Annotated in this window: 50 protein-coding genes and 1 pseudogene (2 of these 51 only partly in view); 17 read left to right on the forward strand and 34 right to left on the reverse strand. The window is 71.4% G+C overall.

Annotated elements, in window-relative coordinates; genetic code table 11:
- On the forward strand, positions 1 to 210 hold the 3' end of the coding sequence (locus NF681_15455; GenBank protein ID UST53684.1) for a Na/Pi cotransporter family protein. It extends 1452 nt beyond the left edge of the window; only the last 210 of its 1662 coding nucleotides appear in the window; the start codon falls outside the window, past its left edge; it ends in the stop codon at positions 208 to 210.
- 1 nt (position 211) lies between these two features.
- Here NF681_15455 and NF681_15460 read toward each other — a convergent pair whose 3' ends face one another.
- On the reverse strand, positions 212 to 1279 hold the full coding sequence (locus tag NF681_15460) for a bile acid:sodium symporter (GenBank protein ID UST53685.1): 1068 nt from the start codon (positions 1277 to 1279) through the stop codon (positions 212 to 214).
- 70 nt (positions 1280 to 1349) lie between these two features.
- Between NF681_15460 and NF681_15465 the strand changes: the two genes are divergently transcribed.
- Positions 1350 to 2258, forward strand: coding sequence for a LysR family transcriptional regulator (locus tag NF681_15465; protein UST53686.1), 909 nt, complete (start codon positions 1350 to 1352; stop codon positions 2256 to 2258).
- Here the strand turns inward: NF681_15465 and NF681_15470 are convergent.
- Entirely contained in the window at positions 2248 to 3240 is a 993-nt protein-coding gene (locus tag NF681_15470; GenBank protein UST53687.1) for a quinone oxidoreductase, read from the reverse strand. The two genes, NF681_15465 and NF681_15470, sit on opposite strands and share 11 nt — an antisense overlap.
- 82 nt (positions 3241 to 3322) lie before the next feature.
- Here NF681_15470 and NF681_15475 point away from each other — a divergent pair, with 82 nt between their 5' ends.
- The gene (locus NF681_15475) at positions 3323 to 4231 is read left to right on the forward strand and encodes a DMT family transporter (protein ID UST53688.1); all 909 of its coding nucleotides are present in this window, start codon (positions 3323 to 3325) and stop codon (positions 4229 to 4231) included.
- A 10-nt stretch (positions 4232 to 4241) separates the two neighbouring features.
- Here the strand turns inward: NF681_15475 and NF681_15480 are convergent, their stop codons facing one another.
- The 4 genes from NF681_15480 to NF681_15495 all read right to left on the reverse strand — a co-directional run bounded on the left by NF681_15480 (position 4242) and on the right by NF681_15495 (position 8732).
- Positions 4242 to 5042, reverse strand: a complete 801-nt coding sequence (locus tag NF681_15480; protein UST53689.1) for an SDR family oxidoreductase — start codon at positions 5040 to 5042, stop codon at positions 4242 to 4244.
- A 19-nt stretch (positions 5043 to 5061) separates the two neighbouring features.
- A complete protein-coding gene (locus tag NF681_15485; protein ID UST53690.1) occupies positions 5062 to 5964 on the reverse strand; it encodes a DMT family transporter in 903 nt (300 codons plus the stop codon).
- A gap of 71 nt (positions 5965 to 6035) precedes the next feature.
- Positions 6036 to 7649 (reverse strand): gamma-glutamyltransferase family protein, encoded by a 1614-nt coding sequence (locus NF681_15490; GenBank protein UST53691.1) that lies wholly within the window; start codon positions 7647 to 7649, stop codon positions 6036 to 6038.
- 111 nt (positions 7650 to 7760) lie between these two features.
- A complete protein-coding gene (locus NF681_15495) occupies positions 7761 to 8732 on the reverse strand; it encodes a tripartite tricarboxylate transporter substrate binding protein (GenBank protein ID UST53692.1) in 972 nt (323 codons plus the stop codon).
- A 112-nt stretch (positions 8733 to 8844) separates the two neighbouring features.
- Between NF681_15495 and NF681_15500 the strand changes: the two genes are divergently transcribed.
- Positions 8845 to 9771 carry a LysR family transcriptional regulator gene (locus NF681_15500; GenBank protein ID UST53693.1) on the forward strand — a complete coding sequence of 309 codons (927 nt, stop codon included), beginning with the start codon at positions 8845 to 8847 and terminating at the stop codon, positions 9769 to 9771.
- 39 nt (positions 9772 to 9810) lie between these two features.
- Here the strand turns inward: NF681_15500 and NF681_15505 are convergent, their stop codons facing one another.
- The 6 genes from NF681_15505 to NF681_15530 form a co-directional block, all read right to left on the reverse strand.
- Complete coding sequence (locus NF681_15505; protein ID UST53694.1) at positions 9811 to 11322, reverse strand: tripartite tricarboxylate transporter permease; 1512 nt, start codon at positions 11320 to 11322, stop codon at positions 9811 to 9813.
- Positions 11323 to 11333: 11 nt separating this feature from the next.
- Positions 11334 to 11822 carry a tripartite tricarboxylate transporter TctB family protein gene (locus NF681_15510; protein UST53695.1) on the reverse strand — a complete coding sequence of 163 codons (489 nt, stop codon included), beginning with the start codon at positions 11820 to 11822 and terminating at the stop codon, positions 11334 to 11336.
- Positions 11823 to 11928: 106 nt separating this feature from the next.
- Positions 11929 to 13716: a Flp pilus assembly complex ATPase component TadA gene (gene tadA, locus NF681_15515; GenBank protein ID UST53696.1), complete on the reverse strand. Its 1788-nt coding sequence runs from the start codon at positions 13714 to 13716 to the stop codon at positions 11929 to 11931.
- Positions 13717 to 13753: 37 nt separating this feature from the next.
- Positions 13754 to 14512 carry a spermidine synthase gene (locus NF681_15520; GenBank protein UST53697.1) on the reverse strand — a complete coding sequence of 253 codons (759 nt, stop codon included), beginning with the start codon at positions 14510 to 14512 and terminating at the stop codon, positions 13754 to 13756.
- A gap of 322 nt (positions 14513 to 14834) precedes the next feature.
- The gene (locus NF681_15525) at positions 14835 to 15257 is read right to left on the reverse strand and encodes a hypothetical protein (GenBank protein UST53698.1); all 423 of its coding nucleotides are present in this window, start codon (positions 15255 to 15257) and stop codon (positions 14835 to 14837) included.
- Between the two features lie 116 nt (positions 15258 to 15373).
- Positions 15374 to 16225: a TatD family hydrolase gene (locus NF681_15530; protein ID UST53699.1), complete on the reverse strand. Its 852-nt coding sequence runs from the start codon at positions 16223 to 16225 to the stop codon at positions 15374 to 15376.
- Positions 16226 to 16379: 154 nt separating this feature from the next.
- Here NF681_15530 and NF681_15535 point away from each other — a divergent pair, with 154 nt between their 5' ends.
- Genes NF681_15535 through NF681_15555 form a run of 5 tightly spaced genes read left to right on the forward strand, consistent with a single transcriptional unit; the run spans position 16380 to position 21210 of the window.
- On the forward strand, positions 16380 to 17261 hold the full coding sequence (locus tag NF681_15535) for a trypsin-like peptidase domain-containing protein (GenBank protein ID UST53700.1): 882 nt from the start codon (positions 16380 to 16382) through the stop codon (positions 17259 to 17261).
- 22 nt (positions 17262 to 17283) lie between these two features.
- Positions 17284 to 18306, forward strand: a complete 1023-nt coding sequence (locus tag NF681_15540) for a MoxR family ATPase (GenBank protein ID UST53701.1) — start codon at positions 17284 to 17286, stop codon at positions 18304 to 18306.
- A gap of 1 nt (position 18307) precedes the next feature.
- The gene (locus tag NF681_15545) at positions 18308 to 19333 is read left to right on the forward strand and encodes a DUF58 domain-containing protein (protein UST53702.1); all 1026 of its coding nucleotides are present in this window, start codon (positions 18308 to 18310) and stop codon (positions 19331 to 19333) included.
- Positions 19334 to 19349: 16 nt separating this feature from the next.
- A complete protein-coding gene (locus NF681_15550) occupies positions 19350 to 20390 on the forward strand; it encodes a VWA domain-containing protein (GenBank protein ID UST53703.1) in 1041 nt (346 codons plus the stop codon).
- Positions 20391 to 20400: 10 nt separating this feature from the next.
- On the forward strand, positions 20401 to 21210 hold the full coding sequence (locus tag NF681_15555) for an SDR family oxidoreductase (protein UST53704.1): 810 nt from the start codon (positions 20401 to 20403) through the stop codon (positions 21208 to 21210).
- Positions 21211 to 21216: 6 nt separating this feature from the next.
- Here the strand turns inward: NF681_15555 and NF681_15560 are convergent, their stop codons facing one another.
- Positions 21217 to 21870 carry a DUF4124 domain-containing protein gene (locus NF681_15560; protein ID UST53705.1) on the reverse strand — a complete coding sequence of 218 codons (654 nt, stop codon included), beginning with the start codon at positions 21868 to 21870 and terminating at the stop codon, positions 21217 to 21219.
- A gap of 13 nt (positions 21871 to 21883) precedes the next feature.
- Entirely contained in the window at positions 21884 to 22939 is a 1056-nt protein-coding gene (locus tag NF681_15565) for an adenosine deaminase (protein ID UST53706.1), read from the reverse strand.
- Positions 22940 to 23005: 66 nt separating this feature from the next.
- Between NF681_15565 and NF681_15570 the strand changes: the two genes are divergently transcribed.
- Positions 23006 to 24523, forward strand: a complete 1518-nt coding sequence (locus NF681_15570) for a SulP family inorganic anion transporter (GenBank protein UST53707.1) — start codon at positions 23006 to 23008, stop codon at positions 24521 to 24523.
- Between the two features lie 29 nt (positions 24524 to 24552).
- Here the strand turns inward: NF681_15570 and NF681_15575 are convergent, their stop codons facing one another.
- From NF681_15575 to NF681_15615, 9 genes and pseudogenes are all read right to left on the reverse strand, one after another.
- On the reverse strand, positions 24553 to 25722 hold the full coding sequence (locus tag NF681_15575; protein UST53708.1) for a BMP family ABC transporter substrate-binding protein: 1170 nt from the start codon (positions 25720 to 25722) through the stop codon (positions 24553 to 24555).
- Positions 25723 to 25789: 67 nt separating this feature from the next.
- Positions 25790 to 26710 carry an ABC transporter permease gene (locus NF681_15580; protein UST53709.1) on the reverse strand — a complete coding sequence of 307 codons (921 nt, stop codon included), beginning with the start codon at positions 26708 to 26710 and terminating at the stop codon, positions 25790 to 25792.
- On the reverse strand, positions 26710 to 27888 hold the full coding sequence (locus NF681_15585; protein UST53710.1) for an ABC transporter permease: 1179 nt from the start codon (positions 27886 to 27888) through the stop codon (positions 26710 to 26712). Before NF681_15585 ends, NF681_15580 begins: the two co-directional genes overlap by 1 nt.
- Complete coding sequence (locus NF681_15590; protein ID UST53711.1) at positions 27881 to 29464, reverse strand: ABC transporter ATP-binding protein; 1584 nt, start codon at positions 29462 to 29464, stop codon at positions 27881 to 27883. Before NF681_15590 ends, NF681_15585 begins: the two co-directional genes overlap by 8 nt.
- Complete coding sequence (locus NF681_15595) at positions 29461 to 30468, reverse strand: LysR family transcriptional regulator (protein UST53712.1); 1008 nt, start codon at positions 30466 to 30468, stop codon at positions 29461 to 29463. Before NF681_15595 ends, NF681_15590 begins: the two co-directional genes overlap by 4 nt.
- Before the next feature lie 42 nt (positions 30469 to 30510).
- Positions 30511 to 32955, reverse strand: coding sequence for a xanthine dehydrogenase molybdopterin binding subunit (gene xdhB, locus NF681_15600; GenBank protein UST53713.1), 2445 nt, complete (start codon positions 32953 to 32955; stop codon positions 30511 to 30513).
- Positions 32952 to 34667, reverse strand: coding sequence for a xanthine dehydrogenase small subunit (gene xdhA, locus NF681_15605; GenBank protein UST53714.1), 1716 nt, complete (start codon positions 34665 to 34667; stop codon positions 32952 to 32954). The genes xdhB and xdhA overlap by 4 nt, the downstream gene beginning before the upstream one ends.
- Before the next feature lie 204 nt (positions 34668 to 34871).
- A pseudogene (locus tag NF681_15610) lies at positions 34872 to 36106 on the reverse strand (divalent metal cation transporter).
- Between the two features lie 74 nt (positions 36107 to 36180).
- Positions 36181 to 37548: a glycerate kinase gene (locus NF681_15615; protein ID UST53715.1), complete on the reverse strand. Its 1368-nt coding sequence runs from the start codon at positions 37546 to 37548 to the stop codon at positions 36181 to 36183.
- 34 nt (positions 37549 to 37582) lie between these two features.
- Here NF681_15615 and NF681_15620 point away from each other — a divergent pair, with 34 nt between their 5' ends.
- The 3 genes from NF681_15620 (at position 37583) to NF681_15630 (ending at position 42687) form a co-directional block, all read left to right on the forward strand.
- Positions 37583 to 38986 (forward strand): 8-oxoguanine deaminase, encoded by a 1404-nt coding sequence (locus NF681_15620; GenBank protein UST53716.1) that lies wholly within the window; start codon positions 37583 to 37585, stop codon positions 38984 to 38986.
- A 405-nt stretch (positions 38987 to 39391) separates the two neighbouring features.
- On the forward strand, positions 39392 to 40447 hold the full coding sequence (locus tag NF681_15625; protein UST53717.1) for a ThuA domain-containing protein: 1056 nt from the start codon (positions 39392 to 39394) through the stop codon (positions 40445 to 40447).
- A 41-nt stretch (positions 40448 to 40488) separates the two neighbouring features.
- Positions 40489 to 42687 carry a PQQ-binding-like beta-propeller repeat protein gene (locus NF681_15630; GenBank protein UST53718.1) on the forward strand — a complete coding sequence of 733 codons (2199 nt, stop codon included), beginning with the start codon at positions 40489 to 40491 and terminating at the stop codon, positions 42685 to 42687.
- 13 nt (positions 42688 to 42700) lie between these two features.
- Here NF681_15630 and NF681_15635 read toward each other — a convergent pair whose 3' ends face one another.
- Positions 42701 to 43486 carry an IclR family transcriptional regulator gene (locus tag NF681_15635; GenBank protein UST53719.1) on the reverse strand — a complete coding sequence of 262 codons (786 nt, stop codon included), beginning with the start codon at positions 43484 to 43486 and terminating at the stop codon, positions 42701 to 42703.
- Between the two features lie 198 nt (positions 43487 to 43684).
- Between NF681_15635 and NF681_15640 the strand changes: the two genes are divergently transcribed.
- From NF681_15640 to NF681_15655, 4 genes are read left to right on the forward strand one after another with little or no spacing between them, the layout of a single operon-like run.
- Positions 43685 to 44692, forward strand: coding sequence for a TRAP transporter substrate-binding protein (locus NF681_15640; protein ID UST53720.1), 1008 nt, complete (start codon positions 43685 to 43687; stop codon positions 44690 to 44692).
- A gap of 20 nt (positions 44693 to 44712) precedes the next feature.
- Positions 44713 to 45156, forward strand: a complete 444-nt coding sequence (locus NF681_15645; GenBank protein ID UST53721.1) for a 3-dehydroquinate dehydratase — start codon at positions 44713 to 44715, stop codon at positions 45154 to 45156.
- Positions 45157 to 45179: 23 nt separating this feature from the next.
- On the forward strand, positions 45180 to 45794 hold the full coding sequence (locus NF681_15650) for a TRAP transporter small permease (protein UST53722.1): 615 nt from the start codon (positions 45180 to 45182) through the stop codon (positions 45792 to 45794).
- The gene (locus tag NF681_15655; protein ID UST53723.1) at positions 45791 to 47071 is read left to right on the forward strand and encodes a TRAP transporter large permease subunit; all 1281 of its coding nucleotides are present in this window, start codon (positions 45791 to 45793) and stop codon (positions 47069 to 47071) included. Before NF681_15650 ends, NF681_15655 begins: the two co-directional genes overlap by 4 nt.
- 27 nt (positions 47072 to 47098) lie before the next feature.
- On the opposite strand, the gene NF681_15660 is transcribed toward NF681_15655, so the two are convergent.
- The 10 genes from NF681_15660 to NF681_15705 form a co-directional block, all read right to left on the reverse strand.
- A complete protein-coding gene (locus NF681_15660; GenBank protein ID UST53724.1) occupies positions 47099 to 48097 on the reverse strand; it encodes an acetamidase/formamidase family protein in 999 nt (332 codons plus the stop codon).
- A gap of 37 nt (positions 48098 to 48134) precedes the next feature.
- Complete coding sequence (locus tag NF681_15665) at positions 48135 to 48932, reverse strand: ABC transporter ATP-binding protein (GenBank protein ID UST53725.1); 798 nt, start codon at positions 48930 to 48932, stop codon at positions 48135 to 48137.
- Positions 48929 to 49654 (reverse strand): ABC transporter ATP-binding protein, encoded by a 726-nt coding sequence (locus NF681_15670; GenBank protein UST53726.1) that lies wholly within the window; start codon positions 49652 to 49654, stop codon positions 48929 to 48931. Before NF681_15670 ends, NF681_15665 begins: the two co-directional genes overlap by 4 nt.
- Positions 49651 to 50727 (reverse strand): ABC transporter permease, encoded by a 1077-nt coding sequence (locus NF681_15675; GenBank protein ID UST53727.1) that lies wholly within the window; start codon positions 50725 to 50727, stop codon positions 49651 to 49653. The genes NF681_15670 and NF681_15675 overlap by 4 nt, the downstream gene beginning before the upstream one ends.
- A gap of 43 nt (positions 50728 to 50770) precedes the next feature.
- Positions 50771 to 51637 (reverse strand): branched-chain amino acid ABC transporter permease, encoded by an 867-nt coding sequence (locus tag NF681_15680; protein UST53728.1) that lies wholly within the window; start codon positions 51635 to 51637, stop codon positions 50771 to 50773.
- A gap of 18 nt (positions 51638 to 51655) precedes the next feature.
- Entirely contained in the window at positions 51656 to 52882 is a 1227-nt protein-coding gene (locus NF681_15685) for an urea ABC transporter substrate-binding protein (protein UST53729.1), read from the reverse strand.
- A gap of 79 nt (positions 52883 to 52961) precedes the next feature.
- The gene (locus NF681_15690; GenBank protein UST53730.1) at positions 52962 to 54362 is read right to left on the reverse strand and encodes an amidase; all 1401 of its coding nucleotides are present in this window, start codon (positions 54360 to 54362) and stop codon (positions 52962 to 52964) included.
- Positions 54363 to 54444: 82 nt separating this feature from the next.
- Entirely contained in the window at positions 54445 to 55920 is a 1476-nt protein-coding gene (locus NF681_15695; protein UST53731.1) for an aspartyl/glutamyl-tRNA amidotransferase subunit A, read from the reverse strand.
- Entirely contained in the window at positions 55917 to 56216 is a 300-nt protein-coding gene (locus tag NF681_15700) for a hypothetical protein (GenBank protein ID UST53732.1), read from the reverse strand. The genes NF681_15695 and NF681_15700 overlap by 4 nt, the downstream gene beginning before the upstream one ends.
- Positions 56217 to 56330: 114 nt before the next feature.
- Positions 56331 to 56779: the 3' end of a helix-turn-helix domain-containing protein gene (locus NF681_15705; protein UST53733.1), read on the reverse strand. It continues 487 nt past the right edge of the window; the window shows 449 of its 936 coding nt (coding positions 488–936); its start codon lies beyond the right edge, outside the window; it ends in the stop codon at positions 56331 to 56333.

Consider the following 56779-nt stretch of genomic DNA (forward strand, 5'->3'; position numbering starts at 1 on the left):
GAGCGCGCCTACGCCACCACCCACCTGAGCCGGCTCATGGACCGGACGATGCCCAGCATGGAGACGAGTTCGCTGCACATCGACCTGATCAGCGACCTCAAGCGCATCAACTCCCACATCTGCTCGATCGCCTACCCGATCCTCGATTCGGCCGGCGCGCTGGCGCCCAGCCGCCTGCGCGCCTCGCGGCTCATGCCGCTGGACCCCTGAATCAGGACCGGTCGCGCGCCGGCGCGACGGACGTCGCCGGCGTCGACGCGACGGCGGCCGCCGTCACCGGCGCCGCGAGCACCTCGACCGCTTCCCCGGCCTCCGGCGGCCGCCGCGCGTAGCGCTGCGCCAGCACCGCGCAGACCATCAGCTGCATCTGGTGGAACAGCATCAGCGGCAGCACGATGGCGCCCACCGTCGAGGCGGCGAACAGCACGTGCGCCATCGGGATGCCGCTGGCCAGACTCTTCTTGGAACCGCAGAACACGATGGTGATCTCGTCGGCCTTGTTGAAGCCGAGCCGGCGCGCCGTCCAGGTCGTCACGGTCAGCGCCAGGGCGAGCAACACGGCGCACACCACCAGCAGGCCGGCCAGAGCGCCCGGGGACACCTGCTTCCAGAGGCCCTCGATGACGGCGGCGCTGAAGGCGGTGTAGACCACCAGCAGGATCGAACTGCGGTCGACCAGCGTCAGCGCCTTGGCGTGCTTCTTGACCCAGGCGCCGATCAGCGGGCGCGACAGGTGGCCGGCCACGAACGGCACCATCAGCTGCAGCAGGATGCTGCCGATCGAGTCGAGCGAGGCGGCGGCGCCGGCGCGGTCGGTCGAGATCAGCAGCCCCACCAGCAGCGGCGTGACGAACACGCCCAGCAGGGTCGAGGCCGACGCGCTGCACACCGCCGCCGGGATGTTGCCCCGCGCCATCGACGTGAAGGCGATGGCCGACTGCACGGTCGCCGGCAGCACGCACAGGTACATCACACCGACGTAGAGCGCCGGCGTCACCAGTGGCGAGAGCACCGGCCGCAGCGCCAGCCCGAGCAGCGGGAACAACATGAAGGTGCACGCGAAGATCAGCAGGTGCAGACGCCAATGCCCGGCGCCGGCGAGGATGGCTTCGCGCGAGAGCTTGGCGCCGTGCAGGAAGAACAGCAGCCCGATGGCGAATGCGGTGAGGATCTGGAAACCCTTCGCCACGTCGCCGGAGGCCGGAAGGAGGCTCGCGGCCACCACGGTGGCGACCAGGGCGAGGGTGAAGTTGTCGGGGAGGAAGCGTGAACGTGCCATGGCCGCGATTGGACCCGTGCCGGCACGGAAAGGGAAATGGATTTATCTGATGGTTCTATGATCCGGGCGCATGAATGTGACGCTGCGTCAGCTCCGAGTGTTCCGCGCCGCCGCCCAGGAACTCAACTTCAGCCGGGCCGGCGACGCCGTCGGTCTCACCCAGCCGGCGGTCAGCCGCTCGATCCTCGAACTCGAAGTGCAGCTGGGCCTCAAGCTGCTCGACCGCACCACGCGCGAGGTGGTGCTCACCGAGGCGGGTGCCTCGCTCGCGGCGCGCCTGGATCGCGTGCTCGACGAGCTCGATCAGACCCTGCAGGACGTCAGCGGCATGGCCAGCGGACGGCGCGGCAAGGTGCGCGTGGCCAGCAGCCCGACGCTGTCGGCGCACCTGATGCCCGCCTGCATCGCGGCCTGCACCCGGCGCGAACCCGACATCGAGCTGGTCCTGCTCGACCGCGTGCAGCAGGACGTGCTGGACAGCGTGCGCGGCGGCGAGGTGGACTTCGGCGTCGTGATCGAGCCGTCCTCGGCCGACGACCTGCAGGCCGAGACGATCCTGGTCGATCCCTTCGTGCTGGTGGTGCCGGCGGACCACGCGCTCGCCGGACGGCAGGAGGTGCGCTGGGCCGAACTCGCCGAGCGGCCGCTGGTGCTGCTGGACCATTCTTCCGGAAGCCGGCGGCTCATCGACGACGCCCTGCGCGCCCATGGCGTGGTGCCCCGGGTGGCGCAGCAGCTCGGCCACCCGACCACCGTGTTCCGGATGATCGAGGCCGGCATCGGCATCGGCGTGATGCCGGCGCTGGCGGCGGCGCCACAGGCCCTGGCGCCGCTGCGGGTGCTGCCGCTCGCGCCCCGGGTGCGGCGCCGCGTGATGCTGGTGCATCGCCGCAACCGCGCGCCCTCGCCGCTCGCGCAGCGGGTCTGGCAACTGATCGCCGGCGTGGCGCGGGCCGGCGCCGGGACGGCTACAGCGTGAGGATCGTGCAACCGGTGGTCTTGCGCGCTTCCAGGTCGCGGTGGGCCTGCTGCACGTCGTCGAGCGCGTAGCGCTGGCCGATGGCAATCTCCACGGCGCCGCTCTGGACGACGTCGAACAGGTCGTCGGCCATGGCCTGCGTGGACTCGCGCGTGGCGATGTGGGTGAACAGCGTGGGCCGCGTGACGTAGAGCGAGCCCTTGGCGGCCAGCTTGCCCAGGTCGATCGGCGGCACCGGGCCCGAGCCGTTGCCGAAGATCGCCAGCAGACCGAACGGCCGCAGGCTGTCGATGGAGCCTTCCCAGGTGTCCTTGCCCACCGAGTCGTAGACCACTTTCACGCCCTGGCCGCCGGTGATCTCGCGCACGCGCGCGGCGAAATCGCGGGTGGCGGTGTAGTCGATGGCGTGGGCCGCGCCGTGCGCGAGCGCGAGCCTGCATTTCTCGTCGGAGCCCGCGGTGCCGATGAGCCGCAGGCCGAGCGCCTTCGCCCACTGGCAGGCGATCAGGCCGACGCCGCCGGCCGCGGCGTGGAACAGCACGAAGTCGCCCGGCTGCAGGCCCTCCGCCGGCAACGTCTTCTTCAGCAGGTACTGCGCGGTGAGGCCCTTGAGCATCATGGCCGCGCCGGTCTCGAAGGAGATCGCGTCGGGCAGCCGGCACACGCACTTGGCGGGCATCACGCGCACCTCGCAATAGGCGCCGGGCGGCTGGCTGGCGTAGGCGGCGCGGTCGCCGGCCTTCAGGTGGACGACGCCCTCGCCCACCGCCTCGACGATGCCGGCGGCCTCCATGCCCAGGCGCAGCGGCATCGGGAACGGATAGAGGCCGCTGCGCTGGTAGGTGTCGATGAAGTTGAGGCCCACGGCCTTGTGGCGGATGCGGATCTCGCCGGGGCCGGGATCGCCGACCTCGACCTCGACGATCTTGAGTTCCTCGGGACCGCCGGCGCGGTCGATGATGACGGCTCTGCTGGTGCTCATCGGTTCATTCCTCGGGAGTGATGGAAAACGGGAAAACGCCGCGCATCCTGCCACGCGGTGGCCGCTCGCTACAGTCGCCCCCATGACCTCGAACGCGACCCGACTGACGCCCGCCACCGCCTTGCTGCTGACGGTGCCGCCGCTGCTGTGGGCCGGCAACGCGGTGGTCGGCCGCCTGTTGCGCGATGCGATCTCGCCCCTGACGCTCAATTTCGCCCGCTGGGGCCTCGCCCTGGTCATCCTGCTGCCGCTGGCCATCGCCGTGCTGCGCGCATCGAGCCCGCTGTGGCCGCACTGGCGCCGTTACGCCGCGCTCGGCCTGCTGGGCATCGGACTCTACAACGCCCTGCAGTACCTGGCGCTGCAGACCTCCTCGGCGCTCAACGTGACGCTGGTCGGCGCGAGCCTGCCGTTCTGGATGCTGGCGGTGGGCACGCTGTGCTTCGGCCAGCGCGTGCGGCCGGCGCAGGTGGCCGGCGCCGTGATGTCGATGGTCGGCGTGCTGCTGGTGCTCGGCCAGGGCGACTGGCGCCAACTCGTCGCGCTGCGGCTGGTGCCGGGCGACCTGTACATGATGCTGGCGACGGCCTGCTGGGCCTTCTACAGCTGGCTGCTGGCGGGCACGCGCGAACCCGCCGACGTGCGCCGCGACTGGTCCGCGTTCCTGCTGGCGCAGGTGGTGTTCGGCGCGGCATGGTCGGGCCTGTTCGCGCTGGGCGAATGGGGCACCGGCGCCGGTCGCATTGCGTGGAGCTGGCCGCTCGCCGCCGCCCTGGCCTTCATCGCCGTCGGCCCGGCGGTCGTCGCCTTCCGTTGCTGGAGCGGCGGCGTGCAGCGCGCCGGCCCGACGGCGGCGGCCTTCTTCATCAACCTCACGCCGCTCTTCGCCGCGCTGCTGTCGGCGGCGTTCCTGCACGAGCTGCCGCACTGGTACCACGGCGCCGCCTTCGCGCTGATCGTCGGCGGCATCGTGCTGTCGTCGCGCCGCTGAACGCGCGCCTTCAGTAGGTTCCGGGGTAGGCGCCGCCGTCGGCGAGCACGTTCTGGCCGTTGATGTACCCGGCCTGCAGGCTGCACAGGAAGGCGCAGATGGCACCGAACTCCTCCGGGTTGCCGAAGCGCCCGGCGGGAATCGTCTTCTGGCGGGCGGCGCGGACGACCTCGACGTCCTGGCCCGACTTCTTCGCCGCGCCGGCCATGGTGCCCTTGAGGCGGTCGGTGTCGAAGGCGCCCGGCAGCAGGTTGTTGATCGTCACGCCCTTGGCGGCGATGGCCGTGCGCGCCACGCCGGCGACGAAACCCGTCAGCCCGCTGCGCGCGCCGTTGGACAGGCCCAGGATGTCGATCGGGGCCTTCACCGAACTCGAGGTGATGTTCACGATGCGGCCGTAGCCGCGCGCGGCCATGCCGTCGACCGTCGCCTTGATCAGCTCGATGGGCGTGAGCATGTTGGCGTCGACCGCCTTGATCCACGCCTCGCGGTCCCAGTCGCGGAAGTCGCCCGGCGGCGGACCGCCCGCGTTGGTGACGACGATGTCGTAGTCGGCGTGCGCGGCGAAGGCGGCGGCGCGGCCCTCCGGGGTCGTGATGTCGGCGGCGACGTGGCGGACGAAGGGCCGGTCGCCGGTGGCACTGGCGGCCACGGCGTCGAGGCGCGCGACCGCGGCGGCCAGCGCCTCGGCGCCGCGCGCGACGATCACCACGTTCGCGCCCTCGCGCACCAGCGCCTCGGCGCACCCCAGGCCGAGTCCCTTGCTCGCGCCGCAGACCAGGGCCGTGCGGCCCGCGATTCCGAAGTCCATGTGTGTTTCCTGTGGGCGGCTAGCGCCCGGTTCTTGTGAAGACGAAGATGCCCGCGATCACCAGCAGCGTGCCGGTGGCCGTCCAGGCGGTGAAGGGTTCGCCGAGTATGACGACGCCCATGAGGATGGTCGACACCGGGCCCACCATGCCCGTCTGCGCCGCCATCGCCGGGCCGATGCGCTCGATCGCCATCATCACGGCGAGCACCGGCAGCGCGGTGCACACCGTGGCGTTGAGCAGCGACAGCCAGATCACCGGCGGCGCCAGCGCCAGCACGCTCCCGACCGGGCGCAGCAGCAGGAACTGCACGATGCACAGCACGCAGGCCACGCTGGTCGCGAGCCCCACCAGCCGCAGCGACCCCAGACGCTTGACGAACTCGCCGCTGGCGATCAGGTAGAGCGCATAGCTCACCGCGCTCAGGAACACCAGCAGCGTGCCCCAGGCCGCCGCGCGGGTCTGGCCGAGCGTCACCTCGTGCCCGAACACCAGCAGCGCCCCCGCGTAGCTGATCGCCATGCCGGCGGCCTGCCAGGCGGTGATGCGGCGCCGGTAGATCACCCAGCCCAGCAGCAGCACCAGCGTGGGGTTGAGGTACAGGATCAGCCGTTCCAAGCTGGCCGTGATGTAGGCCAGTCCGGCGAAATCCAGGAAGCTCGACAGGTAGTAGCCGGAGAACCCCAGCCCCGCCACCCCCACCCAGTCGCGCCGCGTCAATGCCGCGCGTCCCCGCCCGGCCCACCACGCCATGCCCAGGAACAGCGGCAGCGCGAACAGCATCCGCAGCATGATCAGCGTCACCGCGTCCACCCCGTGGCGGTACGCCAGCTTGACGATGATCGCCTTGCCGCTGAACGCGATCGCCCCCAGCGCCGCCAGCGCCAGCCCCGCGCCCCGCCCCTTGTCGGCGACGATCGTCAACGTCCGATCCCCGGGTCGGTGTTTCGGCGGGACGGGGGCGACATGGACGCGTGCGGGCCTCGGCGGCGAGCTCAGTATCCGGCGGCGACGCCGTCGCGGCGCGGGTCGCTGGCCGCGACGTAGCCTTCCACCGACGGGTCGCCCGCCAGCCAGATGAACTGCCCGGCGCCGAAGTCCTGGTAGGAATCATCGATGACGTCCATCTCGTGCCCCAGCGCCGCCAGGCCCTGCACCGTCTGCGGGTTCATCGCCGCCTCGACGTTCAGGTTCAGGCCGCTGTTGAAGCGCCAGCGTGGCGCGTCGCAGGCCGCCTGCGGGCTCTGGCCGTGGTCGAGGATGCGCACCAGCGTCTGCATGTGGCCCTGCGGCTGCATGTTGCCGCCCATCACGCCGAAGCTCATGACCGGACGGCCGTCCTTGGTGAGGAAGGCCGGAATGATGGTGTGGAACGGGCGCTTGCCCGGCGCCACGACGTTCGGGCTGTCGGCCTTCAGGCTGAAGCCGTGGCCGCGGTTCTGCAGGCTGATGCCGAAGCCGGGCTCCACGCAGCCCGAGCCGAAGCCCATGTAGTTGCTCTGGATGAAGCTCACCATCATCCCCTGCTCGTCCGCCGCGGTGAGGTAGATGGTGCCGCCCTTGACGGGGTTGCCGGCCTGGAAGTCCTGCGCCTTGTTCACGTCGATGAGTCTGGCACGCGAGGCCAGGTACGCGTCGTCGAGCATTTGCGCGGGGGTCAGCGTCATCGACGATGGCTCCGACACGTAACGGTAGACGTCGGCGAAGGCCAGCTTCATGGCCTCGATCTGCAGGTGCTGGGACTCGACCGAGTCGACCCGCAGCGACGCCATGTCGAACTTCTCCAGGATGCCGAGCGCGATCAGCGCGGCGATGCCCTGGCCGTTGGGCGGGATCTCGTGCAGCGTGTGGCCGCGGTAGTCGCGCGAGATCGGCGTGACCCATTCCGGCTGGTAGGCCGCGAGGTCCTCGACCGTGAGCGCGCCACCCTGCTCGGTGGAGAATTTCGCCAGCGCATGGGCGATCTCGCCGTTATAGAAGGCCTCGCCCTTGGTCTGCGCGATGGCCCGCAGCGCGCGCGCGGCGGCGGCGAAGCGGAACAGTTCGCCCACCTCGGGGGCCCGGCCCCACGGCAGGAAGGCCTGTGCGAAACCCGGCTGCGCCTGCAGGATCGGCGTGCCGGCGGCCCACTTCTGCTGCACCACCGGGGGCACCAGGTAGCCGCGTTCGGCGATGTCGATGGCCGGTGCGAACAGGTCGGCGAAGGGCAGCTTGCCGAAGCGCTCGCTCATCGCCACCCAGCCGCGCACCGCGCCGGGCACGGTGACCGAATCGATGCCGCGCATCGGCGGCGCCAGGGTGGCGTCGCCGTATTTGTTCAGGAAATACTCGCGCGTCCAGGCCCGGGGCGCCGGGCCGGAGGCGTTGAGGCCGTGCAGCTGCTCGCCGTCCCACAGGATCGCGAAGGCGTCGCTGCCCAGGCCGTTGCTCACCGGCTCGACCAGCGTCATGACCGCGGCCGTCGCGATCGCCGCGTCGACCGCGTTGCCGCCCTGCTGCAGGATGCGCAGCCCGGCCTGCGCGGCCAGCGGGTGCGAGGTCGACACCACGTTGCGCGCGAACACCGGGATGCGGGCGGAGAGGTAGGGATTGGCGTGGTCGAATTTCATGGCGTCGTGTCTCGTGTGCGTGGGTGGATGGGGTGGGAAGGGAGGCCGGAAGGAATGATGCGCCGAGGCGCGGTCACGGCGGGGGAACCGCGGCGGTGTGCGGGACGGCGCTCAGTCGCTCTTGATGCCGCGCTCGGCCACCGTCCGCTTCCACTTGGCGGCATCGGCCGCCACCATCGTGGCGAGCTGCTGCGGCGTGCTCGCGACCGGCTCGATGCCCAGGCGCGCGAGCTTGTCCTTCACCTCCGGGTCGGCCAGGGCCTGGTTGGCGGCGGCGTTGACGCGCGCGACGATCTCCGGCGGCAACGCCTTCGGTCCGTACAGGCCGAACCAGGTGCTCGACTCGAAGCCCGGCAGGGTGTCGGCGATGGGCGGGAGTTCGGGGGCGAGCGGGCTGCGCTTGAGCGAGGTCACGCCCAGCGCGCGCAGGCGGCCGTCGCGCACGTGCGGCATGCCGGTGGGCAGCGAGTCGAACAGCACGTCGACGTTGCCCGCGATCAGGTCGGGAATGGCCAGCGCCGTGCCCTTGTACGGGATGTGCGTGACGAACACGCCGGCCTGCGCCTTGAACAGCTCGGCCGTGAGTTGCACGATGGTGCCGTTGCCGCTGGAGGCGTAGTTGAGCCGGCCGGGGTTCTTCTTCGCGTGGTCGATCCATTCGCGCACCGTCCGCGCGGGCGAGTCGTTGGGCACCAGCATGATGCTCGGCGCGTTGCCCACGTGGGCGATGGGCGTGAAATCGCGCACCGTGTCGTAGGGCAGCTTCTGGCCCATGGCCGGACCGATCGAGTGCGTGCTGGTGGTGGCCAGCAGCAGCGTGTAGCCGTCGGCCGGCGCCTTGGCGGCCAGGTCCGAGCCGATGGCCCCGCCGGCGCCGGGCTTGTTGTCGATCACCAGCGACGCGCCCAGGCGCTCGCCCATCTTCTGCGCCAGGGTGCGCGCGAACAGGTCGGTCGCGCCGGCGGCGGGAAACGGCACGATCAGGCGGATCGGCTTGGCCGGCCAGGCCTGGGCATGGCTGGCCGACGTGGCGGCGGCGCACAGCGCGAGCGCGAGGCCCTGGAGAAAGCGGAGGCGCTTCATGCGGCTGGATTCCGTGAGTGAATGGGAAGGGATCGGGGACGGGACGTCCATCCTAGGCAGCGTGCAAACATCAAAACAGATAATTCGCCTTATTCGACTATGAAGAGGGTTTATGGCAAAGCATGCCGACGACGCGGTTTCGATGCAGCAACTGCGCGCGCTCGCGGCCATCGCCGAGACCGGCAGCTTCACGCTGGCGGCGGAAACCCTGCAGCTGACGCAGCCGGCGATCAGCCACCTCGTCAAGCGCATGGAGGAGGAAGTCGGCCAGCCGCTGGTGGTGCGCGGCAGGCGCATCCGTCTGACGGCCGCCGGGCGCCTGATGGCCGACACCGCCGCGCGGGCGTTGCGCATGGTCGACGACGCGGTGGGAGCGTGCCGCTCCCAATCGCAGCTGCGTGAAGGCCAGGTGGTGCTGGCCGTCGGCCACCTGACCGCCGGCGCGCTGATGCCCGCGCTGCTCGGGCGCTTCTCCGGAGCCCACCCCCAGCTCGCCACCACCCTGCTCGACAGCACGGCCGAACAGATGATGTCGCGCGTGCTCTCGCGCGAGGCCGACCTGGGCTTCGGCTCGGACATCGGCCAGAAGCATTCCGGGCTCGCGACCGAGGCCCTGTTCTCCGAGGCGATGGCGCTGTTCGTGCGGGAAGACCATCCACTCGCGCGGCAGGCCGTGGTGGACGCGGCGCGGCTGGCGACGCTGGACTTCGTCCACGTCAACCGCGAGGCCACCGTCTGGCGCGCCATCAGCACGCAGCTCGCCGGCGTGGCGCAGGTGCATCCGCGGGTGGTGCAGCACGTCTCGATGCTGTCGACCGCCTTCGGCATGGTGCAGTCGGGGATGGGCGTGGCGTTGTTGCCGCGCTACGTGGAAGTCCTGATGCCCGGCAACCTGAGGGCCGTGGCGGTGGCGAACCCGACGCTGGAATTTCCGGTCGTGGCCGTTCGCCTGGCCAAGCATCCGCTCAGCCCGGCCGCCATGGCGTTTCTCGCCATGGCGCGGCAGCACATGAAGCCGCCGCGCAAGGACCGGGACTGAGGGAGGCGTTCCCCGTTGCCGGGGAACGGAAGGTCGGGATCACTCCTCGACGAAGGCTTCCTCGCGCTTGGACTTGACCGCCGGCAGCAGCACGATCACCAGCAGCAGCGCCGCGGCGGCGAGCAGGCCCAGCGAGATCGGACGCGAGACGAAGACGCTCCAGTCGCCGCGCGAGAGCAGCAGTGCGCGGCGCAGGTTCTCCTCCATCATCGGGCCCAGGATGAAGCCCAGCAGCAGCGGCGCGGGTTCGCAGCCGAGCTTGAAGAAGGCGTAGCCGACCAGACCGAAGATGCCCACCATCCAGATGTCGAAGGTGTTGTTGTTCGTCGAGTACACGCCGATGGCGCAGAACAGCACGATGGCCGGGAACAGGTACTTGTAGGGCACCGACAGCAGCTTGATCCACATGCCGATCAGCGGCAGGTTCAGGATGATCAGCATCGCGTTGCCGAGCCACATCGAGGCGATCAGGCCCCAGAACAGTTCCGGGTTGCTGGTCATGACCTGCGGACCGGGCTGGATGTTGTGGATCGTCATGGCGCCCACCATCAGCGCCATCACGGCGTTGGGCGGGATGCCCAGCGTCAGCAGCGGGATGAAGGAGGTCTGCGCGCCGGCGTTGTTGGCGGCCTCGGGAGCGGCCACGCCGCGGATGTTGCCCTTGCCGAAGGGCACTTCGCCCGGCTGTAGCTTGGTCTTCTTCTCGATCGTGTAGGCCGCGAACGCCGCCAGCAGCGCGCCGCCGCCGGGCAGGATGCCCAGGGACGCGCCGAGCGCCGTGCCGCGCAGCACGGCGGGGATCATGCGCTTGAAGTCCTCGCCGGTGGGCATCAGGCCCGACACCTTGGCGGTGAAGACCTCGCGGTCCTCTTCCGGACGCGACAGGTTGGCGATGATCTCGCCGTAGCCGAACACGCCCATGGCGATGGCCACGAAGCCGATGCCGTCCGTCAGTTCGGGGATGTCGAAGCTGAAGCGGGCGACGCCCGAGTTCACGTCGGTGCCCACCAGGCCCATCAGCAGGCCCAGCACGATCATCGCGATCGCCTTGAGCAGCGAGCCCGAGGCCAGCACCACGGCGCCGATCAGGCCCAGGATCATCAGCGAGAAGTACTCGGCCGGGCCGAACTTGAAGGCGATCTCGGTCAGCGGCGGCGCGAAGGCGGCCAGGATCAGCGTGCCGACGCAGCCGGCGAAGAACGAGCCCAGGCCGGCCGCCGCGAGCGCGGGACCCGCCCGCCCCCGTCGCGCCATCTGGTAGCCGTCGATCACGGTCACCACCGACGACGATTCGCCCGGCAGGTTGACCAGGATGGCGGTGGTGGAGCCGCCGTACTGCGCGCCGTAGTAGATGCCGGCCAGCATGATGAGGGCCGAGACGGGCGGCAGCGCGTAGGTCGCGGGCAGCAGCATCGCGATGGTCGCGACCGGGCCGATGCCCGGCAGCACGCCGATGAGCGTGCCCAGGATGCAGCCGACCAGGCAATACAGCAGGTTCGTGAAGGTGAACGCGACGCCGAAGCCGAGCGAGAGGTTGTTGATCAGGTCCATTTTTGTGTTCCTCAGCCGGTGATGAAGGTCGGCCAGACCTGGATCTGGAGCTTGAGTGCCCAGATGAAGGCGATGTAGCTGCCGATGGCCAGGACGGTGGCGAGGACCAGGACCTTCTTGAGATCGAATTCGTTGCCCGCCAGGCTGGCGATGAGCACCAGCGCGTAGATGGCGATGATCATGCCCATGGCCGGGACGCCGAGGCTCGGCAGGCCGCCCAGCAGGATGCCGAAGGCCAGGTTGGCGCCGAGGATGAAGACGACCTGCTTCCAGGCCCACTTGCCGATCTTCTCGCCGTCGTTGGTCTCCACCGTGAGGGCGGTGAACATGATGCCCGCGCCGATCAGGGCCATCAGGATGCCCAGCATCAGCGGGAAGTAGCCCGGCCCCATGCGCGCGCCGTTGCCCACGTTGTAGGTCGACGCTCCCCATGCGAAGGCGATGCCCACGATGGCGAACATCAGCCCCGAGAAAAAGTCTCTCTGACTCTTGATTTTCACGAACAGTCTCCTCGAATCAATCGAACGGAGGATTCTCAGTGGGGCCCGTGCGCCGGGCGATGTGGATTCCACCTAGCGGACGCCTAGGGATAACCCGCCTCGCCCGCTAGGTCAGCGGCGGCGTCGCGCTCAGCACTTCCTCGATGGTCGTCAGGCCCTCGGCCACGCGCAGGGCGCCGGCCAGGCGCAGCGGGCGCATGCCGTCGGCCACCGCCTGGCGGCGCAGCGCGGCGAGGTCGGGCGTCTTGTCGACCCGGGTCTTGAAGGCCTCGCCGATGCTCAGCAGTTCGTAGAGTCCCATGCGGCCGCGGTAGCCGGTCATGCGGCAGTCGACGCAGCCCACCGGCCGGTAGGCGCGCACGGCGCCGTTGAGCTGCCAGGGCTTCACGAACTCGGCCAGCCGCTCCTGCGTCATCGCCTCGTCGGGCTGCTTGCAGTGCGGGCACAGCGTGCGCACCAGGCGCTGGGCCAGCACGCCGAGCATCACCGCGTTGATGAGGTAGGACGGCACGCCCAGCTCCATCATCCGCGTCACCGCGCTGGGCGCGTCGTTGGTGTGCAGGGTGCTGAAGACGAGGTGGCCGGTGAGCGCGGCCTGCACCGCCATCTCCGCCGTGGCCAGGTCGCGGATCTCGCCCACCATGATGATGTCCGGGTCCTGCCGCATCAGCGCGCGCAGGCCCTCGGTGAATCCGAAATCCAGCTGCGGCTGCACCTGGGTCTGGTTGAACGAGGCCTCGATCATCTCGATCGGGTCCTCGATGGTGCTGACGTTGACCTGCTCGGTGGCCACGCGCTTGAGCGTGGAGTACAGCGTCGTCGTCTTGCCCGAGCCGGTCGGACCGGTCACCAGCACGATGCCGTGCGGCCGCGTCACCAGCTGTTCCCAGCGCTCGGCGTCGTGCTGCGAGAAACCCAGCGCGTCGAGGTCCTTGACCGCCGTGTCGGGGTCGAAGATGCGCATCACCATCTTCTCGCCGAAGGCCGTGGGCAGCGTCGACAGCCGCATCTCGACCTCGTCGCCGCGCATGTTGCGCGTCTTGATGCGGCCGTCGAGCGGACGGCGCTTCTCCACCACGTCCATCCGCCCGAGCAGCTTGATGCGCGCGACCATCGCGTTCATCACGCCCATGGGCATCTGGTAGGCCGGATGCAGCACGCCGTCGATCCGGAAGCGGATCACGCCCTGCTCGCGCCGCGGCTCCAGGTGGATGTCGCTGGCGCGCTGGTCGAAGGCGTACTGCCACAGCCAGTCGACCACCTGCACCACGCTCTGGTCGTTGGCGTCGAGCGGGCGGTTGCTCTTGCCCAGCTCCACGAGCTGCTCGAAGCTCGCGCCGCCCGCGTTGCCACCGGACTTCTGCGCCGCGCGCACCGATTTGGCGAGCGCGAAGAACTCGGCCGTGTAGCGCTGGATGTCGCCCGGATTGGCCACCACGCGGCGCACCGTGCGCCGCGACTGGCGCTCGACCTCGGCGATCCAGTCGGTGAGGAACGGCTCGGCGGTGGCGACGACCACCTCGGTCGGCGAGACCTGCACCGGCAGCACCTTGTGACGCTCGGCGTAGGCCGCGCTCATGGTGTCGGCGACCTTGCCGACATCGACCTTGAGCGGATCAATGCGCAGGTAGGCCAGCCCCGCGCGAGCGGCCAGCCATTGCGTGAGCAGCTCCAGGTCGAGCGGCTTGCCGTCGGACGCGCGCGCCATGGCGACGTTGGCCAGGCGCACCAGCGGCGGCTGGCGGCTGGCGGCCTGCGCGCAGCGCGCGATGGTGCGCTGGGCCTCGGCCGGCGAGATCACGCGGTCCTCGGCCAGCCACTCGATGAGTCGGCGCAGTTCGAGCGGGCCTTCATGGCGCGGTGCCGGCGGCGCGGGGGGATCGCTCGGGGTCATCGGTCGCTCCGTCGGGCGGGTTCGGGGGTGGATCGATTCAGGGCTGCAGGGGCTTGAAGACCCGCAGCCACTTCGGCGCCGGCAGGCCCCAGCGCGTCTGCACGGCCTCGGCCCGCCCGACGAGCAGGTCGCGCTTCGGACGCGTGGGCGTGCGCTGGGCCAGCACCACCGTGTTGCCCTCGCGCGTGGGCTTGAAGGCCCACACCGCCTCGGCGCCGAAGGCGGCGGCGATCTTCTCCAGGCTGCGCTCGTAGCTCGACGAGCGGCCGAACAGGTTGACGGTCATGGCGCCGTCCTCGGTCAGCAGCGCGCGACAGTCGGCGTAGAAGCCCTCGCTGTCGAGCACCGGCGCCGCCGCCTCGTGGTCGTAGAGGTCGACCTGCAGCGCGTCGACCGTGCCGTGCCAGCGCGGGTCGCGGATCTCCTCGCCGGCGTCGGCCAGCACCACGGCGAGGCGGGCGTCGTCGGCCGGGAGCTTGAACCAGCCCCGGCACGCCGCGATCACTTGCGGATTGAGCTCGACGGCGGTGGTGCGCATGCGCAGCTGCTTGCGGCTGAACTTGGTCAGCGTGGCGGCGCCCAGGCCGAGCTGCATCGCGTGGCGCCTGGCCACGCCCGCGGGGTCGACGAACAGCAGCCAGACCATCATGCGCTGCACGTACTCGAGTTCGATCTCGTAGGGCGCGTCCATCTTCATGGAGCCCTGGATCCACTCCGTGCCCAGGTGCAGGTAGCGGATGTCGCCCCAGTCGGAGAAATTGACTTCCGGCAGCGCCGGCCGGGCCCGCGACGCCATCAGCGCGCGCCCCGCGCGATGGACGGCGCGTCCATGGCGCGCGCGGGAGAAGGAAGACGGAGGAACCGGAGAGCGTTCAAGGGACGAGGACCCGTGGGGGTGGGCAGGCAGGTGGTGGGCGGGCAGTGGACGGGTGGGGGTGGCGCTGGCGACGGCCCGGGCGGCCCGCAAGGCGCACGGGCATGGTACCGCCCGCGGGGCGCGGAAAGGCCGCGCGCGCGGCGGACGATAAAAAACCCGCCGCGGCGGGTTTGGTGGGGTCGGCGTCCGGACCGGCGCATGCCGGGCCTCGCGACCACGGCGGCGTCCGGCCCGCGGCGACTCACTTGCCGGTGGCGGCGGCGTGCTCGGCGGTGCCGGGGATCTTCTCGCCGATCTTGTGGCCCGCGGCGCGGACACCGCCGGCGGCCTTCGAGGCGGTGTTGGAGATGACGTTGCCGGTCTTCTTGGCCGCGCGCTTGGTGGCGTTGCCGGCCTTCTTGGCGGTGCGCTTGGTGGCGGCACCGGCACGCTTGGCGCCGTCGACGGCCTTTTCGCCCACGGTCGGCTGGGCGGGCGTCGTGGCGGGCGTCGTGGCGGGCGCCATGGCCGGCGCCATGGGGCGTGCCGGTGCCGCCTGGGGAGCGGTCATCGGTGCCGCGGGAGCGGGACCGGGGGTCGCGGTCTGGGCCACGGCCGAGAAACCGATGGAAGCAATGCCGAGCGCGAGGATCGCGGGGACGGTACGGATGAAAGACGATGTCATAGCAAAGCTCCAGGGAGTTGTTGTGAGTCACGGCGCGCGAACTGCGTCGCGCCGAGGGAACAACGGGCCGCCGAGGGAGCCGGATGACAGTCGCGCGCCGTTCGCCGCATTTTTTTTCAGGCGGCTCGCGCGCTTTCGTCCAGCAGGGCGGCCAGGCGCGGCAGCGCGGCCACGGCGTTGCGGGTGGTGGTCTCGGCGAGCGCCGCCGGGCTGGTGTCCCGCAACCCGGCCAGCACGGCGGCGATGCGCGGCAGCTCGGCGGGTTCGTTGCGTCCCTGCGGCCGTCCGGCGTCGCGCTCCTCGCGTGTGCGGTAGAGCCAGTGGGGCTGGATGTCGGGGGAATCGGTCTCCATGACGATGGCCTCGCCGGGCAGCGCCGCCGCGAGCCGGCGCACCTGCAGCGCGCGTTCGAAGGTCAGCGTGCCGCCGAAACCCAGCTTCAGGCCCAGGTCGAGGCAGGCGCGCGCCTGCTGTTCGCTGCCGTTGAAGGCGTGCGCGATGCCGCGCCACGGGCGCCCGCCGCCGGCCTGGCGCAGGTGGCCGAGCACGCGGTCGACCGACCGGCGCACGTGGAGGATGACCGGCAGGTCGTGCGCGCGCGCGAGACGCAGCTGGGCGCGGAAGAAGTGCTGCTGCTTCGCGTCGTCGAGCCCGGGCACGAAATGATCCAGCCCGATCTCGCCGACGGCGACCAGCCGGGGGTCGTCGCGGTGCGCGTGCAGTTCGGCGTCGAGCGCCGCCAGGTCGCCCTCGCCGGCCTCGCCGGTGCACAGGGGATGGATGCCCAGCGCGTAGGCGTCGCCCTGGGCGTGGGCAAGCTCGCGCACGGTGCGGAAGTTGGCGACCCCCACGGCCGGGATCACGCACAGCGACACGCCGGCGGCGGCGGCGCGGGCGCGCACCGCGGGTCGTTCGGCGCCGTATTCGGAGGCGTCCAGGTGACAGTGCGTGTCGATGAAACCAGCCATCGGCACATGATGCCCGAAGGCATGCAAGGGGGCACAAAGCATGCTACTGTGATTTACCGCATGCGCTGGCTAAGGCGTTCTTCTTACCGAAGACGCACTCTGTGGGTGCGGTCCACCCGACTTTCGTCCCACGTCACTTTTGCTGGAGGTGTCGATGCGCAGGCAAGCTTTCCTCGGCTGGCAACCCGGCCGGCGGGCTTTCGCCGTCCTGGCGGTGCTGTTCCTGTCGCTGGCCGTCGGCACGGCGGCGCTGTGGCCGCGTCAGGCGCCCTATGCGCTGACCCAGAAGGACATCGACGCGGCGGTGCTGCGCACGCTGCAGACGACGTCCCTGCCCTCGCCGGCGGCACGCGCCGCCGCCACCGTGCGGCCGGCGGTCGTGCGGGTGGTGGCCTACGGCCCCGAGCGCGCCACGCCGGAGGCGAAGACGCAGAAGCGCGGCCGCAATCTGGCGCGCGGCAAGCCGCCGGAGGCCGAAGCGCCGCCCGGCGAGCCCGAGGAGCGGGGCGTGGGCACCGGCGTGGTGATCGTCGACAAGGGCGTGATCCTCACCAACCTGCACGTCGTCGCCGGGGCCGAGACGATCAAGGTGACCTTCTTCGACGGCCTCGAGTCGATCGCCACCGTCACCGGCACGCAGCCGGAGAACGACCTGGCGGTGCTGCAGGCGCAGAAGATCCCCGACGACCTCATCGCCGCGACGATGCGCTCCACGGCCGACCTGCAGCCGGGCGACCAGGTCGCCGCGGTCGGTTTTCCCTTCGGCATCGGGCCGTCGGTGTCGGCGGGGGTGGTGTCGGGGCTGAAACGCTCGTTCCGCTCGCCGGAAGGCCGGCAGGAACTGGGCAACCTGATCCAGTTCGACGCCGCGGCCAACCCCGGCAATTCGGGCGGCCCGCTGGTCAACATGGACGGCGAGGTGCTGGGCATCGTCACGGCCATCCTCAACCCGACCCAGCAGCGCACCTTCATCGGCATCGGCTTCGCGGTGCCCATCGAGAACGCGGCCTCCGCCGCCGGCTCGCCACCGTTCTGAACCTTCTCCTGGAAAGCCCCGCATGAGCAGCACCCCCGAGCCGTCGCCCTTCGCCACCGCGCCCGCCACCGCCGAGCTGATGGAGCAGATCCTCTACGAGGTCAAGCGCGTGGTGGTCGGGCAGGACCGTTTCCTCGAGCGCGTGATGGTGGCCATGCTCGCGGGCGGGCACCTGCTCGTCGAGGGCGTCCCGGGCCTGGCCAAGACCCTCACCATCAAGACGCTGGCCGACACCCTGCGCGGCCAGTTCAAGCGCATCCAGTTCACGCCCGACCTGGTGCCCTCGGACCTGGTGGGCACGCGCATCTACAACCAGAAGACCGGGGACTTCACGACCTCGCTCGGTCCGGTGTTCGCCAACCTGCTGCTGGCCGACGAGATCAACCGCGCGCCGGCCAAGGTGCAGAGCGCGCTGCTGGAGGTGATGCAGGAGCGCCAGGTCACCATCGCCGGCGAGACGCACCGGGTGCCGCGCCCGTTCCTGGTGATGGCGACGCAGAACCCGATCGAGACCGAGGGCACCTACCCGCTGCCCGAGGCGCAGGTCGACCGCTTCATGATGAAGGTGATGGTCGACTACCCGAGCGACGAGGAGGAGTTCGTGATCGTGCAGCGCGTGATCGGCCCGCCCGTGCAGGCGACCCCGGTGGCGACCACCGAACAGCTCGCCGCCCTGCAGGCCGAGGCGCGGCGCGTCTACGTGGACCCGTCGCTGATCCAGTACGCGGTGAAGCTGGTGTCGGCCACGCGCAATCCGGAGAAGCACGGCCTGCGCGACATGAAGCGCTTCATCACCTTCGGCGCCAGCCCGCGCGCCACCATCAACCTGACCGAGGGCGCGCGCGCATTGGCGCTGCTGCGCGGTCGCAGCTACGCGCTGCCCGAGGACATGACCGCGCTGGTGCCCGACGTGCTGCGCCACCGCGTGACGCTGTCGTACGAGGGGCTGTCGGAGGGCCTGACCTCGGACGGCCTGATCGAGAAGATCATGCGCGCCGTGCCGGCACCGCCCAAGCCGCTGGAACACGAGAAGCTGGCGGCGTGACATGAAATCGTGGTGGCGCTCCAGGTCGCGCGCGCCGGAGACGGCGCCGGAACCGGTCGCGGCGGCCAACGACGCTGGCGTGGGTGGCGTCGGTGGCGCGGAGCGGCTGCTGGCGCGGCTGGAATGGACCGTCGTGCGCCGGCTCGACGGCCTGCTGCAGGGCAACTACCGCACGCTGATGCGCGGCAGCGGACTGGACCTGGCGGACCTGCGCGAGTACCAGTCGCACGACGACGTGCGCCACATCGACTGGAACGTCACGGCGCGGCTGCAGACGCCGCACGTGCGCGTGTTCACCGAGGACCGGGAGATGACCGCCTGGTTCGTGCTCGACCTGAGCCGCTCGGTCGACTTCGGTTCGGGCACCCAGGCCAAGCGGGCGGTGTCGATCGGCTTCGTCGGCGCGCTGGCCCGGCTGCTCACGCGCCACGGCAACCGGGTCGGTGCGCTGGTCTACGGCAACGACCTCGAAGCGGTGATCCCGCCGCGCACCGGGCGGCGCCACGTGCTGCACCTGCTGCAGTCGATGCAGCGCCGCGCGGTCGAGGCGCCGCCCACGCAGAAGGGCATGACGCGGCTGTCGGACCTGCTGGCCTCGGCCGCCGGCCTGATGCCGCGGCGTTCGACCGTCTTCGTGGTCTCGGACTTCCTGAGCGAGCCCGGCTGGGAGCAGCCGCTCGGCCGGCTGGCGCTGCGCCACGAGGTGATCGCGGTGCGCCTGTTCGATCCGCTGGAACTCGACCTCCCCGACCTGGGCCTGGTGCCGCTGCACGACGCCGAGACGGGCGAGCAGCTGTGGGTCGACACCCACGACCCGGGTTTCCGCAAGCGCTTCGCGCGGCTGGCCGCCGAGCGCGAGGCCACCCTGCGCGCGGCGCTGTCCAAGGCGCGCGTGGACACGCTCGAACTCTCGACGGCCGACGACCTCGCCGCCGCCATCCTGCGCTTCGCCAGCGCACGCAAGCAGCGCATGCGCGCGAGCGGTGGCGGCCATCCGACCTTCACGAAGACGGCCCCGGCCGCATGACGCACGCGGAGACGCCATGAATTTCCTCTGGCCCCAGTTCCTCTGGTTGCTGGCCCTGCTGCCGGTCCTGTCGCTGCTCTACCTGTGGCTGCTGCGCCGCAAGAAGAAGCTGGCCCTGCGCTATGCCAGCCTGTCGCTGGTGCGCGAGGCGATGGGCACCGGCCAGAGCGTGCGCCGCCACGTCCCGCCGCTGCTGTTCCTGCTGGCGATCGCGGCCATGCTGATTGCCGCGGCGCGCCCGATGGCGGTGGTGGTCCTGCCCTCCAACCAGCAGACGATCATCCTGGCGATGGACGTCTCGGGCAGCATGCGCGCGACCGACGTGCTGCCCAACCGGCTGGTGGCCGCGCAGGAGGCGGCCAAGGCCTTCATCAAGGACCTGCCGCGCACCGTCAAGGTCGGCATCGTCGCCTTCGCCGGCAGCGCCCAGGTGGCGCAGCTGCCCACCGTCAACCGCGACGACCTGGTCACCGCCATCGACGGCTTCCAGCTCCAGCGCGCCACGGCCACGGGCAATGCCATCGTGGTCTCGCTCGCCACGCTGTTCCCCGACGCCGGCATCGACGTCGCCAACTTCGGCCCGCCCAGCCGCTCGCGCGGCGTGCCCATCGAACAGGCCGGCCGCGCCCCGCCCAAGGCGTTCGTGCCGGTGGCCCCGGGCTCCTACGCGTCGGCCGCGATCATCATGCTCACCGACGGCCAGCGGACCACCGGCGTCGACCCGCTCGACGCGGCCAAGGCGGCGGCCGAGCGCGGCGTGCGCGTCTACACCGTCGGCGTGGGCACGGTCGATGGCGAGACCATCGGCTTCGAGGGCTGGTCGATGCGCGTGCGGCTCGACGAGGACACGCTCAAGGCCGTGGCCAACCAGACCCAGGCCGACTACTTCTACGCCGGCACGGCGGCCGACCTGAAGAAGGTCTACGACACGCTGAGTTCCCGCCTGACGGTGGAGAAGAAGGAGACCGAGGTCTCCGCCCTGTTCGCCCTCGGCGCGGCGCTGCTGGCCCTGCTGTCGGCCGGGCTGTCGCTGTTCTGGTTCAACCGCATCCTGTGAAGTCCCCCCGATGAACGACGCTTCCTTGCCCACCGGCGCCGGTCCCGCTTCGTCGCGTCATCCGTTCGACCTGAGCGGACGCGTCGCCCTGGTGACCGGCGGCAACGGCGGCATCGGCCTGGGCATGGCCCTGGGGCTGGCACGCGCCGGCGCCCGCGTCGTCGTGGCGGCGCGCAACGCGGACAAGTCGGCCGCGGCGGTGGCCGCACTCGCCGAGGCCGGCGGCGACGCCTTCGCGCTGGCGGCCGACGTGACCGACGAGGCGTCGGTGAAGGCGCTCTTCGACGCCGTGGCCGAACGCGCCGGGCGGCTCGACATCCTGGTCAACAACGCCGGCACCACGGTGCGCAAGCCGGTCGACCGGCTTGCGCTGGACGAATGGCGCCAGGTGATGGACACCAACCTCACCAGCGCCTTCCTGTGCAGCCGGGCGGCGCACCCGCTGATGAAGGCGGCCGGGGGCGGCAAGATCATCAACATCGGCTCGATGATGTCGATCTTCGGCGCGCCCTACGCGCCGGCCTACGGCGCCAGCAAGGGCGGCATCGTGCAGCTGACGAAGTCGCTGGCCGCCGCCTGGGCGGGCGACGGCATCCAGGCCAACGCGGTGCTGCCGGGCTGGATCCGGACCGATCTCACCGACGGCGCCCGTGCGCAGGTGGCCGGCCTGGAAGCGCGCGTGGTCGCCCGCACCGCCGCCGGCCGCTGGGGCGAGCCGGGCGACCTGGCCGGCGTCGCGGTGTTCCTGGCGAGCGCGGCCTCGGACTTCGTGACCGGCACCGCCATTCCGGTGGACGGGGGCTATTCGATCGCGGCCTGAGGCGCGCTAGTTGCAGACCACCGTCGTGCCCACCGGCCGGCAGGCGCGGCCGTCCGGACGCACGTAGCGGTCGAGCCGCCCGGTGCGGTCGTAGTGGTTGCCCAGGGTGTCGCGGCAGCCCGCGGGGCCGCAGTCGCGCAGTTGCGGGCGCAGGTCGGGCAGCGGCGCCGGCACGCGGTAGGGCACGCCGCCCTGGGTGGCACCGTAGGGAACCCCGTACGCGGCGTCATACGGAGCGCCGTAGCTGCCGCCGTAGGGCGTCAGGCGCGCGGCTTCGACCTGCTCGCGCTGGCGGCGCTGCTCGGCGTCGCGCTGGCGCTGCCGTTGCTCGGCCTGCGCATCGCCACGGCGGTCGAGGATCGCCACGCCGCCCGAGGTCTCGGACTGCCGCGTGACGGCATCGACCGCCTCGCGCTGAGAGCGCCGCGCGCGCTCCACGCCGTCGAGCTGCTGCTGCAGCCGGCCCTCGGCGGGCGCGTCGCCGCGCTCCGCGTAGGTTCCCGGCTCGAGGCCGAGGTCGACGCGCTGGTCGCCCGCCCGGCAGCCGGTGTCGGTGTAGCTGACCTTGCCGGCGGCGTCGCGGCAGCGCACCACCTGGGCGCCGGCGGCGGTGCCCAGGCCCAGCAGCAGCGCCAGGACGAGCGGGCCGCGCGCGCGCATGGCCGGACGCCTCTCAGGCCGCGACGGCGAAGCCGGCGAAGCAGTCGTCCAGGCGCCGCAGGTAGCCCGCGCGCTGCGCCTCGTCGATGAAGCTGCCCTCGAAGCTGTTGGCCGCGAGCTGCCAGGCGTGGCGTGCCGTCAGGCCGGTGGCGGCGAAGGTCTGCAGGAAGTTGTCGTTCATGTAGCCGCCGAAGTAGGCCGGGTCGTCGGAATTCACCGTGGCGACGAGGCCGGCGTCGAGCAGCTCGCGCAGGTTGTGCGCGGCCAGGTCGGGGAACACGCACAGCTTCAGGTTCGACAACGGGCACACGGTCAGCGGGATGCGGTCGCGCGCCAGGCGGCGCATCAGCTCGGGGTCCTTCGGGCTCTGCACGCCGTGGTCGATGCGTTCGACCTTCAGCACGTCGAGCGCGCTCCAGACATAGGCCGGCGGGCCCTCCTCGCCCGCATGGGCCACCAGGCGCAGGCCCAGCGCGCGGCAGCGCGCGAAGACGCGGGCGAACTTCTCCGGCGGGTGGCCGACCTCGCTCGAATCGAGCCCGACACCGATGAAGCGGTCGCGAAACGGCAGCGCGGCCTCCAGGGTGGCGAAGGCGTCCTCCTCGCTCAGATGGCGCAGGAAGCACAGGATCAGCGTGGCGCTCACGCCCAGGGTCTCGCGCGCCTCGACGCAGGCACGGTGCAGGCCGTCGATCACCGCCTCCATCGGCACGCCGCGCGCGGTGTGGGTCTGCGGGTCGAAGAACATCTCGGTGTGCACGATGTGGTCGGCGGCGGCGCGCTCCAGGTAGGCCCAGGCCATGTCGTGGAAATCCTGCTCGGTCAGCAGCACGCTGGCGCCGGCGTAGTAGATGTCCAGGAAGCTCTGCAGGTCGGTGAAGGCGTAGGCGCGGCGCAGGGCCTCGACGTCGGCGTAGGGCAGCGCGACGCCGTTGCGCCGGGCGAGCGCGAAGATCAGCTCGGGCTCGAGCGAACCCTCGATGTGCATGTGCAGCTCGGCCTTGGGCATGGCGCGCAGGAGGTCGGGCAGGCAGTCGTGGGGGATGGTGTCGAAGGCGGGGCGGGTCATGCGCGCACTCTAAATCCTTCGACCCTCCCACGGGGCCGCCAGGGTGGGCTCGCCTACCATCGGCGCATGCATTTTTCCCGCCTGCGCGCCGAATGGTGTCCGACCACCATCCCGCGCGAACTGATGGCCGGCGCCGTCGCCACCTTCGCCCTCATTCCCGAAGTCATCGCCTTCTCCTTCGTCGCCGGCGTCGACCCGTCCGTCGGCCTGTTCGCCTCCTTCGTCATCGGCATCGTGATCGCGTTCACCGGCGGTCGCCCGGCCATGATCTCGGCGGCGGCCGGCTCGGTGGCCCTGGTGGCCGCGCCGCTGGTGCAGGCGCACGGGCTGCGCTATCTGCTGGCCGCGGGCGTGCTGGCCGGGCTGGTGCAGATCGCCTTCGGGCTGCTGCGCATGGGGGCGCTGATGCGCTTCGTCTCCAGCTCGGTGCGCACCGGTTTCGTCAACGCCCTGGCGATCCTGATCTTCTCGGCGCAGCTGCCGCACCTCGCGGGCGCGAACGGCGCGACCTGGGCGGTGCTGGCCGCCGGCCTGGCGATCATCTACCTGCTGCCGCGCCTGACGACGGCCGTGCCCTCGCCGCTGGTGTGCATCGTGGTGCTGACGGCCGTCGCCTCCTGGCTGGACCTGCCGGTGAAGACGGTGGCCGACCTCGGCCGGCTGCCCGACGCGATGCCGGTGTTCGCTTGGCTCGACGTGCCCCTCACGCTGGAGACGCTGCGCCTGGTCGCCCTGCCCGCGCTGGCCATCGCGATGGTGGGCCTGCTCGAATCGATGATGACCGCCAGCGTGGTCGACGAACTCACCGACACGCCCAGTTCCAAGAACCGCGAATGCACCGGACTGGGCCTGGCCAACGTGGCGGCCGGCCTCTTCGGCGGCATCGCGGGCTGCGGAATGATCGGCCAGACCGTCAGCAACGTGCGCTACGGCGGGCGCGGGCGGCTCTCCACGCTGTTCGCGGGCGTGTTCCTGCTGATCCTGATGGTGGTGCTCAGGCCCTGGGTGTCGCAGGTGCCCGTGGCGGCGCTGGTGGCGATCATGGTGATGGTGTCGGCCGCCACCTTCGACTGGGGCTCGCTGCGCGGCGTGGTGCGCCATCCGCGCACCTCCAGCGTCGTGATGGCGACGACGGTGGCCGTCACGGTCGCCACCGCCAACCTCGCCGCCGGCGTGGCCGTGGGCGTGATGCTCAGCGGCGTGTTCTTCACCTTCAAGGTCGCGCAGCTGCTCGACGTGGCGGTGCACGACGACGTCACGGTCGACATCACCGCCGCCGTCGACCGCGACACCACCGGGGCCGCCGCGCTGCCCGGCGCGATCCTGGGCCTGCGCACCTACCGCGTGCGCGGCCAGGTCTTCTTCGCCTCGGCCGACGTGTTCGTCGACGCCTTCGACACCCGCGACACCGGCGGCCGCCCGGTGCGCATCGACCTGTCCCAGGCCCACTTCTGGGACGTCACCGCCGTCGCCGCGCTCGACAAGGTCGTCGAGCGCCTGAGAAAGCACGGCAGCACCGTGGAGGTGATCGGGCTCAACCTGGCCAGCGAGGTGCTGATCGACCGGCTCGGGCCGAAGGGCTGAAGCGGCGGGCCACCCGCAGAGGACGGGCCTTACTTGCCTGGGACCTTGCCTTCCACGCCCTTGACGTAGAAGCCCACGCCCGAGAGGAACTGGTCGTCCGCGACCGTGTCCTTGGCCACCAGTTCCTTGCCGTCCTGGCCGACGATCGGGCCCTTCCAGATCGAGAAGCTGCCGTCCTTCAGGCCGGCCTTGACGGTCTCGACCTTGGTCTTGATCTCGGCGGGCACGTCCTCGGCGATGGAGACGATGTCGATCGCGCCCTCCTTCACGCCCCACCAGCTGCGCCCGGTCGCCCACTTGCCGTCCAGCGCGTCCTGCGTCGTCTTGATGTAGTACGGAGCCCAGTTGATGATGGCCGAGCCCAGGTGCGCCTTGGGGCCGTAGGCGGTCATGTCCGAGTCCCAGCCGAAGGCGCGCTTGCCCTTCTCCTGCGCCGTCTTGAGCACGGCGGGCGAGTCGGTGTTCTGGAACAGCACGTCGGCGCCGCCGTTGATGAGGGCCGTGGCGGCCTCGGTCTCCTTGGGCGGGCTGAACCACTCGTTGACCCACACCACCTTGGTCGTGACCTTCGGATTTACCGACTGCGCGCCCATGGTGAAGCTGTTGATGTTGCGCAGCACCTCGGGGATCGGCACCGAGCCGACCACGCCCAGCGTGTTGGACTTGGTCATGCCCCCGGCGATGATGCCCGCGAGGTAGGCGCCCTCGTAGGTGCGGCTGTCGTAGGTGCGCAGGTTCTCGGCCGTCTTGTAGCCCGTGGCGTGCTCGAACTTCACGTCCTTGCTGTCGTTGGCCACCTTCAGGATCGGTTCCATGTAGCCGAAGGTGGTGCCGAAGATCAGCTTGTTGCCCTGGCCCACGAGGTCGCGGAACACGCGCTCGGCGTCGGCCGACTCGGGCACGCTCTCCACGAAGCTGGTCTTGATGCGGTCGCCGAATTCCTTCTCCAGCGCCTTGCGCGCGTTGTCGTGCGCGTACGACCAGCCCCCATCGCCCACCGGACCGACATAGGCGAAGGCGATGTTGAGCGGCGCGGCCGGCGTGGCCGCCGGCGCGGCGGCGGTGGTGGCGGCCGGGGCCGCGGGCGTGGTGGCGGCGGCCGGCGCGTCGTCCTTCTTGCCGCAGCCCACCAGGGCGGCGGAGGCGACGGCCGAGAAGGCGGCGAGCTTGAGGAGGGAGCGCTTGTTCAGTTCGGTCATGGACGGAGGATCCTCGGGAGACGGGGGTTGGCGAAGGAAGGAAACAGGCAGGTCGTGAACACGTGGCTCAGGCCCCCGGATGGAACGGCTTGCCGATCGATGCGGGCATGTTGATGCGGATGAACGCCGGGTTGCGCGAGATCAGGGCCAGCACCACGATCGGGGCAATGTACTGCAGCATGCTCAGGAACTGGCTGGGCACGTCCACGCCGGTGCTCTGCAGGTGGAAGCCGAGCATCGACACCCCGCCGAAGAGGTAGGCGCCCAGCAGCACCCGCACCGGCCGCCAGGTGGCGAAGGTGGTCAGCGCCAGGGCGATCCAGCCGCGCCCGGCGGTCATGCCCTCGACCCACAGCGGGGTGTAGACCGTCGACAGGTACGCCCCCGACAGCCCGCACAGCGCCCCGCCCGCCACCACCGCCATGAAGCGGATGCGGCGCACCGGATAGCCCAGCGCGTGCGAGGATTCGGGCGACTCGCCCACCGAACGCAGCACCAGCCCGGCGCGCGTGCGGTAGAGGAACCAGACCAGCGCGGCGGTGAGCGCCACCGCGGCGTAGACCATCGGGTGATGGCGGAACAGCGCCGGCCCGACCAGCGGGAGGTCGCCCAGCACCGGCAGCGCGTACGACACGCTCGCGGGCAGCTTGGCCTGCACGAAGTTGATGCCCACGAAGGCCGAGAAGCCGACGCCGAACAGGCTCAGCGCCAGCCCGGTCGCGTACTGGTTGGTGTTCAGCCAGATCACCAGCACGCCGAAGACCGCCGCCAGCACCGCGCCGGCGGCCATGCCGGCCACGAAGCCCAGCCACGGATTGTGCGTGACCGACACCGTGGCGAAGCCGGCGATGGCCGCGCACAGCATCATCCCCTCGGCGCCGAGGTTGACGATGCCGGCCTTCTCGTTGATCAGGAGGCCCAGCGCCGCGAGCGCGAGCACGGTGCCGGCGGCCAGGGACGAGCCCAGGAGGAGTGCGTAGCTGTCCATCAGACGGTTCCTTGGGTGGCGGTGGCGATCGCCGTGCCCGCGGCGCCGGGTGCCGTCAGCGGGGTGGCGGCCTGCAGGGAGGCGCCGCCCGCGCCCGGATGGACGGCGGCGGGCGCCGCGGCCGGCGCCTTGCGCCGCACGCGGTAGGCGATCAGCGTGTCGCAGGCCAGCAGCGAGAACAGCAGCAGCCCCTGGAACACGCCGGTCAGCGACTTGGGCAGCCCCAGGCGCGACTGCGCGAGTTCGCCGCCGATGTAGAACATGCTCATCAGCACGGCCGAGAAGACCATGCCCACCGGGTGCAGCCGCCCGACGAAGGCCACGATGATGGCCGCGAAGCCGTAGCCCGCCGGCACGTAGGGCGTGAGCTGGCCGATCGGCCCGGCGACCTCGAGGCCGCCGGCCAGGCCGGCCGCGCCGCCCGAGGTCAGCAGCGCGACCCACACCGCGCGCCGCGCCGAGAAGCCCGCGTAGCGCGCCGCCGCCGGCGCGAGCCCGCCCACCTGCTGGGCGAAGCCCGCGCGCGTGCGGAACAGGAACACCCACAGCGCCGCCGCGCCGGCCAGCGCGATCAGCAGGCCGATGCTGGCGCGCGAGCCCTTGAACAGGCGCGGGATCTGCGTGACCGCGTCGAAGTTGCGGGTCTGCGGGAAGTTGTAGCCCAGCGGGTCCTTCCAGGGCCCGTAGACCAGCCAGCCCAGCAGCAGCGTCGCCACGTAGACCAGCATCAGGCTCACCAGGATCTCGCTGGCGTTGAAGCGGTCGCGCAGGAAGGCGACGATGCCGGCCCAGACCATGCCCCCGGCGATGCCCGCGAGCAGGATGGCCACGACGATCCACGGCCCGGTGGTCTTGTCGGCCAGCAGCGCCACGCCGCCGGCGGCGATCGCGCCGCAGACGAACTGCCCCTCGGCGCCGATGTTCCAGATGTTGGAGCGGAAGCACACCGCCAGGCCCAGCGCGATGATCAGCAGCGGGGTCGCCTTGACCATCAGCTCGCCCAGCGCGTAGCCGCTCTTGATCGGCTCCCAGAAGAACACCAGCAGGCCCTTGACCGGGTCCTTGCCCAGCAGCGCGAACAGCGCCGTGCCGATGGCCACCGTGACGAGCAGCGCCAGCACCGGCGAGGCATAGCTCCAGAAGCGCGAGAGCTGCGGGCGGGGTTCGAGCTTAAGCATGGGTCGCCTCCCGGGCCGGCGTGGCGGCGGTGGCGGTGGCGCTCGCGGGGGTGTCCCACAGTCCGCTCATCCATTCGCCGATGCGCGCCACGGTCGCGTCGGCCCGGTCCACCGAAGGCGACAGACGGCCCTTGGCGATGACGTGCAGCCGGTCGCTGAGGTCGAACAGCTCGTCGAGCTCCTCGCTGACCACCAGCACCGCGCAGCCGGCGTCGCGCAGCGCCAGGATCTCGTTGCGGATCAGCGCCGCCGCGCCGACGTCCACGCCCCAGGTCGGCTGCGAGACGATGAAGAGCTTGGGACGCGCGTCGATCTCGCGCCCGACGATGAACTTCTGCAGGTTGCCCCCCGACAGCGAGCGCGCCGCCGAGTCCGGCCCGCCGGCCTTCACGTTGAAGCGCCGGATGATCTCCACCGCCTGCGCGGCGAGCGCGCCGGTGCGGATCCAGCCGCCCGCGCCGACCGCGTCGCCGCGCGTGAGCAGCAGGTTGTGCGCGAGCCCGAGCGAGGGCACCGCGCCCCGGCCCAGGCGTTCCTCCGGCACGAAATGCACGCCCAGCGCGCGCCGCTCGCGGGGCCGCAGGCGCGCCGCCGGCTGCCCGAAGACCTCGATCATGGCCGGCTCGGCGCGCGTGTCCTCGCCCGAGAGCGCGTGGAGCAGCTCCTTCTGGCCGTTGCCCGACACCCCGGCGATGCCCACCACCTCGCCCGCGCGCACCGTCATCGACACGCCCTCGAGGTCGACGCCGAACTGGTCCTCGCGGGCGAGCGCCAGCGCGTTCACGCGCAGCGCCACCGCGCCGGCCCGCGACGGGCGGTGCACCAGCGGCGGCGGCTCGGCGCCGATCATCAGGCGCGAGAGCGACGCGTTGCTCTCCTCGCGCGGATCGCACACGCCCGTGACCTTGCCCCCGCGCAGCACCGTGCAGGCCGTGCACAGCTCCCGGATCTCGTGGAGCTTGTGGCTGATGTAGAGGATGCTGCAGCCCTGGGCGGCCAGCTGCTTGAGCACCACGAACAGCCGTGCGACGGCCTGCGGCGTCAGCACCGAGGTCGGCTCGTCGAGGATCAGCAGCTGCGGGTCGGTCAGCAGCGCGCGGATGATCTCCACGCGCTGCATCTCGCCCACCGACAGCGTGTGCACCGGGCGCGAGGGCTCGATGTCCAGGCCGTACTCGCCGGCCTTGGCCTCGATGCGGCGCGCCACCTCGGCCAGCGCGAGCGACTTGTCCAGCCCGAGCCAGACGTTCTCGGCCACGGTCAGGGTGTCGAACAGGCTGAAGTGCTGGAACACCATGCTGATGCCCAGCGCCCTCGCCTCCTGCGGATTGCGCACGGCCACGGCGCGCCCGTTGAACGCGACGCTGCCCTCGTCGGGCTTGACCGCGCCGTAGATGATCTTCATCAGCGTGGACTTGCCCGCGCCGTTCTCGCCCAGCACGGCGTGCGTCTCGCCGGGTCGCACGACCAGGGAGACGTCGCTGTTGGCCACCACCGAGGGGTAGCGCTTGGTGATGTGGGCGAGCTGCAGCCGGGTCGCGGCCGGGGGCGGGGTGGAGGTGGGGTGGGTGCTCATGCCTGTGCCGCGGCCGGGGTGACCGGCGCCGTTGTCGTCGTTGTTGGAATGGGGGTCTGCGGGGTGTCCGGGGCGCCCGCGCGCAGCGAGGCGGCCACCACCTTGATGCGTTCGCGCAGCCAGCGCGCGGCGGCCGAGGCGTGCGTGCGCTCGTGCCACAGCTGGTAGTAGACGAGGCGCGGGAACTCGACCGGGCAGGCGACGATGCGCACCGGCAGCCGCTGCGCGAAGCGCTCGCAGTACTGGCGCCCGGTGGTCAGCACCAGCAGGCTCGCGGCGACCATGTCCGGGATCAGCCCGAAGTGCGCGCAGCGCGCGGCGATGCGGCGCTCCAGCCCCTGGGCGTCGAGCATCTGGTCGATGATGCCGCGCGCGCCGGGGTGCGTGGGCGTGGGTGCGACGTGCTCCGAATCGAGCCACTGCGCGACGCTCCAGCCGCGCCGCGCCGCCGGATGGCCGTGGGCCACCAGCGACACCACCTCGTCCTCGAACAGGCGCGCCATGTGCAGGTCGTCCGGCGGCTTCTGCCAGTTGCCGATCACCACGTCGACGTCGCCGATCGCCAGGTTGGCGTGGTAGTTCGCCTCCGAGGACAGCGCCTGGATCTCGATGGCGCAGCGCGGTGCCTGCGCCTTCACCTGCGCCACCAGCAGCGGCAGGAACAGCGGATCGAGGTAGTCGCTCGCGGCGATGCGGAAGGCGTGCGCGGCGGTCTGCGGATCGAAGCCGCGCGCGTCGGAGAACAGCGCCTCGGCCGAGCGCAGGATGCTGGCGGCCGGCTCGATCATGCGCAGGGCCGCGTCGGTGGGGGCCATGCCGGCGCCCGAGCGCACCAGCAGCGGATCGCCCGCGAGCTCGCGCAGGCGCTTGAGCGCGGCGGAGACCGCCGGCTGGTGCATGCCCAGGCGCAGCGCCGCGCGCGAGACGCTGCGCTCGGTCAGCACCGTGTGCAGCACCCGGATGAGGTGCAGGTCGATCTTGTCGAAGGCAATCTGGTCTCGCATGGCCATGCCCGCATTGTCACGAGGCGCGCGCGGCCGTGGGGCTCATTGCACGGCCGAGATGGCGTCGAGGATCGCCTCGGCCGTGGCCGGCGCGCGCAGCGGCGGGTCGGCCCGGTGGCCGCCGGCGGCCGAGACGGCGTCGCGGATGGCGAAGAAGACGGAGAACGGCAGCAGCAGCGGCGGCTCGCCCACGGCCTTGCTGCGGTGGATGGAATCCTCGGCGTTGGGCCGGTCGAACAATCGCACGTTGAACACCGGCGGGCAGTCGTTGGCCGTCGGGATCTTGTAGGTGCTCGGGGCGTGCGTGGCGAGCCGGCCGGTCGTCGGGTGCCAGACCAGCTCCTCGGTGGTGAGCCAGCCCATGCCCTGGATGAAGGCGCCCTCGACCTGGCCGATGTCGATGGCCGGGTTGAGCGAGCGGCCGGCGTCCTGCAGGATGTCCGCGCGCAGCAGCTTCCACTCGCCCGTGAGCGTGTCCACCACCACCTCGCTGACCGCCGCGCCGTAGGCGAAGTAGAAGAACGGCCGGCCCTTGAGCGTCTCGCGGTTCCAGCTCAGCCCGGGCGTGGCGTAGAAGCCGTCGGACCACAGCTGCACGCGGTCGAGGTAGGCCTCGCCCACCACCGTCGCGAAGCCCAGCGTGCGGCCGTTGACCTCGACCTGGTCGTTGGCGAAGCGCACCTCCCCGGCGTTCCCGCCGTGGCGCGCGGCGGCGCACGCGGCCAGGCGCTCGCGCACCTGGCGCGCGGCGTCCTGCGCGGCCTTGCCGTTCAGGTCGGCGCCGGTGGAGGCCGCCGTGGCCGAGGTGTTGGCGACCTTGGCGGTGTCGGTGGCCGTCACGCGCACGCGCTCGAAGCTCACGCCCAGTTCGTGCGCCACCACCTGCGCCACCTTGGTGTTCAGGCCCTGGCCCATCTCGGTGCCGCCGTGGTTGACGAGGATCGAGCCGTCGTTGTAGACGTGCACCAGCGCGCCGGCCTGGTTGAAGTGCGGCACGTTGAAGGAGATGCCGAACTTCAGCGGCGACAGCGCGATGCCGCGCTTGAGCACCGGGCTCGTCGCGTTGAACCCGGCGATGGCGGCGCGGCGCGCGCGGTAGTCGCTGGTCGATTCCAGCTCGGCCACCAGTTCGTGGATGACGTTGTCGGTCACGGTCTGGGCATAGGGCGTGACGTTGCGTTCGTCCGTGCCGTAGAAGTTCGCGCGCCGCACGTCGAGCGGATCGCGCCCGAGCGCGCGGGCGACCGTGTCGAGGATGTTCTCCACCGCGATCGCGCCCTGCGGACCGCCGAAGCCGCGGAACGCCGTGTTGCTCTGCGTGTTCGTGCGCCCGGAGTAGCCGTGGATCGCCACTTCGGGCAGCCAGTAGGCGTTGTCGAAGTGGCACAGCGCCCGCGTCATCACCGGGCCGGAGAGATCGGCCGAGTGGCCGGCGCGCGAGACCATCGACACCTCGGCGCCCAGGATGCGGCCCTCGTCGTCGTGGCCGACCTCGTACTCGTACCAGAAGCAGTGGCGCCGGCCGGTGACCATGAAGTCGTCGTCGCGGTCGAGCCGCAGCTTGACCGGACGGCGCAGCAGGTTCGCCGCCACCGCCGCCACGCAGGCGAACAGGCCCGACTGCGATTCCTTGCCCCCGAAGCCGCCGCCCATGCGCCGGCATTCAACGTGCACCTCGTTGGCCTGCAGGTGCAGCGCGTGCGCGACCATGTGCTGCATTTCGGTGGGATGCTGGGTCGAGCAGTGCACGTGCATGCCGCCGCCCTCCTTGGGGATGGCGTAGCTGATCTGCCCTTCCAGGTAGAACTGCTCCTGGCCGCCGACGTCGAAGCTGCCCTTCAGGCGGTGCGGCGCCGCGGCGATGGCGGCGCGCACGGCGGCCTCGGCCTGCGCGTTGTCGACCTCGTCGCCCAGGCCCGCGCTGCGCACCAGGTGCATCGGCGGCACCACGTAGGCGCCCTGCGCGTGGGCGGCGCGCGGCGTGAGCACCGCAGCGGCGGCCTCGACGCCGATCACGTCCTTCGCCCGGGCGGCGGCGCGGCGGGCGTCGTCGCGCGTGCGGGCGACGACGGCGAACACCGGCTGGCCCAGGTAGCGGATCTCGCCGTCGCACAGGATCGGGTCGTCGTGGACGATCGAGCCGCAGTCGTTGCTGCCCGGGATGTCCCCGGCCGAGAGCACCGCCACCACCCCCGGCAGGGCACGCACGACGTCGAGGTCCAGCGCCGTCAGCCGCCCGGCCGCCACCGGCGACAGGCCCAGCGCGCAGTGCAGCGTGCCGGCGAGTTCGGGCAGGTCGTCCACGTAGGCGGCCTCGCCCGCGACGTGCAGCGCGGCCGACTCGTGCGGCCGGCTGATGCCCACGCGCGCGCCGGCCTCGCGCGAGCGCGCCTCGGCGCCCTCGTCGATGCGCGCGGCGGTGTTGGCGCGGTAGTCGGCGAAGGCGGTGGCCGGCTGGAGGAAGGCGGTGTCGACGGGCTTGTTCATGGCTGGCTCCGGGTAAGGGCGACGGGCGCCGGCAGCGCGTGCGGCATCGCGTCCCAGACGCTGACGGCGGCGCCGGGCAGCGGCTCGGTGGCGCGGGTCTCCAGCCACAGGCGCTGCAGCAGATTCTGCGCGACCTTCAGGCGGTAGGCGGCCGAGGCGCGCAGGTCCGACAGGGGCTTGAAATCCTCGGCCAGCGCGGCCTGGGCGGCGGCCACCGTGGCCGGCGTCCAGGGCCGGCCGACCACCGCGGCCTCGGCCCGCGCGGCGCGGCTCACCGTCGCGGCCATGCCGCCGAAGGCGAATCGCACGGCCTGGACCACCGGATCGCCCGTGGTGTCGCCGGCGCCGCCGGCGGGCTCGAACGCGATGGCGAAGCCCGCGCACAGCGCGGAGATGTCGCAGTCGAAGCGCTTGCTGATCTTGTAGGCCCGCACGGTGCGGCGCAGCGCCGCGAGCGGCACGGCGATGCCCTGGACGAACTCGCCCGGCTCCAGCCGGTTCACCATGTAGCCGAGGTAGAACGCGTCGAGCCGCAGGCGGCGCACGCGCGACCCCCGCCGCAGTTCGACCTCGGCGTCCAGCGCCATCAGCACCGGCGGGGTGTCGCCGATGGGGGAGCCGTTGGCGACGTTGCCCCCCAGCGTGCCGGCGTGCCGGATCGGCGGCGAGGCGAAGCGCAGCCAGACGTCGGCCAGCGCCGGCGCGCGCCGCACCAGGGCGCGCAAGGCGTCCTCCAGCGAGGCGCCGGCGCCGATGTAGAGCTCGGCGTCCTCGCCCGCGCCGCGCTCGCCGATGCGCTTCATCTCCTCGACGCCGCCGACGTAGACGATGTCGCCCAGGTCGCGGAACTGCTTGTTGACCCACAGCCCGACGTCGGTCGAACCGGCCAGCAGCTGCGCGGTGGGCAGCCGCTCGCGCAGCGCGGCCAGCGCGTCGAGCGTGACCGGGGCGTGGAAGGTGTCGGTGCGGCCGTGGCGCGCGGCGGCGTAGCGCAGGCCGGCGGCGGCGGCGTCCGCCGTCGCGGCGGCCGCGTCCGTCTCGGCCTTCAGGCGCGCGAGCGCCGCCACGGCGGCCGTGGTGTCCAGCGGCGCCGCCGGCAGGTCGAACATGCGCTGGCCGGCGTCGAGGATCGGGCGGTAGCCGGTGCAGCGGCAGAGGTTGCCCGAGAGGTCGTCGGCCAGCTCCTGGCGCGTGGGCCGCGTGCCGGCGTCCTGGTGGCGCTCGTAGGTCGACCACAGCGACATCACGAAGCCCGGCGTGCAGAAGCCGCACTGCGAGCCGTGGCACTCGACCATCGCCTGCTGCACCGGATGCAGGCGCTGCACCGGATGCTTCTCGTGCGACGAGTCCCCGCGCGCGGGGCCGTCGGTGCGGCCGGCCCGCCCCTTCAGGTCCTCGACGGTGAACAGCGCCTTGCCGTGGAGCGTCGGCAGGAACTGGATGCAGGCGTTGACCGTCTGCAGGCGCAGCCCGCCGACCACGTCGGTGGCGGCGCCGCCGTCGATGGCGCCGGCCGCCGGCGCGAGCTCGCCGATCACCACCGTGCAGGCGCCGCAGTCGCCCTCGTTGCAGCCTTCCTTGGTGCCGGTGCAGCGCGCGTCCTCGCGCAGCCAGTCGAGCACCGAACGGGTCGGGTGGACACCCGTGACTTCGACGATCCGCCCCTGGTGGAAGAAGCGGACCGGCTGCGTGGCGGCGGCGGGATGGGTCATCGTGGCGGGCGTTCGTTCGTTCTGGATGGCGCCGCGCGTCGTGGACGCGGCGGGGAATGCTGGAACTTAAGGGCGATGGGGACCTGCAGGCATACGACCCCGGCCATAGCCTGTATGCCCGCGCCGGTATGCACGTCCGAGGTGCGCTGCCGCGCATGCAGCAAGTGTCGGGCCAGGGCCGCGCGGCATCGTCCGCACCGAAGGTCAGCGAAACAGGTCGATCGCCATCATCACGACCGCGCCGCCCATCAGCGCGGTGCCGCTCCAGCCGAGCCAGCGCGTGTGGCGGCTCGAGGTGAAGCGGCCCGTCACGCGCTCGCGCGCCACCAGCGTCATCATGGCCGCCATGATCGGCACGGCGACCACGCCGTTGACCACCGCGCTCGCGTACAGCGCCTTCATCGGATCGACCGGCGTGAAGTCCAGCGCCGTGCCCGCCAGCGTGGCGATGGCGATGGCGATGGCGATGGCGATGATGGCGTAGAACCGCTTCGCCTCGCGCCAGTGGCGCTCCAGCCCTTCCGCCCAGCCGAAGGCCTCGGCCACCGCGTAGGCCGCCGACGAGGCCGGCACCGGCACGGCCAGCAGCCCCGTGGCGACGATGCCGCCGCCGAACAGCCAGAACGCGAGGTCCCCGGCCAGCGGGCGCAGCGCCTGGGCCGCCTGCGCCGCCGAGGTCACGTCGTGGACGCCCGCCGCGTACAGCGCCGCCGCGCCCGTCACCATCACGAAGAAGGCGATCAGGTTGGAGAAGATCATCCCGCTCCAGGTGTCGATCTTCACGCGCCGCAGGTCGGCGCGCACCACCGCGTCGGTGCCACGCGCCCCGCCCTTCTGGCGCAGTTCCTCGACTTCCCGGGAGGCCTGCCAGAAGAACAGGTAGGGCGAGATGGTGGTGCCCAGCAGCGCCACGACCATCGTCCAGTGGTCGCCGGTCCACTGGCGCTGCGGCACCACCAGGTCGTGCAGCACCCGGCCCCACGGCACCTTCACCGAGAAGACCGCCGCCACGTAGGCGAACAGGGTCAGCGTGAGCCACTTGAGCACGTGCGCGAGCCGCCGGTAGGGCACGAACACCTGCAGCAGTACCGTCACGACGCCGAAGACCAGCGAGTGGAAGTGCTGGCCGCGATGTCGGCGGCGATGTTGATGGTGTTGGCCACCACCAGCAGGCCGACCAGCGTCACCAGCAGCCAGCGCGGCAGATGGTCGCGCAGGTTGGCGGCCACGCCCTTGCCGGTGACGCGACCGATGCGCGCCGACACCATCTGGATGGCGATCATGAAGGGCAGCGACAGGAACACCGTCCACAGCAGCCCGGTGCCGAACTGCGCGCCGGCCTGGGTGTAGGTGGCGATGCCCGACGGATCGTCGTCGGCCGCACCGGTGACGACGCCGGGCCCGACGTGGCGCAGGAAGGACAGGATGAGTTTCTTCATGGCGCGACGCTGGCCGGCGCACCTGAACGCCAGCCGACCGGACGCCGCGCCCTCCCCGGCGACGGCCGGGCCGCCTACAGGACCAGCAGCGCCCGGAAATCGTTGACGTTGGTGTGCGTCGGCCCGGTCACCAGCAGGTCGCCCAGGGCGTCGAAGTAGCCGTAGGCGTCGTTGCGGTCGAGGTGGTCGGCCAGCTTGCGGCCGGCGGCCTCGGCGCGCGCGAGGGTGTCGGGCGCGACGAAGGCGCCGGCGTTGTCCTCGATGCCGTCGATGCCGTCGGTGTCGGCGGCCAGTGCCCACACCCCCGGCTGGCCCGCCAGCGCGCCGGCCAGGCCGAGGCAGAACTCGCCCGCGCGCCCGCCCCGCCCCCGGGCCTGGCCGGGCTGGCGCGGCCGGATCGTGACCGTCGTCTCCCCGCCGGAGAGGATCACGCAGGGCCGCTGGAACGGCGCGCCGTGCCGCGCCACCGCGCGCGCCAGCGCGCCCAGCACCTTGCCGACCTCGCGCGACTCGCCCTCGATCTCGTCGCTGAGCACGTGCGCGGCGAAGCCGGCGGCGCGCGCGGCGGCGGCGGCGGCGTCGAGCGACTGCTGCGGCGCGGCGATGACGTGCGTCGCGTGGCCGGCGAACACGGCGTCGCCGGGCTTGGGCGTCTCCAGCGAACCGTCCGCGAGCCGCGCGCGGACGGCGGCCGGCACCTCGATGCGGTAGCGCTCGAGGATCGCCAGCGCGTCGGCGCAGGTGGTGGCGTCGGGCACGGTCGGGCCGCTGGCGATGACGCCCGGGTCGTCGCCCGGCACGTCGCTGATGGTCAGCGTGACGACCCGCGCCGGCGCGCAGGCGGCGGCGAGCCGGCCGCCCTTGATGCGCGAGAGGTGCTTGCGCACGCAGTTCATCTCGCCGATGTGGGCGCCGCTGGCCAGCAGTTCCTTGTTGATGCGCTGCTTGTCGGCCAGCGTCAGGCCCTCGGCCGGCAGGGTCAGCAGCGACGAGCCGCCGCCGGAGATCAGGCACAGCACCAGGTCGTCGGCCGTCAGGCCCGCGGTCAGCGCGAGGATGCGCTCGGCCGCCGCCATGCCGGCCGCGTCGGGCACCGGATGGGCGGCCTCCACGAGCTCGATGCGCGCGGGCAGCCCCGCGGGGCGCGGCGGGATGTGGTCGTAGCGCGTGACCACCAGGCCCGACAGCGGCGCGTCGGCCGGCCAGAGCGCCTCGAGCGCCTGCGCCATCGAGCCGCCCGCCTTGCCCGCGCCCAGCACCAGCGTGCGTCCCCTGGGCGGCGGCGGCAGGTGCGCGCCCAGGCTGGCCAGCGGCAGGGCGCGCTCGACGGCGACGCGGTAGAGGTGTTCGAGGAATTCGCGCGGCGCGGTGTGCGCGTCGGGCGCCGTGGCGGCCGTGGCGGCCGGGGAAGACGAAGGATTCGGATGATGCGGCGAGGTCATTGGTTTCGTGTCTCCAGTCTTCTATTCTCGCGTCATGACCACGCTCCTGATCCGCAACGCCCGCCGCCTGGCGACCTTCGACGACGCCCGCACCGAACTGTCCGACGCGTCGGTCCTGGTGCGCGACCGCCGCATCGAGGCCGTCGGCCCCGCCGCCGACCTGCCGCAGACCGCCGACGAGGTGATCGACGCCCGCGGCCACCTGGTGGTGCCGGGGCTGGTGAACACCCACCACCACATGTACCAGTCGCTCACGCGCGCCATTCCGGCCGTGCAGGACGCCGAGCTGTTCTCGTGGCTGCGCGGCCTCTATCCGATCTGGGCCGGGCTGACGCCGGAGATGGTGCGGGTGTCGACCCAGGTGGCCATGGCCGAGCTGCTGCTCGCGGGCTGCACCACCAGCAGCGACCACCTCTACATCTATCCCGACGGCGTGCGCCTGGACGACAGCATCGAGGCGGCGCGCGAGATCGGCATGCGCTTCGTCGCCACGCGCGGCAGCATGAGCGTCGGGCAGTCCCAGGGTGGCCTGCCGCCGGACGCCGTGGTCGAGCGCGAGGACGCCATCCTGCGCGACACGCGGCGCCTGATCGAGACCTGGCACGACGCCTCGCACGGCGCCATGACGCAGGTGGCGGTGGCGCCGTGCTCGCCCTTCAGCGTCAGCCGCGACCTGATGCGCGAGTCGGCCGCGCTGGCGCGCTCCTTCAAGGGCCAGGGGGTGCGGCTGCACACGCACCTGGCGGAGAACGACCACGACGTCGCCTACAGCCGGGAGAAGTTCGGCCGCACGCCGGCCGAGTACGCGCAGGACCTGGGCTGGGTCGGCCCCGACGTCTGGCACGCGCACTGCGTGAAGCTCGACGCCGACGCCATCGCGCTGTTCGCGCGCACCCGCACCGGCGTCGCGCACTGCCCGTGCAGCAACATGCGCCTGGCCTCGGGCATCGCGCCGGTCCGCCGCATGCTCGACGCCGGCGTGCCGGTCGGCCTGGGCGTGGACGGCAGCGCCAGCAACGACGGCGCGCAGATGGTGGGCGAGGCCCGCCAGGCCTTGCTGCTGGCGCGCGTCGGGCGCGCGCTCGAACCCTTCGGTTGCGACCACGGTCCGGCCGAGATGACCGCGCGCGACGCCCTGGCCCTGGCCACGCGCGGCGGCGCCGAGGTGCTCGGCCGCGCCGACATCGGCCAGCTCGTGCCCGGCCGGTGCGCCGACCTGGCGCTGTTCGACCTCGACACGCTCGGCTTCGCCGGCGGCGCGGTGCACGACCCCGTCGCCGCCCTGCTGCTGTGCGCGAGCCCGCAGGCCGCCTTCACGGTGGTCGACGGGCGCGTGGTGGTGCGCGAGGGCCGGCTCGCGACGCTCGACCTGGGCCCGCTGGTGGAGCGTCACAACCGCCTGGCGACGCTGCTGGCGCGCAGCCCGACGGCGCGCTGAGGCCCGGCGCGGCCCGCGCCCGCCCGGGGTCGTCGGCTCAGAGCAGGAAACGCAGCAGCTGCAGCAGGTTGTTGATGAAATCGAGGATGACCTGCATGGGGCGAGCGTCGCGGTGAGCGCCGTGGCGCCGGGGTGGAGGACACCCGAGTGTGCCGACGATCGAGCGCCGGGGCTACCACAGCCATGGCGGGCTGCGAGATCCTCCGAGCGTCTATTTTGGAAGGGATTTCCATAGTGAAAACTCTTTCCACCCATTGCTAGGATGGCGTCCGGCCGGTCCACCCCGCCGCCGGCGCGTCCGGCGCGGGCTGCGGCCGGCCCAGACGCAGGAAGCGTGCGGCCGTCGTCGCTGGCGAGACACCGATCCTGCGACGAGCGCGCCATCCATTCGCAAAGGAGACTCCCTTGAAACCCGCCCACACGTTCGCCTTGAGATTCGCATCGACCAGCGCCCTGGCGCTGGTGATCGCCGCCTGCGGAGGCGGAGGAGGCGACGACACCGCCGGCGCCCCGGCCGGGACGGCGCCGGCGGCGACGCCCCCCGTCGCCGCCGCCACGCCCGTGGCCACGCCGCCGGCGACGACGCCGACCACCCCCGCCGACAAGAGCTTCGACGTCTACTACAACGTCTGCCGGGGCACCGACCCGAAGTGCTACAACGACTGGGGCGCGTTCGCCACCACGCCCAACCGGGTGCTGGTGTATTCGCGCACCGCCGGTCCGCGCCACGCCAACCTCGGCACGCCGATGGGGCCGGGGTTGAACCCGGTGATGAACGCCGACAACGCCATGCAGGCCGGACTCAAGCGGATGCTGGAGGCGGCGGGCATCGCGGTCGACTGGACCGAGGACGTGGCCGTCCTGGGCAGCCGCATCAACAACTACAAGGCGATCGTCTTCGCCAGTTCCAACCGCGACACGCTCTGGAACAGCGAGGTCGCGACCAGCAACGACGCCGCCCGCACCGCGCTGCGCAACTACATGCGGCGCGGCGGCGGCTTCGTCGGGCTGCACAACGCCTTCGGCGCCGAATACAACTGGCCCTACTACGAGGGCCTGCTGGGCAACGCCAACTTCTACAACCACGCACCCAACCGCGCGGGCACGGTCGAACTCATCGGCAAGGACGCCTCGACCGAGGGCGTGCCGGCGCGCTTCGACTTCCAGGACGAGTGGTACAACCTGACGCCGTTCCCGACCAACGTGAAGTTCCTCGCGAAGGTCGACACCGGCACCCTGCGCCCGCTCACGGCGGCGCCGCACCCCGGCCACGCCGGCTTCCATCCGGTGGCGTGGTGCCAGTACTACGACGGCGGCCGCGCCTGGCTGTCCACCCTCGGACACAACACGCATTCGTTCGCCGCCGACCTCAGCGGCCCGGGCGCGGAGGCGTTCCAGCGCCTGGTCGTCCAGGGCGTCAAGTCCGCGATGGGCCTGATCCCCTTCTGCACCGCCGAATGACGCCCGCGCGCGTCCATGCCACGTCCCAACGAAAGAACGTCATGACACTCAGACCCCTCGCAGCCCTGCTGCTGTCCTGCGGCGCGATCGCCGTGCCCCTGCTCCTGCACGGCTGCGGCGGCAGCGACGACAACGGCGCGAGCGCCGGCGGCGGCACCGCGCCGCCGGCCACGACGACCCCGGTCCCGCAGCCGACGCCGGCCGTGGCCGCGACCCTGAAGGACTGCTGCACCGCGGGCGACAGGGACTTCCCCAAGGTGGGCGGCAACCTGGGCAACCAGAACTACTCCAGCCTCAAGCAGGTCACGCGCGAGCAGATCGGCCAGCTGGGTGGCGCCTGGGTCAACCGCATCGAGGGCGGCCTGACCACGGGCACCAACCAGAGCACCACGGTGGTGGTCGACGGCGTGATCTACATCGAATCGGCGCTGGGCAACGTCATCGCCGTCGACGGCAGGACCGGCGTGACGAAGTGGAAGTGGACGACGCCGCACGGCGTGGTCACGCGTCGCGGCGTGGCCGTCGCCAAGGACCTGGGCCTGGTCTACACCCTGGCCGGGGGCAACCGGCTGATCGCGCTGCGCACCGACACCGGCGAAGTCGCGTGGACCAAGCAGTACCCGGGCGCGAGCGAGGCCAACTTCGTCGGCGCGGTGCAGAAGGTGGCCCTGGTCTATCACGACCGGCGCCTGTACATCGGCACCAACGACGGCAACCGCGGCGCCGCGTTCTCGGCCGATGCGACCAACGGCGACGTGCTGACGGCGTTCTGGGGCGTGCCGCGCCAGGGCGAGATGGGCCACGAGACCTGGGGCAACGCGTCGGAGGCCAACCGCACCGGCGCGACGCCCTGGATCCACCCGGCCGTCGACCCGGAACTCGGCCTGGTCTACTGGACCTTCGGCAACACGCGCGGCGGCTCCTCGCAGGACGGCTCCTCGCGCCCCGGCCTCAACCTGTTCGCCAACTCGATCGTCGCCCTCGACCTGAAGACCGGCGCCTACAAGTGGCACTTCCAGTCGGTGCACCACGACATCTGGGACATGGACAACGTCATGGCGCCGGTGCTGGCCGACGTCAGGATCCAGGGCCGCGACCGCAAGGTGGTCATCTACGGCAGCAAGACCGGCATGTACTACATCCTCGACCGCAAGGACGGCACCGCGCCGCTGGGCATCGACGAGGTCCCGGTCAAGCAGGACGCCCGCCAGGCGACCTGGCCGACCCAGCCGATCCCGCGCCAGGGCGCCTGGACGGCCACCTGCATGGTCGACCAGCCGCTGGGCACGGCGGCCCCGGGCGACCCGAACCGGGCCGTGCCCAACTACGTCGCCGGCTGCCTCTACGACCCGCACTGGGACATCCCGCTGCTGTCGGCGCCCGGCCACGGCGGCGGCGCCAACTGGAACCACCAGTCCTTCAGCCCGTTCACGGGCCTGGTCTACACCGGCACCGGCTATGTCGCGGCGGCGCATTCGCTGACCGAGGCCAGCAACGGCCTGCGCCCGCCCGGCGCCTACATGACGGGCGGCGTCGTCGCCGTCGATCCGGCCACCAACCTGGTCAAGTGGAAGAAGGCCATGCCCTACTCCCTGGCCCACGGCAACGGCATCCTGACCACCGGCTCGGGGCTGCTGTTCATCGGCCAGCCCGACGGCAACCTGCTGGCCATGGACGGCGACGACGGCAAGGAGCTCTGGCGCTTCCAGACCGGCGCGGCCATCAGCGCCAGCCCGGTGACCTACGAGATCGACGGCCAGCAGTACATCGCGGTGTATGCCGGCGGCACCAGCATCCCGTACGGCGATTCGGCCACCCGGGGCGACCACCTGTGGGCCTTCAAGGTCGGCGGCACGGTGCCGCCGGCGGCCACGCCACCGGCGCCCGTGGTGCGGCGCCCGGTCTCGGGCACGGCGGTGGAAGGCGCGGCCCTGCCGACGCCCAACACGGTGTTCCTGGGACGCGTGCAGACCGCGGCCAACCAGCCCGGCGCGGCGGAGTCGAGCGCCATCAACGCCATGACGCCGACCTGGATGCGGGTGCCGGTCAACACCACCGTGACCTTCGCCAACCCGGCCGGCAACGCCAACACGCGCTGCGCCACGCAGTTCTTCGAGGGCGAATACAACTTCAGGCTGGCCCCCGGCACCTCCGCCAAGCACACGTTCAACAAGCCCGGCGAATACTTCTACAACGACTGCCACAGCCCCCGGTCGACCGGAAAGATCGTGGTGTACTGAGCCGGGAGCGGCCTCAGGCCGCGCGGCGCTTGAGCAGCGTGGAGGCGCCGCTGGCCAGCGCCAGCTGCTCGGTCGACGCCAGCAGCGCCGGGCCCAGGGCCACCATGCGCTCCTCGGTGAGCCGGGCCAGCGGCCCGGCGATCGTCACCACCCCGATCACCGTGCCGGCGCTGTTGCGCACCGGCGCCGCCATGGCCGTCATGGCGGGGGCGAAGACCTCCACGATCATGCTGAAGCCGCGCTGGCGCGTGGCCTTCAGGCAGGCCAGCAGCGCCTTCACCGACGTGACCGCGCGCGGCCCGAACTCCTTGGGCGTGCCGAAGCCCTGGCGCGACACCAGCTCCAGGGCCCGCTCGTCGCTCATGGTCGAGAGCCAGGCATGGCCGGCGGAACTGCACGACAGGTTGACCGAGAGGCCCATGTCGGGGTCGTAGCGCAGGCCGCGCGTCGCGCCCTGCGCCTTGGCCACGAAGATCAGCTGGTCGCCATCGACGATGCCCAGCCGGACCAGCTCCTGCGACTCGGCGGCCAGGCGGTCCAGCGGCGGCTGCGCGATGTCGACGATGCCGCTCGCGCTCAGGAAGCTCAGGCCGAGCGAGACCAGCTTGATCGTCAGCAGGTAGTCGCTGTGGTTCTGGTGCTGGCGCACGTAGCCGCAGCGCACCAGCTCGGCCAGCAGCCGGTGCGTGGCGCTCAGCGGCATGTCCAGCTCGGTGGCCAGGGTCGACAGCGGCACCCCCTCCGGGCAGGTGGCGAGGTGTTCGAGGACTTTGAAGCTGCGTTCGAGGATCGTGCTCATCGGGGTGGGTGGGGTTGGTTTCGCCGGGTCCGGGCATCCGTGGCCGCGCGGCCGCCACGGGACGACGCGTGAAGCCTGCCGGGACTGTAGCAAAGTCCGCAGAGGGTTTCCACTATGGAAACTTTTTCCACTTGTTTCTACGATTCCCGGCACCGGTGGCATCCGCCGCCGCACTGCCCGACCCGAGAGGACCCATCCATGAGAACCATCCTTCGCTCACTGGCGATCGCCGGCATGTCGACCCTGCTGGCCTGGCCGGCGCTCGCCCAGCAGGCCCAGGAGCGCGTCATCCGCTTCGGCCACCTGAACAACGCCGACCATCCGGTGAGCTTCGGCGTCAAGCGCTTCGCCGAACTGCTCGCCACCAAGAGCGGCGGGCGCATGAAGGTGCAGGAATTCCCGGCCTCGCAGCTGGGCAACGAGATGCAGCAGCAGTCGGCCCTGCAGGGCGGCGTCCAGCAGATGTCGGCGCCGGCGACGACCTCGCTGGCGGGCATCGTGAAGGAATTCGGCCTGGTCGACTTCCCGTTCGCCGTCGCCACCTTCGAGCAGGCCGACGCCCTGCTCGACGGGCCGCTCGGCCAGGCGCTCATCGCCAGGCTGTCCGACAAGGGCCTGGTCGCGCTGGGCTACTGGGACCTGGGTTTCCGCAACGTCACCAACAGCAAGCGCCCGATCGCGCGGGCCGAGGACCTCGACGGGCTGAAGGTCCGCGTCATCCCCAACCCGGTCTTCCTGGAGACCTTCCGGACCTTCAAGGCCAATCCCGTGCCGATGCCGTTCGCCGAGCTGTACGGCGCGCTGGAGGCCAAGGCCGTCGACGGCCAGGAGAACCCCTACTCGGTCATCCTGTCGAACAAGTTCTTCGAGGTGCAGAAGTTCGTCAGCGCGACCAACCACGTCTATGCCGCCAACATCGTGCTGGTGAGCAAGAAGTTCTGGGACGGCCTGTCGCCGCCCGAGCAGAAGATGATGCGCGACGCCGCCGACGAGGCGCGCGGCTACCAGCGCCAGGTCAGCCGCGCGGCGGCGCAGCGGTCGGTGGGCGACCTCCAGGCCAAGGGCATGCAGTACAACGAGGTGGCGCCGGCCGAGCAGGCCCGCATGCGCCAGCTCGTCAAGCCGGTGACCGACAAGTTCGCGGCCAGCTACGACCCGTCGCTCGTCAAGCTCTACAACGACGAACTCGCACGGATCCGCAAATGAACAGCCCTGGAGCCACCCCCATGCGAATCCTCGTCCTCCACGGCCCGAACCTGAACCTGTTCGGACGCCGCGAGCCGCACATCTACGGCCACACGACGCTCGCGCAGATCGACGAGCGCCTGGCGGGCCTGGCCGGCGAGCTCGGCGTCGAGCTGCTCACGCTGCAGTCCAACCACGAGGGCGCGCTGGTGGATTTCCTGCACCAGCACATCGACTCGGCCCAGGGCGCGCTGGTCAATCCCGCGGGCCTGACCCAGCACGGCGTGCCGCTGCACGACGCGATCAAGGCGATGCCCTTTCCCACCATCGAGGTGCACATGTCCAACATCGCCGCGCGCGAGGCCTGGCGCGCCCACTCGATCATCTCGCCGGCCGTGAAGGCCACCATCCAGGGCCTGGGGCCGGTGTCCTACCTGGCGGCCCTGCGCGCCCTGGTGGAGACGCTCCGGGCGAGCGAGCGCTGAGCGCCGTCGAACAAGGAAGACGCATGAACCGATGGGTGGACGGCGCGTGCCGGGCGATCGAGGGCGTGATCGCCCTCATGCTGGCGGTGATGGTGGTGCTGGTGTTCGGCAACGTCGTGCTGCGCTACGGCTTCAACTCCGGCATCACGCTGTCCGAGGAGGTCTCGCGCTGGCTGTTCATCTGGATGACCTTCCTCGGCGCGGTGGTGGCCCTGCGCGAGCACGCCCACCTGGGGGTGGACATGGTGGTCCAGCGCCTGCCCCCGGCGGGCAAGAAGGCGTGCCTGGCCATCGGCCACCTCGTGATGCTCTACATCGTGTGGCTGCTGCTGCAGGGCAGCGTCGCGCAGGCGCGCATCAACTGGGACGTCCAGGCGCCCACCACCGGCGCCTCCATGGCGATCGTCTACGCGGCGGCCGTCGTCTTCGCCGTCCTGGCCGCGGCCCTGCTGGTGCTCGACCTCGCGCGCCTGCTCACCGGGCGCCTCGCCGAGGCCGACCTGGTGATGGTCCAGGAGTCCGAGGAGGCCGTGCAGCTGCGCGAGATCCTGGGGCGGGCGTCCGCCGAACCCCCTGGACCCCCTGAACCCACCGACCCCTCCGGGACCCGCGCCGCCGCGCCGGGGAAGCTGCCATGACCATCCTCGTCTTCGTCGGCGCGCTCCTCGCGGCCATGGCGCTGGGCATCCCCATCGCGTTCTCGCTGCTGGCCAGCGGGGTGGCGCTGATGTGGCACCTGGACCTGTTCGATCCGCAGATCCTGGCGCAGAACCTCATCGGCGGGGCCGACAGCTTCCCGCTGCTGGCCGTGCCGTTCTTCATGCTCGCCGGGGAGATCATGAACGTGGGCGGGCTGTCGCGGCGCATCGTGGACTTCGCCCTGGCCCTGGTGGGCCACGTCAAGGGCGGCCTGGGCTACGTCACCATCATGGCCGGGTGCCTGCTCTCGGCGCTGTCGGGCTCGGCCGTGGCCGACGCGGCCGCGCTCACCGCGCTGCTGCTGCCCATGATGGTCAAGGCCGGCCACGACAAGCCGCGCGCGGCCGGCCTCATCGCCGCGACCGGCGTGATCGGCCCGGTGATCCCGCCGAGCATCGGTCTGGTCATCTTCGGCGTGGCGGCCAACGTGTCGATCTCCAAGCTGTTCCTCGCGGCGATCGTGCCGGGCCTGCTCATCGGCGGCGCGCTGTGGGTCACCTGGGCCTGGCTGGTGCGCCGCGAGCGCATCGCCGCGCCGCCGCGCAAGTCCGGCGCCGAGATCGCCAGGGCCTTCCGCGACGCGCTGTGGGCGCTGCTGCTGCCGGTGATCATCCTGGTGGGCCTGCGCATGGGCGTCTTCACGCCCACCGAGGCGGCGGTGGTGGCGGCGGTCTACGCGCTGTTCGTCTCCACCGCGGTCTACCGCGAGCTGGGCTGGCGCGACCTCTACGGCGTCTTCGTGGGCGCGGCCAAGACCAGCGCCGTCGTGATGTTCCTCATCGCCGCGGCCATGGTCAGCGCCTGGCTCATCACGGTGGCCGACCTGCCCTCCAAGGTCATCGCGCTGCTCCAGCCGGTGATGGACAACAAGATCCTGCTGATGCTGGCCATCATGGTGCTGGTGATGGTGGTGGGCACGGCCATGGACATGACCCCCACCATCCTGATCCTCACGCCGGTGCTCATGCCGGTGGTCGCCGCCGCGGGCATCGACCCGGTCTACTTCGGCGTGATGTTCATCATCAACAACTCGATCGGCCTGGTCACCCCGCCGGTGGGCACGGTGCTCAACGTGGTCGCCGGCGTCGGGCGCATGCGCATGGACGACGTCACGCGGGGGGTCCTGCCCTTCATGCTCGCGGAGTTCGCCGTCATGTTCCTCATGGTGCTGTTCCCCTGGCTCGTCACCGGGCCGGCCAGGCTCTTCGCCGGCTGAGGCGGGACGCCGGCGGCCCAGCGCCCGTCAGTCCGGCGCCGGTGCCAGGTAGGTCTTGTCGATGCCCGCGCCCACGGTGTACTTCGGGTCGACGAAGTTGCCCAGGCGCACCCTGCCGCACTGGCTGAGCATCATGTAGGCGTCCCAGCGGTCGTAGCCGTACTCGGCCTCCATCCACAGGATCAGCTCCTTGTAGGCGATGCGCGTCGCGTCCTCCAGCGGCCGGGCGCTGCCGATGGCCATGATCATGCGTTCGGTCTCCAGGCGCGGCCAAGCCAGCGTCCAGCCCTTGACGAGGTCGACGCGGATGGTCGTGAGGCTGGGGTACTCGACCGCCGTGCCGCAGACCTCGCCGTCGCCCTGGCAGGCGTGCGCGTCGCCGATGAACAGCCGCGCGCCGGGCGTCCACACCGGCAGGTAGGTGATGCTGCCGGGGCCCATGTCGGGCAGGTCCATGTTGCCGCCGTGCTGGTCGGGCGTGAGGCTGTTGATCGAGTCGAGCTGCGGCGAGCAGCTCAGCGTGCCGATGTGCGGCCGGTAGGGCAGCGTGACGCGCCGGCTCCAGTAGACGCCCTGCTCGTCGACGTCGATCTTGCGCACCTTCTCCGGCAGCGGCTCGTTGAGCAGCGCGGTGAAGGCGGTGCCGCTCAGGGCGCCGAAGTCCGGGATCATGCAGCAGGTGCCGCGCGGGTTGTCGCCGCGCGGGGCCATCGACTCGATGTGCACGGCCAGCGCGTCGCCGGGCTCGGCGCCCTCGATCAGGATGGGCCCGTTCTGCGGGTTGACGAAGGGCATCGTCAGCACCTTCGAGGGCAGGTCCTGCTCGGAGCGGATCTTGCCCTCGAAGGCATCGCGCGTCTCCACCACGATGCGGTCGCCGGGCCGGACCGTCATCACCGGCTGCGAGTACGGCCCGATCGTGTAGTGGAAGGTGCCCTGCCGCGCCTCGGTGAGTTCGTGCGTGGTGACGCTGTCGCCACGGCCGACGCCGCGCGTGTGCATGATCGATCGTTCCAGCCAGCTCATCGGGTATCTCCTCGGGTGTGGGGCCTCGGCGGCCGGTTCAGATCATCAGGTGGCCGCGCACCGTGGCCGCGTCCATGTGGCCGGGGTCGATGCGCGCGACCACCCGGCCCTTCTCCATGACGTAGGCGCGCTCGCCGACGTCCAGGATGGTGTCGAGGTTCTGCTCGACGAACACGATGGTGGTGCCCAGGTCCCGGCGGATGGCGCGCAGCACGTCGCAGATGAGCTGCACGATCGAGGGCTGGATGCCCTCGGAGGGCTCGTCCAGCAGCATCAGCGCGGGGTTGCCCACCAGCGCGCGGCCGATGGCCAGCTGCTGCTGCTCGCCCCCGGACATCGTGCCGGCGAGCTGGTCGCGGCGCTCGGCCAGGCGCGGGAAGTACTGGTAGACCAGCTCGGGCTGCTTTCTGCCCTTGGGGCCACCCACGAGTTCGCCCACGGCCAGGTTCTCCGCGACGGTCATGCGCGGGAACACCTCGCGCCCCTGCGGCACGTAGCCGATGCCCAGGCGCGCGCGGGCGTCGCTCGGCAAGGTCGTGATGTCGCCGCCCTGCAGCGCGATGCTGCCGCCGCGCGCGCGCAGCAGGCCCATCAGGCAGCGCAGGGTGGTGGTCTTGCCCACGCCGTTGCGCCCGATCAGGCTGACGATCTCGCCGCGCCCGACGCGCAGGTCCACGCCCTGCAGGATCGGCGTCTCGCCGTAGGCCGCGCGCAGGCCCCGGACCTCGAGCACGGGCGCCGCGTCGGCGGTGGCGGTGGCGGTGGCGGTGGCGGTGGCGGTGGCGGTGGCGCCAGTGTGCGAGGCGGTGGCGGCGGAGGGGGTCTCGGGGGTCATTGCGTCTTGCCCAGGTAGATCTCGGCCACGCGCGGATCGGCGACGATCTCCTGGATCGAGCCCTCGGCGAACACCTTGCCGAAATGCAGCACCGTCACGCGCTGCGCGATCTGGCGCACGAAGGCCATGTCGTGCTCCACCGCCAGCACCGTCATGCCGCCCGCGTTGAGTTCGCGGATGAGTTCGCCGGTGCGGAAGGTCTCCTCGGGCGAGAGGCCGGCGGTGGGTTCGTCCATCAGCAGCAGCGCGGGCCTGAGCGCGATGGCCATGCCGATCTCCAGCCACTGCTGCTGGCCGTGCGCCAGCGCGCCGGCGGGCTTGGCCTGGTCGCGGGCGAGGTCGAGCAGTTCGAGCAGCCGGTCCTCCTCGCGCGCCAGCTCGGCGCCGCGCACGTGATGCTGCAGCGCGATGTGCAGGTTCTGGCGCACCGGCAGTTCCCTGAACACGCTGGGCGTCTGCATCTTGATGCTCATGCCCTGCTGGACGCGCCGGAACGGCCGGTCGCCCGTCACGTCGCGGCCCTGGAACTCGATGCACCCGGCCGTGGGCTCGTGCATGCCCACGACGAGCTTGAAGAGGGTGCTCTTGCCCGCGCCGTTGGGGCCGATCAGGCAGTGGATCTCGCCCTGCGCGATGTCGATGCCGACCTCCGAGACGGCCGTGTGGCCGCCGAAGCGCTTGGACAGGCCGGTGGTCCTGAGCAGGGGTGCGGCGGCGTTCACGAGCCCCCCTCCTCGGCCATCGCCGTGGCCGCCTCGCGGCGCCGCCGGGGCGCGAACACGCCACGCACGAGCTGCACCATCCCGATGACGAAGCCCTGCGGCGCCAGCATCACCGTGGCCAGCAGCATCGCCCCCATCAGCAGCAGCGCGGCCTGCTGGCTGTGGACGGTGAGGGCCTGGAACGTCCACAGCACCAGGAAGGAGCCCACCGTCGTCGCCGTCAGGTCGCTGCGCCCGGAGAAGGCCACCCACACGATCGGCATCGACGCCGCCGGCAGGCCGACGCTGGCCGGCGTGATGAACTGGCCCCACGAGGTGTAGAGCACCCCGCTCAGGCCGGCCAGCATGGAGCCGATGACGAAGGTCGCGAGCTGGTACTTGCGCACGTCGTAGCCGAGCAGCTCGGCGCGCTGGGGGTCCTCCCGCACCGCCACCACCACGTGGCCGAAGCGCGAATTCAGCAGGATGCGCAGGCCCAGGTACACCACCAGCAGCAGGCCCACCACCAGGTAGTAGAGCGGCACGCCCTCGAAGTAGAGCGGCTCGCCGCCGAACCACGGGACGTTGAGCGGCGCCATGTCCTTCATCCCGTTGAAGCCGTTCAGGCGGGCCTCGCCGACGCGCCATTCGGGTCCCGCCGTCTGCCCGAGGAAGAACGCCAGGACCAGCGTGGAGGACAGCGTGACGATGCCGAAGAAGACCCCGCCGATGCGCCCCCAGATCATGAAATACCCCAGCACGGCGGCCACCGCCCCGGACGCGAGGATCGCCAGCGCCAGGGCCAGCACGGTCGTGGCGGACTCGCCGCCCAGGTTGATGGCCAGCACGCCGTAGCCGTAGCCGCCGATGCCGAAGAACAGCGTCTGGCCGAACGACAGGATGCCCCCGTAGCCCCACACCAGGCACAGCCCCATGGCCATGAAGACCCACAGCAGCAGGTAGGCCATGTTGCCCACGCTGTAGGCATCGGCGAAGACCGGATAGACCAGCATGGCGGCGACCACCGCCACGAACGGCAGCCAGAACGCGCGGGTCGCGCCCAGCGTCTGCGAACCGTTGATGAGTTTCAGCATGGGTGTGACTTCCAGGTTGCGCGGGGAACTCTCGAGGCGCGCCTCAGCGGGTGCGGCGCGCCAGCCAGCCCGACAGCCCCTCGGGCAGCAGGCGGATGACCACGATGACGGCCAGGAGCATGCCGATCTGGCCGATGATCTGGCCGCCCCAGCCGTTGAGCGCGGTGCGCACCACCGCCAGCACCACGCCCGCCGGGGCCGTGCCCAGCAGCACGTTGGCCCCGCCGACCACCACCGTCACGAAGCTCTCGATGAGGAAGGCGGCGCCCATCGTGGGCATCAGCGTCATGGTCGGCGCGTACATCGCCCCGCAGAAGCCCGCCAGCGCCGCGCCCAGGCCGAAGCTCAGCGCGTAGACGCGGCCCACGCGCACGCCGGTGGCCTGCGCGATCGACGCGTTCTGCATGGTGGCGCGCGCATGGATGCCGAAGCGGGTGCGCATGAACACGAGGTAGATGACCGCCAGCACCGCCAGGGCGCAGCCGAACAGCACGAGGCGGTAGGTCGAGAACGTGTAGGCCCCGATCGAGAAGCTGCCCTGCGGCGTGCCGATGCCCGCGAGCGACGAGCCGAAGATCAGCAGCATCCCCTGCGTGACGATCAGGCTCAGGCCCCAGGTCGCGAGCAGCGAGTCGAGCGGGCGCTTGTAGAGCTTGCGCACGATGGTCCATTCCACCGCCACCCCGACCACGCCCGCCGCCAGGGTGCCCAGCGCCTGGGCCAGCACCAGGGGCAGGCCCGCGTGGACCAGCCCCACGGTGACGTAGGCACCGCACATGATGAATTCGCCATGCGCCATGTTGATGACCCCCATCATCCCGAAGACGATGGCCAGGCCCGCCGCCGCCAGGATCAGGAACGCGAAGACGTCGGCGAACTGGTAGGCGAAGGAGAAGATTTCGGCGAACACGCGGTGCTACCGGTGGGTTCAGGACTTCTTGGGCAGGTCCGACGGCGTGTACTGCTTCCGGTCGTTCTTCTTGGTCAGGTCGCAGCCGATCTGGCCGAGCCAGTAGGGCTGGATCGTGCCGTAGTCCTTCACCACCTTCACGGCGTGCTTGTCGTCCACCGAGATCAGGCGCATGCGGTGGGAGGTGTGCTGGCTCTTGGGGTCGATGCAGACCTTGCCCTCGGGCGCGTCGATGCAGGCCTGGCCGGTGGCGATGACCTTGCGCAGGTCGGCCAGCTTGGTGGACTTGGCCTTCTCCACCAGGTCCTTGTACATGTAGAGCGCGGCATAGGCGTTGTAGCCCATGTCGTTGATGTAGGGCTCGTTGGGGAACTTGGCGTGCCAGCGCTTCTTGAAGTCGGCGGCCTCGGGCGTGTCGATCTCCTCGAACCAGTTGGCCGCCGCGTGCATGCGGTTGAGCGCCGGCGGCGCGAAGCGCTTGTGCTCGAAGCCCAGCATCACCTTGATCGACGAGCCCATGGGCAGGTTGAGCTTGGCCGCGGCCGCCTGCTCGAAGAACGAGTCCTGCGCGGCGCCGACGTTGATCGTCAGGATCCAGTCGGGCTTGGCGCGCTGGATGTTCTGGATCGTCTGCGCGAACTGCGACACCCCCAGCGGGATGAACTCCTCGCCCACCACGGTGCCCCCCAGCTCCTTCAGGATGGTGCGGTTCCATTCCGAGGAGATCTGGCCGAAGTTGTAGTCGGCGGCCACCACGTAGACCTTCTTGCCGAACTTCTCGACCATGTAGGGGATGAGCGTGGAGAACTGCTGCTCCGGGATGGCGCCCATGCTGATCATGTTGGCGTCGCACACGCCGCCCTCGTACTGGTTGGTATAGAAGTACGGCGTCTGGGTGCGGTCGACGATCGGCCGCACGGCCTCGCGCGAGGCCGAGGTGATGCCCCCGATGAGCACGTCGACCTTGTCCCGGCTGAGCAGGCGCCGCGTGAACTCCTGGTAGCGCGCGTTGTCGCCCTGCGGGTCGAGGTGGATCAGCTCCAGCGGGCGGCCCATCACGCCGCCGGCCTTGTTGATCTCCTCCACCGCCAGCTGCGAGCCGTGCAGCTTGGGCAGCCCGATGACCGCGAGGTCGCCCGAGATGTCCTCCATCAGGCCGACCTTCAGGGGCTCGGCGGCCGATGCGGCGACGGTCAGGCCCGCGAGGACGAGGGCGAGCGGGGCGAGCGTGTGGCGCAGTGTCATGGTGTGCTTCCGGTCAATGGGGTCGAGGAAAAAGAAGGGAGGAACGGGAGGAGGGAAACGGGCCGGACGCCACGGGCGCTCAGGGCGCCGGGTGCCGGCGGTGCCAGTCGGTGACCTGCTGGAACGCCCAGCCCGCGCGCACCAGAAGGTCCTCCTCGAAATGCCGCCCGACGAGCTGGAAGCCCACCGGCATGCCCGCGGCCGTGAAGCCGCCCGGCAGCGTGATGGTGGGACTGCCGGTCATGTCGAACGGGCAGGTGTAGCGCAGCACGGCGGAGATGAGCTCGGCGTCCTCGCCCATCCTGGCCATGCGCTCCATGGTGGGCGAGGCGATGCCCGTGGCCGGCACGATCAGCAGGTCGACGTCCTCGAACAGCGCCTTCACGCGGCCGGCGAAGTCGAGCCGGTGCAGCACGATCTTCTGGTAGGCGAGCCCGCTCTGGGCCCGGCCCAGCTCGATCAGGCCGGCCAGTCCGGGGCCGTACTCGTCCTTGCGCGCCGGGTAGGTGGCCTCGTGCGCCACGGCGACTTCCATGCCGCACAGCGGGAACCAGTCGTCGATGACCTGGGCCGGATCGGGGAACGCCACCGGGCGCAGTTCGCCCCCGAGCGTCTTCACCGCGGCGATCGCGGCGTCGAGCACCGCGCGCGTCTCGGCGTCGACGCCCTCGGTGATCCAGCGCGCGTCCACCCCGATGCGCAGGCCGTCCAGGCCGCGATGCATTCCCGCGAGGTAGTCGGGCACCGGCAGCGGGCTCGCCGTCGGGTCCTTCGCATCGGCCCCGGCGATCGCGCCGAGCATGGCGCCGGCATCGGCGGCGCTGCGCGTCATGGGGCCGATGTGGTCGAGCGTGGCGGCGAGCTCGAAGGCGCCGTGGCGGCTGACCCGGCCCCAGGTCGGCTTCAGCCCGGTGAGGCCGTTGGCGGCCGAGGGAAACCGGATCGAGCCGCCGGTGTCGGTGCCCAGCGAGCCGTAGCACAGGCCCGCCGCCGTCGCCACGCCCGACCCGCTGGACGACACGCCCGGCCAGTGCGCGGCGTTCCACGGGTTGACCGGCGCGGCGATGGCCGGGTGGTGGTCGGCGTAGGCGCCCTCGGTCATCTGGAGCTTGCCCAGGATCACCGCGCCGGCCTCGCGCAGCCGGCGCACCACGGTGGCGTCCTCGGTCGGCACGAAGTCGCCGTGGATCGTCATGCCGGCGGCCGAGACCACGCCCGCCGTCCAGCACAGGTCCTTCACGGCGATGGGCACGCCGTGCAGCGGACCGCGCGGGACACCGCTCGCGAGCTCGGCGTCGGCACGGCGCGCGTCGGCCAGGGCCTGCTCGCGCATCACGCGGGCGTAGCTGCCGAGCCGGCCGTCGAGCGCGTCGATGCGATCGAGCTGGGCCTGCGTCGCCTCGACGCTGGAGAGTTGCCTGGACTGGATCAGTCGCGAGACGTCGAGCAGTTCCAGGTAGTGCAGTTCGGTGTCGGCCATGGATGGAAAACTCGCTGGAAAGGAAGGACCCGGGAGGAGGAGGAAGCCGGTGGCGGGCGGGCGCCCGGCCGTCGAAGTCACTTTAGGCAGCGGCCGGCGCTCCCGCTTGTCCCGCACCGCCAGCGGATGTGCTGGTCGCGCCATCGCGCAGCACGGGCGCGCGGCGATGGAAATCGGTCGCCTGCTGGAACGCGTGTCCGGCGCGCAGCAGCATCGCCTCGCCGAACGGCCGGCCGATGATCTGCAGGCCCATGGGCATGCCCTCGCCGTCGAAGCCGCAGGGCACGTTGAGCGCGGGCAGGCCCGTCAGGCTGGCCACGCCGGTGAACTGCATGATGGCCGAGAGCATGTCCTCGGGACGGCCCTCCTCGATGGCGACGGTGGTCTCGCCCAGGCGCGTGGCGGTGAACGGCAGGGTCGGACAGACGAACACGTCGACCGCGTCCTCGAAGGCCGCCAGGAACTCCCCGCGCAGCAGCGCGCGGTAGCGCTGCGCCTGCAGGTAGTGCGTCGCCGGCAGCAGCTCGCCGACGTCGAGCAGCGCGCGCACGTCGTCGCCGTAGTCCTGCGGTCGCTCGCGCAGGTCGCGCTGGTGGTAGGTGCTGGGCTCGGCCGACTCGATGGTCAGCTGCGCCGCGATGTTGCCGTGGATGTGCCGGATGTCGACGTCGACCAGCACGGCCCCCAGGTCGACGAAGGTGGCGAGCGCCTGCTTCAGGCCCGCGAGCACGCTCGGCTGCAGGTGTTCGAGGAAGTAGCCCGGCACGATGCCGATGCGCAGGTGGCGGCAGCCGCCGTCCAGGCGCCGCAGGACGTCGTCGCACGGGTGCTGGGCACTGCCCGCGTCGCGCGGATCGAAGCCCGCCATGGCGCCGAACATCAGGGCGCAGTCCTCGACCGTGCGGGCCATCGGACCGACCGTGTCCATGCTCCAGGCCAGCGGCACCACGCCGTGGTTGCTCACGCGTCCGTAGGTCGGCCGCAGGCCCGCGATGCCGTTGACGGCCGAGGGCAGGCGGATCGAGCCGCCGGTGTCGGTGCCCACGGCGCCGAAGCACATCCGCGCGGCCACGGCGACGGCCGAGCCGCCGCTGGAGCCGGCCGGGAACCGCGTGGTGTCCCAGGGGTTGCGCACCGCGCCGTAGTGCGGGTTGGCCGAGGTGCCGCCCCAGGCGAACTCGTGCATGTTGGTCTTGCCGATGAAGATCGCGCCGTGCTGGCGCAGGCGCGTCACGACCGTGGCGTCGGCCTCCGGATGCCAGTCGGCCAGGACCTTGCTGCCGGCGGTGGTGCGCGTGCCGCGCACGGCGACGTTGTCCTTGAGCGCGATCGGCACGCCGTGCAGCGGGCCCAGCCCGCAGCCGGCGGCCGAGAGCATCTCGGCGGCGCGGGCGACCTGCAGCGCCTGCTCCTCGAAGACGGTGATGAACGAGCGCAGCACGCCGTCGTGCGCCCGGATGCGCGCGAGCGCCGCCTCGACCAGTTCGACCGGCGAGACCGCGCGTTCGCGCACCAGGCGCGCGGCCTCCGCCAGCGTGAGTTCGAGCAGGTCGCTCATGGCCGGCTCCCGGTGGACGCGGGCGCCGCCGACGGGCCGCGCGCCTCACCCGCCGCCGCGCCCGCCGCGCCCGCCTCTTCCACGGGCCCCGGCGCCGCGACCTGCGCGAACACCGTCGCGGGCATCAGCGACCGGTGCGCGGGCGCGCTCATCTTGCGGTTGAGTTCGTGGGCGGCCGGCATCCAGGCCGCCAGGATCGCCGCCGCCGCGGCGGCGCGCTCCGGACTCAGGTCCAGTCCGGCATGGGCGGCCAGCGCCGCCATGGCGGCATCGGTCCCGGGAGGGTGGTCTTCCATCGGTGTCTCCAGTCGTTCGTGCATGACGCGACGATAGGAAACGATGCCCGTGCGGACTTGGCTGGCATCGCCAAGTCGATGGCCTGGGCGCGCCAGGCCGCCGCGGCCCTCAGCTCAATGGGTGCGCAGCAGCGTGTGCGGCGTGGTGCCGTAGGCCTTCTTGAAGACCCGGCAGAAATGCGAGAGATCGCTGAAGCCGCACTGGAACGCGGCCTGCGTCACCTGCTGCACGCGGCCCTCGGTCAGGGCGCGATGGCTCGCTTCGAGGCGCCGTTTCCACAGCCACTGCATCGGCGTGGTGCCATGGCAGGCGAAGACGCGCGTGAGCGTGCGCGCGGAGACGTGCTGGGACGCGGCGATCCGGGCGACGTCCAGCTCGCAGTCGTCCAGGTGGGCATCGATGTGGGCGCAGGCGCGCTGGAACAGCGCCTCGTGCGCCGAGCGCGGGACCGACGCGCCGTCCTGGCGCATCTGGAGCACCACGGCGAGCATGTCGAGCAGCGAGTTGGCCAGCGGCCCCTGGGCGCCTTCGTGGCCGGAGAACTCCATGACCGCCGCCTCGC

The organism is Comamonadaceae bacterium OTU4NAUVB1, from assembly GCA_024372625.1.
Taxonomy (GTDB): Bacteria; Pseudomonadota; Gammaproteobacteria; order Burkholderiales; family Burkholderiaceae_C; genus Variovorax.

What these genes read in the sequence shown, in the direction of transcription:
- NF681_15460 (UST53685.1), bottom strand. Translation starts at nt 1,279, where the DNA reads ATGGCACGTTCACGCTTCCTCCCCGACAACTTCACCCTCGCCCTGGTC.
- NF681_15465 (UST53686.1), top strand. Translation starts at nt 1,350, where the DNA reads ATGAATGTGACGCTGCGTCAGCTCCGAGTGTTCCGCGCCGCCGCCCAG.
- NF681_15470 (UST53687.1), bottom strand. Translation starts at nt 3,240, where the DNA reads ATGAGCACCAGCAGAGCCGTCATCATCGACCGCGCCGGCGGTCCCGAG.
- NF681_15475 (UST53688.1), top strand. Translation starts at nt 3,323, where the DNA reads ATGACCTCGAACGCGACCCGACTGACGCCCGCCACCGCCTTGCTGCTG.
- NF681_15480 (UST53689.1), bottom strand. Translation starts at nt 5,042, where the DNA reads ATGGACTTCGGAATCGCGGGCCGCACGGCCCTGGTCTGCGGCGCGAGC.
- NF681_15490 (UST53691.1), bottom strand. Translation starts at nt 7,649, where the DNA reads ATGAAATTCGACCACGCCAATCCCTACCTCTCCGCCCGCATCCCGGTG.
- NF681_15495 (UST53692.1), bottom strand. Translation starts at nt 8,732, where the DNA reads ATGAAGCGCCTCCGCTTTCTCCAGGGCCTCGCGCTCGCGCTGTGCGCC.
- NF681_15500 (UST53693.1), top strand. Translation starts at nt 8,845, where the DNA reads ATGGCAAAGCATGCCGACGACGCGGTTTCGATGCAGCAACTGCGCGCG.
- NF681_15505 (UST53694.1), bottom strand. Translation starts at nt 11,322, where the DNA reads ATGGACCTGATCAACAACCTCTCGCTCGGCTTCGGCGTCGCGTTCACC.
- tadA (UST53696.1), bottom strand. Translation starts at nt 13,716, where the DNA reads ATGACCCCGAGCGATCCCCCCGCGCCGCCGGCACCGCGCCATGAAGGC.
- NF681_15520 (UST53697.1), bottom strand. Translation starts at nt 14,512, where the DNA reads ATGGCGTCGCGGGCCCGGCCGGCGCTGCCGGAAGTCAATTTCTCCGAC.
- NF681_15525 (UST53698.1), bottom strand. Translation starts at nt 15,257, where the DNA reads ATGACATCGTCTTTCATCCGTACCGTCCCCGCGATCCTCGCGCTCGGC.
- NF681_15530 (UST53699.1), bottom strand. Translation starts at nt 16,225, where the DNA reads ATGGCTGGTTTCATCGACACGCACTGTCACCTGGACGCCTCCGAATAC.
- NF681_15535 (UST53700.1), top strand. Translation starts at nt 16,380, where the DNA reads ATGCGCAGGCAAGCTTTCCTCGGCTGGCAACCCGGCCGGCGGGCTTTC.
- NF681_15540 (UST53701.1), top strand. Translation starts at nt 17,284, where the DNA reads ATGAGCAGCACCCCCGAGCCGTCGCCCTTCGCCACCGCGCCCGCCACC.
- NF681_15545 (UST53702.1), top strand. Translation starts at nt 18,308, where the DNA reads ATGAAATCGTGGTGGCGCTCCAGGTCGCGCGCGCCGGAGACGGCGCCG.
- NF681_15550 (UST53703.1), top strand. Translation starts at nt 19,350, where the DNA reads ATGAATTTCCTCTGGCCCCAGTTCCTCTGGTTGCTGGCCCTGCTGCCG.
- NF681_15555 (UST53704.1), top strand. Translation starts at nt 20,401, where the DNA reads ATGAACGACGCTTCCTTGCCCACCGGCGCCGGTCCCGCTTCGTCGCGT.
- NF681_15560 (UST53705.1), bottom strand. Translation starts at nt 21,870, where the DNA reads ATGCGCGCGCGCGGCCCGCTCGTCCTGGCGCTGCTGCTGGGCCTGGGC.
- NF681_15565 (UST53706.1), bottom strand. Translation starts at nt 22,939, where the DNA reads ATGACCCGCCCCGCCTTCGACACCATCCCCCACGACTGCCTGCCCGAC.
- NF681_15570 (UST53707.1), top strand. Translation starts at nt 23,006, where the DNA reads ATGCATTTTTCCCGCCTGCGCGCCGAATGGTGTCCGACCACCATCCCG.
- NF681_15575 (UST53708.1), bottom strand. Translation starts at nt 25,722, where the DNA reads ATGACCGAACTGAACAAGCGCTCCCTCCTCAAGCTCGCCGCCTTCTCG.
- NF681_15580 (UST53709.1), bottom strand. Translation starts at nt 26,710, where the DNA reads ATGGACAGCTACGCACTCCTCCTGGGCTCGTCCCTGGCCGCCGGCACC.
- NF681_15585 (UST53710.1), bottom strand. Translation starts at nt 27,888, where the DNA reads ATGCTTAAGCTCGAACCCCGCCCGCAGCTCTCGCGCTTCTGGAGCTAT.
- NF681_15590 (UST53711.1), bottom strand. Translation starts at nt 29,464, where the DNA reads ATGAGCACCCACCCCACCTCCACCCCGCCCCCGGCCGCGACCCGGCTG.
- NF681_15595 (UST53712.1), bottom strand. Translation starts at nt 30,468, where the DNA reads ATGCGAGACCAGATTGCCTTCGACAAGATCGACCTGCACCTCATCCGG.
- xdhB (UST53713.1), bottom strand. Translation starts at nt 32,955, where the DNA reads ATGAACAAGCCCGTCGACACCGCCTTCCTCCAGCCGGCCACCGCCTTC.
- xdhA (UST53714.1), bottom strand. Translation starts at nt 34,667, where the DNA reads ATGACCCATCCCGCCGCCGCCACGCAGCCGGTCCGCTTCTTCCACCAG.
- NF681_15615 (UST53715.1), bottom strand. Translation starts at nt 37,548, where the DNA reads ATGACCTCGCCGCATCATCCGAATCCTTCGTCTTCCCCGGCCGCCACG.
- NF681_15620 (UST53716.1), top strand. Translation starts at nt 37,583, where the DNA reads ATGACCACGCTCCTGATCCGCAACGCCCGCCGCCTGGCGACCTTCGAC.
- NF681_15630 (UST53718.1), top strand. Translation starts at nt 40,489, where the DNA reads ATGACACTCAGACCCCTCGCAGCCCTGCTGCTGTCCTGCGGCGCGATC.
- NF681_15635 (UST53719.1), bottom strand. Translation starts at nt 43,486, where the DNA reads ATGAGCACGATCCTCGAACGCAGCTTCAAAGTCCTCGAACACCTCGCC.
- NF681_15640 (UST53720.1), top strand. Translation starts at nt 43,685, where the DNA reads ATGAGAACCATCCTTCGCTCACTGGCGATCGCCGGCATGTCGACCCTG.
- NF681_15645 (UST53721.1), top strand. Translation starts at nt 44,713, where the DNA reads ATGCGAATCCTCGTCCTCCACGGCCCGAACCTGAACCTGTTCGGACGC.
- NF681_15650 (UST53722.1), top strand. Translation starts at nt 45,180, where the DNA reads ATGAACCGATGGGTGGACGGCGCGTGCCGGGCGATCGAGGGCGTGATC.
- NF681_15655 (UST53723.1), top strand. Translation starts at nt 45,791, where the DNA reads ATGACCATCCTCGTCTTCGTCGGCGCGCTCCTCGCGGCCATGGCGCTG.
- NF681_15660 (UST53724.1), bottom strand. Translation starts at nt 48,097, where the DNA reads ATGAGCTGGCTGGAACGATCGATCATGCACACGCGCGGCGTCGGCCGT.
- NF681_15665 (UST53725.1), bottom strand. Translation starts at nt 48,932, where the DNA reads ATGACCCCCGAGACCCCCTCCGCCGCCACCGCCTCGCACACTGGCGCC.
- NF681_15675 (UST53727.1), bottom strand. Translation starts at nt 50,727, where the DNA reads ATGCTGAAACTCATCAACGGTTCGCAGACGCTGGGCGCGACCCGCGCG.
- NF681_15685 (UST53729.1), bottom strand. Translation starts at nt 52,882, where the DNA reads ATGACACTGCGCCACACGCTCGCCCCGCTCGCCCTCGTCCTCGCGGGC.
- NF681_15690 (UST53730.1), bottom strand. Translation starts at nt 54,362, where the DNA reads ATGGCCGACACCGAACTGCACTACCTGGAACTGCTCGACGTCTCGCGA.
- NF681_15695 (UST53731.1), bottom strand. Translation starts at nt 55,920, where the DNA reads ATGAGCGACCTGCTCGAACTCACGCTGGCGGAGGCCGCGCGCCTGGTG.
- NF681_15700 (UST53732.1), bottom strand. Translation starts at nt 56,216, where the DNA reads ATGGAAGACCACCCTCCCGGGACCGATGCCGCCATGGCGGCGCTGGCC.